Annotated in this window: 45 protein-coding genes and 2 tRNA genes; 32 read left to right on the top strand and 15 right to left on the bottom strand. The window is 64.6% G+C overall.

The features are described 5' to 3' along the window. The 5 genes from tagH to tagF all read left to right on the top strand — a co-directional run. On the top strand, positions 1–629 hold a 629-nt coding region (gene tagH / locus AB4Y36_RS38395), incomplete at its 5' end, for a type VI secretion system-associated FHA domain protein TagH (protein WP_368685737.1). Positions 630–637: 8 nt separating this feature from the next. Next, positions 638–1,972, top strand: coding sequence for a type VI secretion system baseplate subunit TssK (gene tssK / locus AB4Y36_RS38400; RefSeq protein ID WP_368685738.1), 1,335 nt, complete (start codon positions 638–640; stop codon positions 1,970–1,972). Between the two features lie 25 nt (positions 1,973–1,997). Beyond that, complete coding sequence (tssL, locus tag AB4Y36_RS38405) at positions 1,998–3,350, top strand: type VI secretion system protein TssL, long form (protein WP_368685739.1); 1,353 nt, start codon at positions 1,998–2,000, stop codon at positions 3,348–3,350. After that, entirely contained in the window at positions 3,347–6,871 is a 3,525-nt protein-coding gene (gene tssM, locus AB4Y36_RS38410) for a type VI secretion system membrane subunit TssM (protein WP_368685740.1), read from the top strand. Before tssL ends, tssM begins: the two co-directional genes overlap by 4 nt. Then, the gene (gene tagF, locus AB4Y36_RS38415; RefSeq protein ID WP_368606379.1) at positions 6,868–7,428 is read left to right on the top strand and encodes a type VI secretion system-associated protein TagF; all 561 of its coding nucleotides are present in this window, start codon (positions 6,868–6,870) and stop codon (positions 7,426–7,428) included. Before tssM ends, tagF begins: the two co-directional genes overlap by 4 nt. Here tagF and AB4Y36_RS38420 read toward each other — a convergent pair. From AB4Y36_RS38420 to AB4Y36_RS38445, 6 genes are all read right to left on the bottom strand, one after another. Continuing rightward, a complete protein-coding gene (locus AB4Y36_RS38420; protein WP_368685741.1) occupies positions 7,425–8,762 on the bottom strand; it encodes a serine/threonine-protein kinase in 1,338 nt (445 codons plus the stop codon). The genes tagF and AB4Y36_RS38420 overlap by 4 nt on opposite strands. A gap of 3 nt (positions 8,763–8,765) precedes the next feature. Beyond that, a complete protein-coding gene (locus tag AB4Y36_RS38425; protein ID WP_368685742.1) occupies positions 8,766–9,659 on the bottom strand; it encodes a DUF3365 domain-containing protein in 894 nt (297 codons plus the stop codon). Between the two features lie 19 nt (positions 9,660–9,678). Next, the gene (locus AB4Y36_RS38430) at positions 9,679–10,518 is read right to left on the bottom strand and encodes a hypothetical protein (RefSeq protein WP_368685743.1); all 840 of its coding nucleotides are present in this window, start codon (positions 10,516–10,518) and stop codon (positions 9,679–9,681) included. Between the two features lie 72 nt (positions 10,519–10,590). Then, positions 10,591–11,523: an anti-sigma factor gene (locus tag AB4Y36_RS38435; RefSeq protein ID WP_368685744.1), complete on the bottom strand. Its 933-nt coding sequence runs from the start codon at positions 11,521–11,523 to the stop codon at positions 10,591–10,593. Continuing rightward, the gene (locus AB4Y36_RS38440) at positions 11,520–12,065 is read right to left on the bottom strand and encodes an RNA polymerase sigma factor (protein WP_069268879.1); all 546 of its coding nucleotides are present in this window, start codon (positions 12,063–12,065) and stop codon (positions 11,520–11,522) included. Before AB4Y36_RS38440 ends, AB4Y36_RS38435 begins: the two co-directional genes overlap by 4 nt. A 193-nt stretch (positions 12,066–12,258) precedes the next feature. After that, positions 12,259–13,332: a catalase family peroxidase gene (locus AB4Y36_RS38445; RefSeq protein WP_368606383.1), complete on the bottom strand. Its 1,074-nt coding sequence runs from the start codon at positions 13,330–13,332 to the stop codon at positions 12,259–12,261. Between the two features lie 72 nt (positions 13,333–13,404). Here AB4Y36_RS38445 and AB4Y36_RS38450 point away from each other — a divergent pair, with 72 nt between their 5' ends. Further along, positions 13,405–13,686 carry an ATP-binding protein gene (locus AB4Y36_RS38450; protein ID WP_368685745.1) on the top strand — a complete coding sequence of 94 codons (282 nt, stop codon included), beginning with the start codon at positions 13,405–13,407 and terminating at the stop codon, positions 13,684–13,686. 27 nt (positions 13,687–13,713) lie between these two features. On the opposite strand, the gene AB4Y36_RS38455 is transcribed toward AB4Y36_RS38450, so the two are convergent. Beyond that, positions 13,714–13,789, bottom strand: a tRNA-Gly gene (locus tag AB4Y36_RS38455). Positions 13,790–13,794: 5 nt separating this feature from the next. Continuing rightward, positions 13,795–13,870 (bottom strand) — tRNA-Asn (locus AB4Y36_RS38460). 185 nt (positions 13,871–14,055) lie between these two features. On the opposite strand from AB4Y36_RS38460, the gene AB4Y36_RS38465 reads away from it, so the two are divergent. Continuing rightward, the gene (locus AB4Y36_RS38465) at positions 14,056–14,745 is read left to right on the top strand and encodes a pyridoxamine 5'-phosphate oxidase family protein (protein ID WP_368606385.1); all 690 of its coding nucleotides are present in this window, start codon (positions 14,056–14,058) and stop codon (positions 14,743–14,745) included. Positions 14,746–14,761: 16 nt separating this feature from the next. On the opposite strand, the gene AB4Y36_RS38470 is transcribed toward AB4Y36_RS38465, so the two are convergent. Together AB4Y36_RS38470 and AB4Y36_RS38475 are read right to left on the bottom strand one after the other, a co-directional pair. Then, complete coding sequence (locus AB4Y36_RS38470) at positions 14,762–15,973, bottom strand: GNAT family N-acetyltransferase (RefSeq protein ID WP_368685746.1); 1,212 nt, start codon at positions 15,971–15,973, stop codon at positions 14,762–14,764. 375 nt (positions 15,974–16,348) lie between these two features. Beyond that, entirely contained in the window at positions 16,349–16,768 is a 420-nt protein-coding gene (locus AB4Y36_RS38475; protein WP_342947501.1) for a hypothetical protein, read from the bottom strand. A 507-nt stretch (positions 16,769–17,275) separates the two neighbouring features. Here AB4Y36_RS38475 and AB4Y36_RS38480 point away from each other — a divergent pair. The 6 genes from AB4Y36_RS38480 (at position 17,276) to AB4Y36_RS38505 (ending at position 22,423) form a co-directional block, all read left to right on the top strand. Beyond that, a complete protein-coding gene (locus AB4Y36_RS38480) occupies positions 17,276–18,109 on the top strand; it encodes an ABC transporter substrate-binding protein (protein ID WP_069268884.1) in 834 nt (277 codons plus the stop codon). A gap of 16 nt (positions 18,110–18,125) precedes the next feature. Next, positions 18,126–18,857, top strand: a complete 732-nt coding sequence (locus AB4Y36_RS38485; protein ID WP_069268885.1) for an amino acid ABC transporter permease — start codon at positions 18,126–18,128, stop codon at positions 18,855–18,857. After that, the gene (locus tag AB4Y36_RS38490; protein WP_368606388.1) at positions 18,854–19,537 is read left to right on the top strand and encodes an amino acid ABC transporter permease; all 684 of its coding nucleotides are present in this window, start codon (positions 18,854–18,856) and stop codon (positions 19,535–19,537) included. Before AB4Y36_RS38485 ends, AB4Y36_RS38490 begins: the two co-directional genes overlap by 4 nt. A gap of 135 nt (positions 19,538–19,672) precedes the next feature. Next, complete coding sequence (locus AB4Y36_RS38495; protein WP_368685747.1) at positions 19,673–20,968, top strand: NAD(P)/FAD-dependent oxidoreductase; 1,296 nt, start codon at positions 19,673–19,675, stop codon at positions 20,966–20,968. A 13-nt stretch (positions 20,969–20,981) separates the two neighbouring features. After that, the gene (locus AB4Y36_RS38500; protein ID WP_342947506.1) at positions 20,982–21,539 is read left to right on the top strand and encodes an XRE family transcriptional regulator; all 558 of its coding nucleotides are present in this window, start codon (positions 20,982–20,984) and stop codon (positions 21,537–21,539) included. A gap of 605 nt (positions 21,540–22,144) precedes the next feature. Beyond that, positions 22,145–22,423 carry an HU family DNA-binding protein gene (locus AB4Y36_RS38505; protein ID WP_028207645.1) on the top strand — a complete coding sequence of 93 codons (279 nt, stop codon included), beginning with the start codon at positions 22,145–22,147 and terminating at the stop codon, positions 22,421–22,423. 228 nt (positions 22,424–22,651) lie between these two features. Here AB4Y36_RS38505 and AB4Y36_RS38510 read toward each other — a convergent pair whose 3' ends face one another. Both AB4Y36_RS38510 and AB4Y36_RS38515 read right to left on the bottom strand, forming a co-directional pair. Beyond that, positions 22,652–24,154 carry a GGDEF domain-containing protein gene (locus tag AB4Y36_RS38510; protein ID WP_069268889.1) on the bottom strand — a complete coding sequence of 501 codons (1,503 nt, stop codon included), beginning with the start codon at positions 24,152–24,154 and terminating at the stop codon, positions 22,652–22,654. A gap of 149 nt (positions 24,155–24,303) precedes the next feature. Beyond that, positions 24,304–24,681 carry a DUF427 domain-containing protein gene (locus tag AB4Y36_RS38515; RefSeq protein ID WP_368685748.1) on the bottom strand — a complete coding sequence of 126 codons (378 nt, stop codon included), beginning with the start codon at positions 24,679–24,681 and terminating at the stop codon, positions 24,304–24,306. A gap of 218 nt (positions 24,682–24,899) precedes the next feature. On the opposite strand from AB4Y36_RS38515, the gene ssuD reads away from it, so the two are divergent. The 3 genes from ssuD (at position 24,900) to AB4Y36_RS38530 (ending at position 27,770) form a co-directional block, all read left to right on the top strand. Further along, a complete protein-coding gene (gene ssuD, locus AB4Y36_RS38520; protein WP_069268891.1) occupies positions 24,900–26,045 on the top strand; it encodes an FMNH2-dependent alkanesulfonate monooxygenase in 1,146 nt (381 codons plus the stop codon). A gap of 151 nt (positions 26,046–26,196) precedes the next feature. After that, positions 26,197–26,442: a helix-turn-helix domain-containing protein gene (locus tag AB4Y36_RS38525; RefSeq protein ID WP_368606392.1), complete on the top strand. Its 246-nt coding sequence runs from the start codon at positions 26,197–26,199 to the stop codon at positions 26,440–26,442. Positions 26,443–26,444: 2 nt separating this feature from the next. Next, entirely contained in the window at positions 26,445–27,770 is a 1,326-nt protein-coding gene (locus AB4Y36_RS38530) for a type II toxin-antitoxin system HipA family toxin (protein WP_368685749.1), read from the top strand. A 57-nt stretch (positions 27,771–27,827) separates the two neighbouring features. Here the strand turns inward: AB4Y36_RS38530 and AB4Y36_RS38535 are convergent, their stop codons facing one another. Beyond that, positions 27,828–28,748: a LysR family transcriptional regulator gene (locus AB4Y36_RS38535; RefSeq protein WP_069268894.1), complete on the bottom strand. Its 921-nt coding sequence runs from the start codon at positions 28,746–28,748 to the stop codon at positions 27,828–27,830. Positions 28,749–28,943: 195 nt separating this feature from the next. On the opposite strand from AB4Y36_RS38535, the gene AB4Y36_RS38540 reads away from it, so the two are divergent. From AB4Y36_RS38540 to AB4Y36_RS38595, 12 genes are all read left to right on the top strand, one after another. After that, entirely contained in the window at positions 28,944–30,080 is a 1,137-nt protein-coding gene (locus tag AB4Y36_RS38540; protein ID WP_368685750.1) for a muconate/chloromuconate family cycloisomerase, read from the top strand. A gap of 28 nt (positions 30,081–30,108) precedes the next feature. Further along, positions 30,109–30,399 (top strand): muconolactone Delta-isomerase, encoded by a 291-nt coding sequence (catC, locus tag AB4Y36_RS38545; protein WP_069268896.1) that lies wholly within the window; start codon positions 30,109–30,111, stop codon positions 30,397–30,399. Positions 30,400–30,443: 44 nt separating this feature from the next. Continuing rightward, positions 30,444–31,379 carry a catechol 1,2-dioxygenase gene (gene catA / locus AB4Y36_RS38550; protein ID WP_069268897.1) on the top strand — a complete coding sequence of 312 codons (936 nt, stop codon included), beginning with the start codon at positions 30,444–30,446 and terminating at the stop codon, positions 31,377–31,379. Positions 31,380–31,492: 113 nt separating this feature from the next. Further along, positions 31,493–32,863 carry a Rieske 2Fe-2S domain-containing protein gene (locus AB4Y36_RS38555; protein ID WP_368685751.1) on the top strand — a complete coding sequence of 457 codons (1,371 nt, stop codon included), beginning with the start codon at positions 31,493–31,495 and terminating at the stop codon, positions 32,861–32,863. Next, positions 32,860–33,348 (top strand): benzoate 1,2-dioxygenase small subunit, encoded by a 489-nt coding sequence (gene benB / locus AB4Y36_RS38560; RefSeq protein WP_069268899.1) that lies wholly within the window; start codon positions 32,860–32,862, stop codon positions 33,346–33,348. Before AB4Y36_RS38555 ends, benB begins: the two co-directional genes overlap by 4 nt. Positions 33,349–33,400: 52 nt before the next feature. After that, positions 33,401–34,423: a benzoate 1,2-dioxygenase electron transfer component BenC gene (gene benC, locus AB4Y36_RS38565; RefSeq protein WP_368685752.1), complete on the top strand. Its 1,023-nt coding sequence runs from the start codon at positions 33,401–33,403 to the stop codon at positions 34,421–34,423. Then, entirely contained in the window at positions 34,420–35,196 is a 777-nt protein-coding gene (gene benD, locus AB4Y36_RS38570) for a benzoate diol dehydrogenase BenD (RefSeq protein WP_069268901.1), read from the top strand. The genes benC and benD overlap by 4 nt, the downstream gene beginning before the upstream one ends. 84 nt (positions 35,197–35,280) lie before the next feature. Further along, positions 35,281–36,015 (top strand): ABC transporter substrate-binding protein, encoded by a 735-nt coding sequence (locus AB4Y36_RS38575; protein WP_342947514.1) that lies wholly within the window; start codon positions 35,281–35,283, stop codon positions 36,013–36,015. 484 nt (positions 36,016–36,499) lie between these two features. Beyond that, entirely contained in the window at positions 36,500–37,660 is a 1,161-nt protein-coding gene (locus AB4Y36_RS38580; RefSeq protein ID WP_368685753.1) for a porin, read from the top strand. 208 nt (positions 37,661–37,868) lie between these two features. Further along, positions 37,869–38,297: a MarR family transcriptional regulator gene (locus tag AB4Y36_RS38585; RefSeq protein ID WP_342947515.1), complete on the top strand. Its 429-nt coding sequence runs from the start codon at positions 37,869–37,871 to the stop codon at positions 38,295–38,297. Positions 38,298–38,353: 56 nt separating this feature from the next. Beyond that, a complete protein-coding gene (locus tag AB4Y36_RS38590; protein WP_368685754.1) occupies positions 38,354–38,482 on the top strand; it encodes a hypothetical protein in 129 nt (42 codons plus the stop codon). Positions 38,483–38,514: 32 nt separating this feature from the next. Next, entirely contained in the window at positions 38,515–39,201 is a 687-nt protein-coding gene (locus tag AB4Y36_RS38595; protein WP_368685757.1) for a trimeric intracellular cation channel family protein, read from the top strand. Positions 39,202–39,207: 6 nt separating this feature from the next. Here AB4Y36_RS38595 and AB4Y36_RS38600 read toward each other — a convergent pair whose 3' ends face one another. After that, positions 39,208–39,597, bottom strand: coding sequence for a hypothetical protein (locus tag AB4Y36_RS38600; protein ID WP_368685758.1), 390 nt, complete (start codon positions 39,595–39,597; stop codon positions 39,208–39,210). 23 nt (positions 39,598–39,620) lie between these two features. On the opposite strand from AB4Y36_RS38600, the gene AB4Y36_RS38605 reads away from it, so the two are divergent. The 4 genes from AB4Y36_RS38605 (at position 39,621) to AB4Y36_RS38620 (ending at position 44,650) form a co-directional block, all read left to right on the top strand. After that, a complete protein-coding gene (locus AB4Y36_RS38605) occupies positions 39,621–40,724 on the top strand; it encodes a porin (protein WP_342947517.1) in 1,104 nt (367 codons plus the stop codon). A gap of 54 nt (positions 40,725–40,778) precedes the next feature. Beyond that, positions 40,779–43,310 (top strand): glucose/quinate/shikimate family membrane-bound PQQ-dependent dehydrogenase, encoded by a 2,532-nt coding sequence (locus AB4Y36_RS38610; RefSeq protein ID WP_368685755.1) that lies wholly within the window; start codon positions 40,779–40,781, stop codon positions 43,308–43,310. 139 nt (positions 43,311–43,449) lie between these two features. Then, complete coding sequence (locus tag AB4Y36_RS38615; RefSeq protein ID WP_368685756.1) at positions 43,450–44,487, top strand: porin; 1,038 nt, start codon at positions 43,450–43,452, stop codon at positions 44,485–44,487. A gap of 22 nt (positions 44,488–44,509) precedes the next feature. Continuing rightward, on the top strand, positions 44,510–44,650 hold the full coding sequence (locus tag AB4Y36_RS38620; protein WP_368685759.1) for a hypothetical protein: 141 nt from the start codon (positions 44,510–44,512) through the stop codon (positions 44,648–44,650). Between the two features lie 430 nt (positions 44,651–45,080). Here AB4Y36_RS38620 and AB4Y36_RS38625 read toward each other — a convergent pair whose 3' ends face one another. Next, entirely contained in the window at positions 45,081–45,521 is a 441-nt protein-coding gene (locus AB4Y36_RS38625) for a hypothetical protein (RefSeq protein ID WP_069268906.1), read from the bottom strand. Between the last annotated feature and the right edge of the window lie 224 nt (positions 45,522–45,745).

The raw sequence follows: 45,745 nt of genomic DNA on the forward strand, positions 1-45,745 counted from the left end.
CGCCGGAGACCCGCCCCGCAGCCCCGCGTGCGGACGACTCGGCAGTGCTGGACGCATTGCTGGAGGGCCTCGGCATCGCGCCCGCCGATGTTGCCCACCTGAGCGCGCCGGAAGTCGCGCGCCTCGCCGGTGCGCTGTTGCGCGAAGCCACGCAGGGCACGATGAGCGTGCTGCGCTCGCGCGCGATGGCGCGCCGCGAGGCCCGCATGGCGATGACGATGATCGAGGCGCGCGACAACAACCCGCTCAAATTCTTTCCCGACGCAGACCGCGCCTTGACGCAAATGCTCGGCGCGCGCGGTCGCGGCTACCTCGCGCCGGACGAAGCCTTGCGCGCCGCGTACCGCGATATCCAGGCGCACGAACTCGCACTCGTCGCCGGCATGCGCGCCGCGTTCGACGACGCCATGGCGCGCCTCGACCCAGACGCGATCGAGGGCTCGCTCGACGCGCCCTCCGGCCTCGAGGCGCTCGTCGGCAATCGCCGGGCGCGCCTGTGGCTGCGCTTCGTGAAGACGTGGGAGCACGTGTCGCGCGACGCGGGCGACGATTTCCAGCAGCGCTTCGGCGAACCGTTCGGCCAGGCCTATCAGGCGCAGCTCGACGCGTTGCAATTTCCCAAGGATTGAGTCACAGCATGTACTGGAACAACAAAGTCATCTGGTCGGAGGGCATGTTCCTTCAGCCGCAGCATCTCCAGCAGCACGACCGGCACGTCGAGGCGCTGCTCGCGGGGCGCGTGAACGGCCTGCGCGCCTATGGCTGGGGCTTTACGACGCTGGAGATCGACGAGGCGCTGCTCAAGCTCGGCAAACTGGCGTTGCGCGCGGCGGCAGGCGTGCTGCCCGACGGCACGCCGTTCAACCTGCCCGCAGACGACGATCTGCCCGAGCCGCTCGATATCCCCGAAAACGCCGCGAACGTGACCGTCATGCTCGCGCTGCCGGTTCGACGCGCCGGCGCGCCCGAATCGGGCGGCGACGGGCACGCCGACGATCTCGCGCGTTACGGCGCGGGGGACTTCGAAGTGCACGACAGCAACGACGCCGACGCGCCCAGCACGTTGCTGCAGATCGGCAAGCTGCGCCTGCGCCTCGCGCTCGCGCCCGAGGTTGCCAACGCGCATGCATGCGCGGGCGTGGCGCACTTGATCGAGCGCCGCAGCGACGGCCGCGTCGTGCTCGACGACGACTATTGCGCGCCGTGCCTCGACTATCGCGTGGCGGGGCGCCTCGCGCGCTTCTCGACCGAGCTGGGCGGCCTGCTTCAGCAGCGCGGCGAAGCGCTCGCCGGACGTCTTGCCCAGCCCGACGGCGCGGGTATGGCCGAAATCGCCGATTTCCTGCTGCTGCAGATCATCAATCGCGCGCAGCCGCTCGTCACTCACTTCAATGCCATGGATGGTTTGCATCCCGAAGCGTTCTATGAGTCGTGCATCGCGCTGGCGGGCGAGCTTGCTACGTTCAGCCAGACTGGGCGGCGGCCACCGACGTTCGCAGCATACCGGCACGACCGGCTGAAGGAGACCTTCGAACCCGTGATCGATGCGCTGCGGCTGGCGCTGTCGCGCGTCGCCGATCCACAGGTCGTGGCGATTGCGCTCGAAGAACGCAAGTATGGATTGCGGGTGGCGCGGGTCGCGGACCGCACGCTCTTTGCCGGCGCGACCTTCGTGCTCGCGGTGCGGGCGCAGGTGCCGGCCGGCACGCTGATTTCCGCGTTCACAAGCCAGGTGAAGATCGGCAGCATGGAAAAGATCCGCGATCTCGTGAACCTGCAGCTGCCTGGCATCGCGTTGCGCGCGCTGGCGGTCGCGCCGCGCCAGTTGCCGTTCCACGCGGGCTACAGCTATTTCGAACTCGACGACCAGGACGAAGCGTGGGCAACGCTTGCCGCTTCGGCGGGCATGGCGCTGCACGTGGCGGGCGAGTTTCCCGGGCTCACGATGGAACTCTGGGCCATCCGTCATTGAAGTCATGCGTGGAGGACCTCTTTCCATGACCGATAGCACAAACGCACCGCTCGACGACGCGGACTATCTCGACGCGGCGCGCACGATCCGCATGCCGATGCCGGGGCGCAAGCGCGAACGCACAGGCGGCGCCGAAGCGCAGGCCACGCCGCAGCCCAAGCCGCAAGCCGCCGAGCCGGCACTCACGCCGCTCGATGCCTCGGCCGCCGGGCGCAACCCGCTGCTGCGGGCGGCCAATCCGCTGCTGGAACTCGCGCTCCCGCTGCGCCGCCTGCCGAGCCATCCGGATCTCGACGCGCTGCGCGCGCAACTGATCCAGATGGTGCGCCGCTTCGAGGCCGACGGCCGAGCGTTCGGCGTGCCCGACACGCAGCTCGGCCCGGCGCGCTATTGCCTGTGCACCTTCATCGACGAGGCCATTGCGGCGACGCCGTGGGGTGCAGGGGTCTGGGGCCGCAGGAGCCTGCTCGTGACGTTTCACAACGAGGCCTCCGGCGGCGAGCGGCTTTTCGTCATGTTGCAGCGGCTCGCGCAAACCCCCGCTGCCGACATCGACCTGCTCGAACTGATCTATGTGATGCTCGCGCTTGGCTTCGACGGGCGCTACCGGCTCATGGAAGGCGGCAAGCGGCAGCTCGACGAGATTCGCGAACGCCTTGAACAGATGATCCGCGCGCAACGCGGCCCGGTCGAGCGCGCGCTGTCGCCGCACTGGCAACCCGCGGAGCACGCGCGCGAACGCACGCTGGGTTTCGTGCCGCTGTGGGTCGCGCTGGCGCTGGCGGCCCTCGTGTTGATGGCGACGAGCCTCGTGCTCGGGCTGCGCATCAACGCGTTCTCCGACCCGGTGTTCGAGGCGATGCGCGGCATTCGCGTGGCGCCTGCGCCGGTACTCGCGGCAAAGATGCAGGCCGCGCCGAAATTCGCGTCGGCGCTCGATGGCTTTCTCGCGCCGGAGATCGCGCAAGGGTTGGTCACGGTGGGCGAATCGGGGGACCGCACAACCGTGACCATCAACAACAGCGCCGAAGGCACGCAAATCTTCGCATCCGGGAGTGCCGAACTCGACCCGCATTTTGTGCCGCTCGTGCAGCGCATCGGCGAGGCGCTGGCGGACAAGCCGGGCAATGTCGTCGTGATCGGGCACACGGACGATCAGCGCATCGTGTCGGCGCGCTTTCCCTCGAACGTCGCACTCTCGCAGGCGCGCGCGGAGACGGTGCGCGTGATTCTCGCCGCGCATCTCGCGGACCCTGCGCGCGTGAGCGCCGAAGGCCGCGGCGATACCGAGCCGGTCGCATCGAACGATACCGCGACGGGCCGCGCGCGCAACCGCCGCGTGACGATCGCCATTCTTGCCCCGGGAGCCGCGCCATGAAGTGGATCCAGGGGTTCAAAAGGCCCGCTGTCGTCACGTTTGCGGGCGTACTCGCGCTTTGTGCGCTGGTCCGGTTCGAAGGGCCGCTCGTGGCGTTCAACGGCACGGCGCCGTTCGAGAGCAGCGCCAGGCGCTGGAGCGTGATTGCGCTCATCCTCGCGTGCTGGGCGCTATATTGGGGCGTCCGGTTTGCAAAAACACGCATCGCCAGTTCGACGTTCGTGCAGAGCCTCGTTGCCGATGCGCTCGACCCCGCGAAACAGGCACCGGACCCGGCGCGCAAGGCCGCCGACGCCGACGTCGCGGCGCTGCGCACGCGCTTCGAAGCGGCGCTGAAGACACTGCGCGACTCGCGCACACCTGCCGGCGGCGCGCGCGGCATGCGGCGCATCTTCGCGTGGCTCGCTCCACGCCGCGAAACGCTCTACGACTTGCCGTGGTATCTCTTCGTCGGCGCGCCGGGCGCGGGCAAGACGACCGCACTCGCGCATTCGGGGCTGCGCTTCCCGCTCGCGGACCGGCTCGGCGCGCAGGCGGTGGGCGGCGTGGGCGGCACACGCAACTGCGACTGGTGGTTCACGGACCACGCCGTGCTGCTCGACACTGCCGGCCGCTTCACCACGCAGGACAGCCACGAGCAGGCCGATCGCGGCGCATGGCTCGGCTTTCTCGGGCTGCTGCGCAAGTACCGGCCGCGCCGTCCGCTCGACGGCGTGATGGCCGTGGTTTCGGCCGCCGATCTGCTGCAACAGTCCGACGCCGTGCGCGCCACCTATGCCGCCGCAATCCGCGAGCGCCTTTCCGAACTGAACCAGCAACTCGGTGTGCATCTGCCGGTGTATGTCGTCGTGACGAAAACCGACATGCTTGCAGGCTTCTCCGAGTATTTCGACGACTTCGGGCGCGACGAGCGCGAGCAGGTGTGGGGTATGACGTTTCCGCTCGCATCGGAGAACGAGGCGGGCGAAGGCAGTGCGCCGCTCGCGCGGTTCTCCGAAGAGTTCGGCTTGCTGCACGCGCAACTGCAAGGCCGCGTGCTGCAACGCATGCAGCAGGAAACCGACCCGCGGCGGCGCGCGCTGATCTATGCCTTCCCGCAGCAGTTCGCGGGCATCGAGCGCGCGTTGCGGCGGTTTCTCGAAGAGGCATTCGGCGAGTCTCGTTTCGCACGCGCGCCGTCGCTGCGCGGCGTGTACTTCACGAGCGGCACGCAGAGCGGACGTCCACTCGACCGCATGATGAGCGCGATGGCCGCATCGCTCGGCTTGAGCCGCGAGGTCGTGATGGCGGACGCCTCGAGCGGCCGCGCGTATTTCGTCAAGCGGCTGCTGCGCGACGTGATCTTCGCCGAACAGGGCATCGCGGGGAGCGACCCGCGCGCGGTGCGGAGGCGCACGCGCTTTCAGCAGGCCGCAATCGCAGGCATCGCCGTGTTGCTGGCGGCTGGACTGATCGTCCTGATCGCGAGCGATCGCGCAAATCGCCGCTTCGTCGATGAAAGCCGTCAGCAGATCGCGGCGCTCGCCGAGCTTGCGAAGAAAACCAGTGCGGGCGACAGTCCGCTTGCGGTCCTGCCGCTGCTCGACGCCGCGCGCGATTTGCCCGGCGGCGAAGCGGAGCGTGCTTCGCGTGACACGCCGTGGTGGGCGGGCCTGGGTCTCGATCAGCGCCAGAAGCTCGGCCTGGAAGCGCAGCGCCTGTATCAGCGCCTGCTGCGGCAGACCTTGCTGCCGATCGTCGTGCAACGCATGGAGGACGAGCTTCGCCGCGGCAACACGGAAGACCCGGCCACGCTCTATGAAGCCCTGCGTGCGTACCTGATGCTGGGCGACCCGACGCATTTCGACCCGGACGCGCTGCAGGTCTGGGCGCTGCGTACCTGGCGAACGGGTTCGATGAAAGATGCGAGCGACGCGCAGCGCGCGGACATCGAGCAGCATTTGCAGGCGCTGTTCCGGCGTGGCGAGTTCGATTCGAACTTGCCGCTCGATCAGAACCTCATCGCGCAGGCGCGCGCCGTGCTCAATCGCGTGCCGCTCGCGCAGCGCCTGAACGGCCGTATCGATCAGCAACTCGCGCAGCTGCGCCTGCCGGATTTCACCGTGGCGAAAGCGGCGGGGCCGAGCGGGCAGATCGTGTTCGTGAGACGGAGCGGCGCGCCGCTCACGCAAGGCATAGAGGGCGCCTATACGCGTGCGGGCTTCGACGCGTTCGTGCGCTTGCGCGAAGAGGCGCTCGCCAATCTGCCGAAGGACGACTGGGTGCTCGGCGCGGGCCAGACGCATACGGATGCGCAAAGCACCGACGCATTGCGCGCGGCGCTCACGCGGCTCTACAGCGAGGAGGCGATGCGCCAGTGGGACGCGCTGCTCGCCGATATCGCCGTCGTGCCGTTCAGCGCGCCGGATCAGGGCGCGCGCATCGCGAACCTGCTCGGCTCGGCGACTTCGCCGTTGCGCGCGCTGATTCAGGCCGTCGCGCGTGAAACGACCTTCACGCCGCCTGCCGCCGCGCCCGGCAAGCTCGACGCGCTCGAAAAGCGCATCGGCGCGGAAGCGGAGCAGCCTGCCGCGCCGACACCCGTCGATACGCATTTTCAGGCGCTGCACGATCTAGCCGGCGCGGCGCTGGACGAATACATCAACGCGCTCAAGGACGCCGCAGCGACCCTGCAGGCGGAAGACACGGCGCGCAGGCAGTCGCTGCCGCCGCCCGCCACGGGCCCGCTCGACCGCCTGAAGCTGCTCTCGCAGAACGCGCCCGCGCCGCTCGCGGCGGTGCTGCAAGGCGTAGCGGGCGACGCCGATACCGTGCAGATCCAGGGCCAGCGCGCGCAATTGCAAACGCTTTGGGCCACGACCGTCGCGCCCGCGTGCAAGCAGGCGCTCGACGGCCGTTACCCGCTCGTGAGGACTTCGACGCGCGACGCCGCGCCCGACGACTTCGCGCGCGTGCTGGCGCCCGGCGGCTTGATCGACGCGTTCTTCCAGAAGAATCTGCAGAATCGGGTGGATACGTCCGGCGCGGTGTGGAAGTGGCGGCCCGAAGCGAAAGCCCTCGGCATGTCCGACGACGTGCCGGTGGCGTTCCAGCGTGCGGCGACGTTGCGGGATGCTTTGTTTCGCGACGGCGGCCACGACGTGTCCGTGCATTTCTCGGCGAAGGTGGTTTCGCTCGATCCTTCGCTGAAGCGCTTCGTGCTCGATGTCGACGGCACCCAACTGAGCGCGACGAGCGATGCGCCCAACGCCACCGCCGCCTTCCAGTGGCCGAGCGGGAAGGGCACGGGGCAGGCGCATGTCGAACTCGATCCCGCGACGACGACGCCGCCTCGCGCGGACGGACCCTGGGCGCTGTTCCATCTGCTCGACACCGCGCGTATCGAGCAGGCTGGACAGGCCGATCATTTCAATGCGACGTTCGACGACGGCAAGGTCAAGCTCGCGCTCGTTGCCGGCAGCGTGGAGAATCCGTTGCGCGCGGGCGTGCTCACTGGCTTTCGTTGCCCGGCCTCGCTATGAACGCAGCATCTCGAATCGACGCCGGTTTTTACGGCAAGGTCCGCACGCATGGCGATTTCGTCGGACGCGGCCTTTCCGCGGCTTTCGTCGGCCGTTGGGACGCGTGGTTGCAACGCGGTCTGCTGGCCGCGCGCGAACGCCATGCCGGAGGCTGGCTCGAGCGCTATCTGGAGATGCCCGTGTGGCGCTTTTCGGCTCCGCCCTCCGTGATCGACGACTGCGCGTGCACCGGCGTGCTCATGCCAGGCATCGACGCCGTGGGGCGCTATTTTCCATTCGTGATCGCGCGGCAAATCGAAGGCGCAGCGCGTGCCGTCGATTCGCGCTGGCACGTCGAGGCATGTGCGCTTGCCCTCTCGACGCTGGCGCCTTCGTTTTCGCTAACGGCGTTCGAGTCGAAACTTGCTACGCTGCACGAGCAGCCAGTCGCACTGGCATCGTGCGAGGGCGCCAGCCTGTGGTGGACTCAGGAAGACAGTGCGATGCATCGGCACGAGGGTGCGCTCGATCCGAGCTTGTTCCTGGACCTGCTCGAAGCGTACGACATCGCACGCTAGTCGCTGTCCACATCCCATTCGCGACGCAGCGTTTCGCGGTGCGGCTCCGGCACCGCGTCGAGCAGTTGCGTGTGGAAAGTGCGCAGATCGGTGGCGCGATCGGCGGCGCGGCGCGCCACGATACGGGCGATGGGGCCCAGCAGCGTCGAGAGGCGCGAGGCGGCTTCGTTCACGCTTTCGGCGCTGACTGTCTGCGGGCCGATCGTGCGCGGTGCGCCCCCGCCTACCGGAATCAATAGCGAATCGAAGTCGCGTCGCGCATCGTCGTTGGGCAAGTGGGCGCTCAGGCGTTCGCGCAGCGTATCGATGTTCGTCGCCCCTACGCACGCTCGCCGTACCAGCAACGACGCCACGGGCCCGACATGGCTCGCCAGGCGCTTCTCCAGATGCGCGACGAGTTCGGGGTCGAGCTGGGTCTGCGTTGGCGGCGTGGGGAGTGGCGCGTCGATGGCCGCCTGCACAAGCACGGTTCGTTCGGCATCCTCATGGACATCGGCAGCGAGTGCCGCGAGCAGCGTATCGCGCCAATCGCGCGCGCTGGCGTGGCGCATCCGGGGGCGCTTTTCCATGCCCTTCATCACCAGGGCGTCTATATACGCAGGCAGGCCGGGCACGAGCGCCGAAGGGGGAGGCGGCATCTCGTCGAGAATCTTGCGCATCACAGCGCCCGCCGTTCCCGTGAACGGGCACACGCCGGTGAGCATTTCGTAGAGCACGACTGCCGCGCTAAAGAGATCGGAGCGTGCGTCGACAGCGTCGCCGGTGAACTGCTCCGGCGACATATAGCTCGGCGTGCCGAGCAGCGTGCCGGTTTGCGTGAGCTTGGACGTGTCGAGCTGCGCGATGCCGAAGTCCGCGACCTTGCATTCGCCGCGTGGCGAGATCAGCAGATTGGCGGGCTTGACGTCGCGGTGAACGATGCCTGCGCCGTGCGCGTAGTCGAGTGCGTCGAGCAACTGCGCGAACCAGCGCAGGGCGGCCAGCGGATTCATCTGCGTGCCCGCGCGCGCGTGCTGCGCGAGATGCGCAGCGAGGGTTTCGCCGCGCACATATTCCATCGTGATGAAGGCGGTGTCGCCCGTTTCGCCATAGTCGTACACCGCAACGATGTGCGGATGGGCGAGACGTCCCGCGGCGCGCGCTTCGTTCAGAAAGCGCGCGGTGAGTTCGTGATCCGCTTCGCCGTTCGCAGGCCGCTGAATAGTCTTGAGCGCCACCTTGCGCTCGATGCGCGGGTCGAACGCCAGATACACCACGCCCATTGCGCCGCGCCCGAGTACGCGCTCGATCACATAGCGGTCGAAGGTCGCGGGGATGTCGGCGGAGTGGGACATCGCTTACGTCTGCTCTTCGTCGAGAATGCGGAACGCTTCGATGAGGCTGGTCTGCATGCGTCCGAAGGACACCGCAAGCGAGGCGATTTCGTCCGATCCGCCCGTTGGCAGCGTGGTCGCGTCGAGCTTGCCGAGGCTCATTTCGTCGGCGGCGCGAGACAGCGCACGAATGGGACGCGTGATCAGCACGTGCATCATCACGTTCATGACGATCAGCACGACCGCAAACACGGCGGTGAGCGAAAGCATGAACGTGCGCCAGACGGCGCGCCCGCGCGCAATGGGCTGCGCCATCGGCACAGACACGAACTCCGCGCCGATCACCTCGTTCATGGTCCAGCCGAAGCCGTTCGAGGTGCCGTACTTCTCGATCATCGTCGCGGGCGCGGCGTTCGGCGTGCTATGGCACTGCATGCAGGCAGTGTCGGTAATGCTGCTGGGCCGCGCGAGGAAGAACGAACGGCCGCCTGGCGCGTCGCGCTGGCCGGTCAGTTCCTTGAGTTCCGGATGATCGTGCAGATGCCGGATGACGTCGGTCTCCCAGTCGGTCGGGCGGTCGCGCGGATTGGTCGGGTTGAGCATCGTGGCGTTGTACGAGAAGTTCGGGAAGTCCTTTCCCAGCAGTTTGAGCATCTCGATAGCCGAAAACGCGGGGATCGATTCGGGCACGAAGCTGTACTTGATTTGCGTGGCGAGCAACGGCGTGACGTGCGCCGCGGTGTAGCTCTGCATCGACGATGCGGCGCTCGCGAGGATATTGGCGTCGTGCGCGGTTTCTTCGAGCGCCTGCTTTTGCAGCAGACGGTCGGAGACCACGCCGATCACCACCAGCGCGATCGCGAAGATGATCAGGAATACCAGGTTGAATTTGACGCTGAGCGAGAGTCCGGGCTTCATGGCAGTGAAGGATCGAGCCTTAGGGATAGCGCACGTTGTGAACGCCCGGGCGCGCTGGCGGATAGAGCAAGGCGCGCCAGTCGGGCAGGGTATTCAGATGCGCTTGAACATCGTGGCGAAATGCACGATCGGTCAGACGCGAGCGAAAGCGTGCGGGAAAGCTCTTGCGCGCGGGCAGCTTGCTGTCCAGCCACGGCGCGATGTCGTCGTAAGTGGCGGCGTGCGAGGGCGGCGCAAGGAGGCGTGCGGGCCTGGCGACGGCGAGCGGCTGCAAGGCGTCGCGAAACGCGACTGGCATGCTCGTGACGAAAGTATCGGTGGGGCGCGCCGATATTTGCACACGGCCCGTGCTGTCGATGCTCGCGAAACGGCCGTTTGGTAGCGACGTGGGCGGCTTAGCCGCTAAGGTCTGCGTGCCGGTTTCGCTGAATACGCTGACCGTTTCCGTGTTATCGGGCGCTGCGATGATCGCCGCCGCGCTCGCTCCAATATCGAGCGATCCGGCTTCCGTGTCCACGCGCACCTGGGCACAAGGCGCGCTTGCGCACGCGGCAGCCGCGATCTTCAGCCAGCCGCTGAGCAAGGCGACATGTCCGTCGGCCATGAGCATCGCGCGAGTTCGCGGACCGAGCGCGACGAGCGTGCCGTGCTCGTCCTGCAGATGCGCAACGCCATCACGCGATTCGAGTAGGTCGCCGTCGCGCAAGGTGTCGCCCGCCGCTGCCGAAGTCACGCTCGCGCCGCGCACGACGCCGATGGGTGCATCGCTGCTCGCGAGCCGCCAGGCGGCGTGCGCGGGCGATGCAAGCGCCGCCGCGATGACGATGCCCGCTGCCCAGAGGTGCAAACGATGAATCATGCCGAGCCATTGATCGAGGGTTCCTCAACACAACAGCCCGGCGGCGAAATTATTCCGCGCCTGCCTTGGCGCTTATCCGTTATGCGGCGGTACGGCTTCCTGCGCCTCGCTGAATAGCGCGGCCGTATCGAGGTTGGAGATGCGCTTGCCGAGCGCGGCGAGATCGACATCGCCCGGCTGGCCTATGAGCGCGTAAGTCAGCTCGTTCTGCCGCCATGTGGTCACGCCCATCGAATCGACGGTGCGCGAGGCGACCGCTTCGTCCGGGCGCGCGTCCTTCATCACGCACAACGCGATGGGCGGCCCGCTGCGCGGCAGATAAACGATCTGCACGAGCGGCTTGTCGTGAAAGCGCAGGCGCTGCACCGACTTGAAGGTGAGCCCTGCGCTGCTCAGGTCGGGCACGCGCAGCGCGAGACGGTCGTCGCGGCGGATGTCGTCGACGACCCTGGCGGCGAGCGCCGGATCGTCCTGCCGGTAGGCGACGGTCTCCCGCGTATAGAGCTTCTGGTAGCCGACCGCCGCCTTCACCCACGGCGACAGGTCCGATGCGCTCGCGAGTTGCGAGGCGCCGGAGCCCTGGCCCGCAGGCCCGAACAGCGCATCGAAGCGCACGAACTGGCCGGCCAGGAACGCGCCCGCCACGCAGGCCGCCGCGAGCCAGACCGGCACGCGGCGCAGGCGCGATCTCACGGGCGCGGGGGGGTGTTGTTCCGCGGCTGGTATCGCCGCGTCGTTTGCGCTCGAAGACGGTTGCGCGGGTTGCCCGGTTTGTGCGGTTTGTGCGCGCACCCTATCCTCGATGGCAATGCGCAGCGATTCGGGCACGGGCGGCAGCGTTTGCTGAGCGAAGGCGCCGGCGAAATCGACCTGCGAGGTGCGCAGCAGCGTAACCTTCTTGCGCGCCTCGGCGGACTCGCGCAACTGCGCTTCGATCGCGGCGCGCTCGTCCGGCGACAGGCGGCCGTCCACATAGGCGAGTAACTGTGCGTCGTCGGCAATCATGCGAGTGAGTCCTTCTGCTGCGGGGCGGGCGGCGCCTTGGGCGCTGCACCGCTGAACATGGCGCCGACCGATTGCCGCGCTCGCGAGAGCCGGCTCATCACGGTGCCGATGGGTACCTTGAGCACGTCGGCGGCCTGCTGGTACGTCATGCCTTCGACCGCGACGAGCAGCATCACCACACGCTGGGCTTCGGGCAGGCGCTCGACTGCCTCGATGATCTGGCTGTGCATGAGTTGCGTTTCGGGGCCGTTATCGACGGGATCGGGGAGATTTTCGAGGAAATCGTCGTCCCATTCGAAGCTCGCGCGCTTGCGCACGCTGCGGGCTCGAAGTTCGTTGATCCATGTGGAATGCATGATGGAGTACATCCAGCTCAGGGGAGCCGTGTCGGGTCGAAGCTGATGAGCGCGTTCGAGCCCGCGCAGGCAGGCGCGTTGCACGAGGTCTTCGGCGTCGTGCTGGTCCCCGGACAGGCGCAGCGCAAACGCCCACAGCCGCGGAATCATGGCGGGTAGCATGCCCGGTAAGTCTGTACCGCTCATCGAAGGGTTTTCTCCACGATCCCCGTTCAATCCGGACTGGCGTGCGCTGCGGTCGTGTGCGACCGTCTGGTCAAGGGCGCGCGGCTCGGGCCATTTTGGTGAACTAGAAACGAAACACCTGGCCGTTGGACTTTATTCCATGCTTTCGTTTGGGTTGCGTTTGGGTTGCGTTTGGGTTGCGTTTGCGCCGCCTTCAGCGGGCTTTCACGCGGGCGTGCGCTTCTTCGCTCGTGCGGCGGTCGAACGACACCGCGTAAGCGGCCGCGCGCGCGGCGAGCAGCGGGTCGTCCGAGGGCGCAATGCCCACCGGCAGCACCGTTGGGTCGAAATTGATGTCGCGGCAGGGGCCGTCGATCTGCGACTGTGCATGCTCGATGACGATGGTACCCGCATCGACGCGGTGCTGCTCGCGTTCGGCGGGCCAAGTCCGGGTGGCATCGTCCACCGGGTCGCCCGCGCCCGCGGGCGTCAGCATGAGGTGCCAGCGCACGGGTGCCGACTTCAATTGCACTTTCAGGTCGTGCGCGAGAAAGTCGGGGTCTCTCGCATTCGAGTTCCGGGTGTCCAGCGCCGCGTAAGGCGTATCGGGCACGACACTCCAGCGCACGAATCGCATGTTGCCGCTTGCGTCAGTGAAGCGAAACGCATCGATGCTGTAATAGCTCGCGTTATAGAACGCGGAGGACGGCGCATGCGCGGCGAGCCAGTCGCGCAGTGCGTGAGTTTCGGGGTGGCTCGCAAAGAACGCGTCGAGTCTCGCGGGGTCGGGACGGCCTGTGAGCGTGTCGTGCTCCATTGCCTCTTGCAGTTCGTAAACCGCTTGCGGCGTGCGCACCGCGAATACGGGCGCGGAATTCATGCCGGTGCGCCATTGCTCGCCGTCGCGCATCGCGAAGCGCAGCGCAAAGCTGCGCACGGTCGTGTCCGCGTCGTCTTCAGCAGGATTGCCGCCGGGCGCGGAGAAGCGGCCAATCAACGGCGTGCGTCCGCGCTCGAATACGCTCGCGCGAGAAAGCGCCGTGCCGTTGCCGTTGCTGTCGAAATAGCCGCTCACGCAGATGCCTTTCGCATGATTGCGGCGAAATCCGGGATGCTTGCCGGCTGTGCGTTCGAAGACGTCGATGAGCCGGTCAGGCGTGAGCGCGGCCTGAGCGCCGGGCCAGTGTATCCAGCCCGCGGTCCATGCGAACGCCGCGGCAAATGCCGCTAGGGTGAACGCAATGAATGCGTACCGGACCAGAAGTTGCGAAAGCGAAAGACGGGACATAAATCAGCGCAGGGGCCTCATACAGCCGCTGATGCATCGAAAGGCCCTCTATGAATCTCGTGCGTTGCCGTCGTGCGGCGAGGCCGTTATGGTAATCCGCTTGCGGCTATTCAGTGTGCACTGAACGACGAAGGTATTCCTATGTATCGGGTGCCGCGAAGGTCGCGCACCCATCTGATCGACTCGCTCGCGACCACCAAAGACGCGGGCATGGGGATGGGACTGTCGATCCGCAAGTCGATTGTCGAGGCGCACGGCGGACAGATCGAAGCGACTTCGCTGGAGGGGAAAGGGGCGTCCTTCCGGTTTTCGCTGCCTCAAGGCAGGGGCACGCGCGCTTGGACGCGGTGCTGATCGCAGGCGGATGGCCTGACTGGACGCTGGAGCGGGAGACGAGTCTCGAACTCGCGACCTCAACCTTGGCAAGGTTGCGCTCTACCAACTGAGCTACTCCCGCATCTCTGGCTCCCCGACCTGGGCTCGAACCAGGGACCTACGGATTAACAGTCCGGCGCTCTACCGACTGAGCTATCGGGGAATCAAGGAGGCCGGATTGTACAGGAGATTTTTTGATCCTGCAGCTTTTTCCTGACAAATCTCGATGAGGTGTCTTGGGGAAGATTCGTGGCTCCACCGCACAAGGCAAGTCTGGATCTACCCATGGGGCCACGGCTTGTCTATCGTAGGCGGCATCTCAACCCGAACCATCGAGGAAGCCAAACGATGTCCCTTGCCGATGCCGTCAACGACCCTGCCGCCGACAGCGCAGCACCTTCGCAACGCACACGTGTGCGCCGGATCGCGCGGCGCGCGCACTATGATGCGGCGACGCTGCATGCGATTCTTGACGAAGCCTACGTCTGCCACGTCGCCTTCAGCGACGAGCACGGCGTGCATTGCATTCCCACCGCATGCTGGCGCGAAGGCGATCATCTCTATATTCACGGTTCGAACGGCAGCCGCATGCTGCGCCTGGCGGCCGAGGGCGCCGAGGTTTGCGTGACCGTCACGCATCTCGATGGACTCGTGCTCGCGCGCTCGGCGTTCAACCATTCGATGAACTATCGTTCCGCCGTGATTTACGGTGTGTTCGAGGTGGTGACGGAAGAGCACAAGGCTGCCGTGCTCGATGCCTTCATGGAGCACATCGCGCCGGGCCGCAGGCATGAAGTGCGAGCGGGCAATCGCAAGGAACTGGCAGCGACCACGGTCATGCGCATTGCGCTCGCGGAGTCCGTGACGAAGGTCCGCGCGGGCGGCCCGAAGGACGACGAGGATGACATGGATCGGCCTGTCTGGGCAGGTGTGCTGCCGTTGACGCTCGCACCGTTGCCGCCCGTAGCCGATACCGCAACGCCGGAGCGCGAGGCTCCGGCTTACGTCAAGGCCTGGTCGAACCGGCAGGACGGCTGACCACGGATTGCGGCGTTCAGCGCGCCGACGTGAGGGCGCGCAGCTTCGCGCGCAGCGGGTCGATGGCAAACTCGCGCGCTCTGCGCAATACGCGCCGAGCCTGCTCCGCGGCAAGAGGAAACTCAATGAGCCTGCCACGCCATGTGAGTACGACGAAATGCGATTCGTACCAGCTCTTATGGTTCGACCAACGCTCCTTGTAGCTCGAGAAGTATGGGCGGAAGTCGAAATCACGGCCGTTCGCGAGCGCCCATCGCGCCATGCTGTCGACCAGCAGGTTGCCGACGGAGCGGGCGGCATAGGCCTCGTCATAGGTCGTGATGAAATACTCCAGCCTGCGTGGCCCGGTCAGATTGACGGATGCCGCAATGGGAATGCCGTCCAGTTTGACGAACGAGACCAGTGGAGTCGTAACGAGATCGGTCCGCCCGGCGAGTTCGACGAAGAAGTCGCGCACGTCGTCGTTCATCAGATAAGGCGCGTCGAGGCCGCGAGATAGCACCCAGTTGCGCTTCGTCGCAAAGAGCCATGTGAGGACCGTTCGGGCGTCTTCGACGTCCTTGCACCAGCCATATTCCACCGCGCCGTCCTCCGAAAGCCGCCTTGCGAGACGTCTCAATGGGCGACGCAGCGAGTCGGGCCTCGTCGCGATGAAGGCGTCGAAGGTGGGGAACCGGGACAGCTCCATGGAGTACCCGGACAGCAGGCGCCAGCGTTCCGGAAGCGCGCGTAAGACCCACGACAGAGGCGCACGCGAGAGCGCCTCGTGAAGGGGGCCGTTGCATTCGACGAATCGTATCTCCAGCACGTCGGCGTCGACGCTGCGCAACGCATCGACGGCGGCGTCATAGAAGCGCCCGTCGCCTCGATCGGACACGAGCGGGCCGCCATATTCCTCGTTGCTTCCGCAGCCGAGTGCGCGCGCGATCCGGCATGCGCCTTCGCGCGCAATGCACAACGGCCAGAGCGCGACGAGCGCGGCGCCGTCGTAGACGAGCGCGACATTGACCGCCGCGCCGCGCGCAAACGCCTTGGCGGCTGCAAGTTCGCAATAGGCAAACTCGAGTGTCGCCGGACACGTCGTGCAGACGGCCTCCCAGGAAGAGCGCAGTTTCAGGAAGTCCGCGTGGGTGCTGCATACGCGGATCTCGTGGCGAAGACTACCCGTGTTCGCGCGGGCGGTGACGTCGGGAAGGAAAGCAGTCTCGGTCGGTGAGTTTCGCATCATGTTGTCCCGGTAGTCCGATTCAGTGGAGCGCCAATCTCACATTTTCCTTATCGCTATGGACTCCGAACGAGAGATACGTATGATCATCGGAGGCATATCCATATGATCCATCGAAATAACTCGCGCAGCGCGGGAAAGTATTCCGATTGCTTGAAATTGGCGGCGGACGACTAATGCGTGGTGCAATCGCGGTAAGAGGAATGTGGAAGTGCGGTAAAACGCACCGCACCATCGCATGAATTCGCCTGGCCTTCGGCATGAGTTGCCGCTCGATTAGTCGGTTGAATGATCAACCAGGTGGAGATCCGACCGACGACGAACGCGGGCGACTACCGAGCCCGCAAGATTTGATTGTGGGTAGTCGCTCGGTCCCGGTCAGGCGATGGCGGACCAGAGCATGCTGGCGATTGCGACGAGGTAGAAGACAGCCGTGATGATTGCCGCCACGCGTAGCGGCCGGCCGACTGCCGAACTGCCGGTGATAATGACGAGGCTTATCCCGATGCCGATCAGGGCGAGCACGAAGAGTCGCGGCAGCAGGCTCCAGCCATCCAGCCCAACCTTGAAGATCGACCAGCCCAGGGCGGCGACGAACATGCCGAAATACCACCACAGTCCCGCCGAGCGGTTCCATAGCATGAGGATGCCAGCGCCGATCAGTGCAACGCCGGCGACGAAGTAATAAGGCGCGTGGCCCATCCAGGGTATCCACCCGCCCAGCACTGCGAAAGCCGCGCCGACGAGGATGATCCATTCTGCGGTCTCGGCAGGAGACGTCCAGCGGCGGTAAGACATAAAAGTCCCCCAAATGCAGACAAACCGGGCTTTGCAGCGAGCCTTGCTGAGGACCGAAACTGACTCATCGACCCGCCGATGAAAAAGCTCAATGCAAAGTCCCACGTTGATGCTAAGCAGCCGATGTACCCAGGTCAAGGGTGATAACCCCATTAAGTTGTAAGAACCTGGGAACCTATTCGCATTCAATTTTCGCGCGCGAAATAAATGCATGTCGGCGGCATTGGCGATAGTCGACATTACCGCATCGAATGGATTTTCCCGGCAAGAGTTGCAGTGCGAGGCCGCATGCAAGGAAGCATGCGTCAACATTACTTGCGGCAGGTGGTGCGGGTATGGCCATCGGATCGCTGTATCTCGGCGCTTATAGCGAGGCATAAGCGACAGTTGCAGCGTGCCGTTGGCCATATCGCCAGCAGCGCTTTCGATCTGAAAAAAACTTGGTTCGTTCGCACCCGTCATGCGGATAGGCTGCGTACCTCAACGAGAAAAGAAGGAAAACCGATAATGAAAAGCAGCATCTGGGGCGCGGTGCCAGGCGCACTGTTGACGGCACTTCTGGTCGTGGCATCGACTTCCGCGCATGCGGATCGTCTGGACGACATCAAGCGGGCGGGCGTGTTGCGCGTCGCTGCATTCGACAGCAATCCGCCGTTCGGTTTCGTCGATCCGAAAGACAATCAGATCGTTGGGCTCGACGTGGACTATGCGCGCGCCGTCGCAAAAAACCTGGGTGTGAAGCTCGAAGTTCAGCCCACCAATCCCGCCAATCGCATTGCGTTTCTGAAGTCGGGAAAGGTCGATCTGGTATTCGCCAACTTTACGATTACCGACGATCGCAGGAAGGAAGTCGATTTCAGCACGCCATACTTCGCTTCGGGCACCCAGTTCATTGCGAAGAAGGGCGTGCTGAAGTCTTCGGAACAGCTCAACAGTCTGCGTATCGGCGCGGATAAAGGCACGACCAACGAACAGCAGGTGCGGGCGAAATTCCCGGGTGCAACCATCGTCGCGTACGATGACACACCTTTCGCTTTTGCCGCACTGCGTACGGGCAACGTGCAAGCCATCACGCAGGACGGCCCGAAGCTCGTCGCGCTGCTGGCACGCGCGCCGGACAAGGCGGGCTATGAGATTTCCCCGTTCACGATCTCGAACGACTACGAAGGCGTTGGCGTACCCAAAGGCGAGACGCGTCTGCTCGATGCGGTGAACAGCACGCTGACTCACCTGGAGAGCGACGGCGAGGCCGCGCAGATTTACGACAAGTGGTTCGGCCCGAAGAGTGCGGCGCCGCTGCCCCGTCTCTTCAAGATCGGCGACCCGCAAAAGAACAGCTGAGCGCGGCGCCTGATTCATGCATAACTGGCTTGACCCGAAGTATCTCGCGTGGCTCGAACAAGGTTTCTTCGTCACGCTGATGCTCTCTGCCTGCACGGCGTCGTGCGCGACGCCGCTGGGCTTTCTGCTCGCGGTTGCGCGCACGGCCCGCACTCGCGCGATTGCGCGCGCGGCGGCGCTCTACGTGTTCGTCTTCCGCAATTCTCCTCTGCTCGTTCAATTGCTGTTCTGGTATTTCGGTGTCGCGGCCGTGCTGCCGTCCGGCTGGATGAGCTGGCTTAACACGCCGCACCTGGCGACGTTTGGGCCGCTTACGCTGCGCTGGCCGAGTTTCGAACTGTTCGCCGGCTGGGTTGGATTGACCTGCTACACCACGGCGTTCATCGGCGAAGAGTTTCTGGCCGGCATGCGCGGCGTGAACCGCGCACAGTGGCAGGCGGCTGCGGCGCTTGGCATGCGCCGCTACGCGATCCTGCGCTACGTGATCCTGCCACAGGCGTTGCGCATTGCCACGCCGCCGCTCGCTGGCCAATACATGAACGTGATCAAAAATTCGTCGCTGACGATGGCGATAGGGGTGGGCGAGCTGTCATACATGTCGCGGCAGGTCGATACCGAAAGCTTCAGGACCTTTCAGGCATTCGGCACAGCGACCGTATTCTATGTGCTCGCCATCGCAGTTATCGAAGTCGCGCTGGTGCTCTGGCAGCGTGCCGGCCTGCACGGTTTGCAGCGAGGCCGTGCGTGAACGAGTTCGCGTGGTTACCGGCTTTGCGCTATTTGATGATCGGCGCGTTTCCGGCGGGACCGCTGGGAGGCGTTGCGCTGACGATCGCGCTCTCGGTGGTGTCGGCTCTGCTCGCAGCGCTGACCGGATTCGCGCTCGGCGTTGCGCTCGCCATGACGCGCGGCGTCGTCCGTCTCGTGCTGACCGCCGTGGTCGCATTCTTTCGCGCGATACCCGTGTTGATGCTGATCTTCTGGACCTTCTTCCTGATGCCGATCCTGCTGCACGTCGACGTTCCTGGTCTTGCGACGGTCGTGTGCGCGCTCGCGCTGATCGGCGGCGCGTATCTGTCGCATTCGGTTTATGCGGGCATCACGTCGATCGGCGCGGGGCAGCGGCAGGCAGCGCTTTCGCTTGGCTTGACGCGCTGGCAGGCATTGCGCGAAGTCATCCTGCCGCAAGCCGTGCGGGTGATGATGCCGTCGTTCGTCAATCAGTGGGTGTCGCTGATCAAGGATACGTCGCTCGCCTATATCGTCGGCGTGCCCGAATTCACCTTCCTCGCCAATCAGCTCAATAACCGTCTACTGGTGTACCCGGCGCAAATCTTCCTGTTCGTCGGGTTCGTGTATCTGCTGCTGTGCGGTGCGTTGCAATGGGGCGCCAATGCGTTCCTCGCGCGCCGTGAGCCGGGCTTTTAACGATGGGCATAAATGTTGATTTCGGGTAAGCCGGTTCCGGGGAGCGTCGCCACCGGGAATACGCCGATTTGCGTGCGTGAAATTGTCGTGTTAGTTTTTCATGAAATTTAACATGAAAAATTTCACGGACGTGCCATGTTCGCCGAATCGACCCGTCATATTGAAAGCTATTACGCACGTCGCTTTGCCGAGAGCGGCGCGCTGCCCGAGCGCCCCGCACTGGCGGGCGATTACCACGCCGACGTGCTGGTCGTAGGGGCAGGCTTCAGCGGCTTGCACACGGCGTTGCGGCTTGCGCTGGCCGGGCGCCGCGTCGCGGTCGTCGAGGCGAGCCGCGTGGCTTGGGCCGCCTCTGGCCGCAATGGCGGGCAAGCGCTGCTCGGCTGGTCGTGCGATATGCCGCCGTTCGTGCAGGCGCTGGGTCTGGCGGGGGCGCGGGAGCTGTGGGACAGCATGCGCTGGGCCGCCGCCGAAGTGCGCGAATTGCCCGGGCGGCACGGCTTCGACATCGACTACCGGCCAGGCAGCCTGTGGGCGGCGGTGCGGCGCTCGCGTGTCGCCATGCTCGAAGCCGCGCGCGACGAGGCCGCGCACAAGTGGGGCTACGAACGCCTGCGACTCATTGGCGAGCCGGAGATGTCGGAGTGGATCGGCAGTCGCCGTTATCGCGCGGCGCTCTACGATCCCGAGGCGGGGCATCTCGATCCGCTCAAGCTGGCGCTCGGCCTCGCCGACGCCATAGAGCGCGCGGGCGGCGCCATCTTCGAGCAAAGCCGGGTGCTCGCGTATCGCGAAACGCCGGGCGGCTACGTGGCGAGCACGCGGGAAGGCACGGTGCGCGCCGGCACGCTGGTGCTCGCCTGCAACGCCTACATCGACCGGCTCGATAGCGATCTGGCAAGCCGCGTGCTGCCTGTGGGCACCTGGCAGATCGCCACGCGCAGGCTCGACCCTGCGCTTGCCCGCTCGCTTTTGCCGCGCAACAGTTGCGTGATCGACAATCAGTTCGTGCCTGACTACTTTCGCCTGAGCCCGGACGATCGCCTGCTCTTTGGCGGCGCATGCACGTATCTTGGCGGCATCCCGAAGGACATCGGCGCCGCGATCCGCCCGAGTCTCGAGCGCGCGTTTCCGCAGCTGCGCGGCATCGAATTCGAGTACGCGTGGGGCGGCCATATCGACATCAGCATCCGCCGCACGCCCGACGTCGGTCGCGAACGCGATCGCTACTGGCTGCAGGGCTTTTCCGGGCACGGCATTCTGCCTACGCTCGCGGCGGCGCGCGCCGTTGCCGACGCCATCCTCGGCGAACCGCACTTGCTCTCGCTCTATGAGCGCATTCATAATCCGCGCTTTCCGGGCGGCGAGCGCTTCGCCGCGCCGCTCGAGGCGCTCGGCAAGCTGTGGTATCGCCTGCGCGACGTCGTGTGACAGAGAGAACCGCATGGACCAGCAGGACGAAATCGAAGGCCTCGCGATCCTCATTCGCGATCTGCGCAAGCACAAGAAGGTGACGCTCGCCGAACTCGCACAAAAGATCGGCCGCTCGGTGGGCTTTCTTTCGCAGGTCGAGCGGGGGCTTTCGCGGCCCACGGTGGCGGATCTCACGTCCATCGGCGAGGCGCTGCAGACGCCCACCACGTACTTCTATAGCGTGAGCATGCCGCGCGAGCTGCCGTGGGTCACGCGGCCAGGCGAGCGGCGCACGCTCTACTATGGCGGCGGCATCACGGACGTGCTCGTTTCGCCCAGCATGTCGTCGGGTTTTTCGATGCTGGAGAGCCGGCTCGATCCCGGCGCGACGAGTGGCGAGCGCCCCGTGGACGACAGCGACGAGCAGGGCGGCTTCGTGCTCGAAGGTGAGCTGACGATCTGGCTGGAGGACAGCGAAGAACCCGTGACGCTGCGGGCCAACGACAGCTTCCAGTTGCCGGCGCGTTGCCGCTTTCGCTACGCCAATCTCGCCGATGTGCCCGCGCGCGTGCTTTGGGTTTTCACCTGAGCCCGGCTGTCGCGATCGAAGGCGGCGAGTCTACAGGTAATCAGCATCACTGATCAATACAGCCATGGATAGCGAGATTTCCTTTGGTGCAGACGCCACCAAAGTCGAAAGGCGTTCACGCTGCCTTACGTTGCGCAACTGAAAGACAGGATGCGATTCGGGCCGCCGCGATCCGCATTCTGGAGGACGGCTGATGCATTCGCCCCGGTCGACCCAGTCCGCCTGGCTCGCCAGACGCCGCCCGAGCGATGCTTCCGGAGGGTGACAGCAGGCTGGCGGCGCATTTTTTTTCTGGCTCGGTCACAACCGGAAATATTCCCGGTTTTCGCTATGCGTCAGCGGCCATCTGCACGAACCATTCCTGTATAAACCCGTTTTAAACCGCCGCAATGTCGTTTTTGCGCATTTTTGCCAATTTTTAACGTGTTTTTGTCTACACACTGACTCCGTGTTGTGCTATTGATTCGGCTTTCGCCGTCATGCGCGTGGGAGGCAAAACACGTGCCGGGCGGGCGATCGGCGCGTTTCCATATGCAACGCGATTTGCCTGTTTCGCCCGCGTGAGGTAGGGTATGCAGGTTTTCTCAACTCAACACAGGTAGCAGATGAACAAACAGGAACTCATTGACGCAGTCGCCGCTAGCACGGGCGAGACCAAGGCAGCGACGGGCGCAGCTATCGACGCGATCCTTGACGTCGTCACGCGTGCGGTCACCTCGGGTGACTCCGTGCAACTCGTCGGCTTCGGCTCGTTCTCGACTGGCCAGCGTGCCGCCCGCGTGGGCCGCAACCCTGCCACGGGCGCGGAGATCCAGATTGCCGCGGCCAAGACGGTGAAGTTCACCGCTGGCAAGGCATTCAAGGACGCCGTCAACGCGTCGTGATGCCAGGTCGCCGTCATGGCGGACGCGCGCGGCTGGCTCGCTTGCTGGCGCGCGTGCAGCATCACGCCAGCATGGTAGCCCGCACTCAGGCCGGTGGCGTCGCGCCGCTAGCCTGAGTGTGTGAAACGAGGGCGCAAGGCCTTCGGCAAGCCGGCATGCTCACATGCCGGCCGCTTTTTCTTCCCCGCTTTTCTTACGGTATCCGAAGCTTTTTGCGCGCCTCGGGCTTCAGGCATCACGCGCCGCGTCGGTTTCCAGCGACGTGCGGCTCGTTTCGTTGCGGCGGCGCTTGGCCTCGTACATCGCCGCGTCTGCTTCACGCAGCATCGCTTCCACGCTTTCGCCTTCCTCGCAGCTGGCAAAGCCCATTGAAAAGCTCAGCTTCGGTCCGCCGTAGAACTGGTTGTTCAACTCCACCAGTTTGTTGATGCTGTCCACCACGGTTTCCGCATCGCGCAGATCGGCGCCAGGCATCAGTACGGCGAATTCGTCGCCGCCAATGCGCGCAGCCTGCCAGGGCTTCTGGATCGCTTTCGCGAGCACTTCACCGGCGCGGCGCAGCAACGCGTCGCCGGCCGCGTGGCCGAGCTGGTCGTTTACCGTCTTCAGATTGTCCATATCGACGACGATCGCGCTCACCGGGAACGGCCCTTTGCGATGCAGTCGGTTGAGTTCGTCCACATAGAACGAGCGGTTCTTGAGCTTCGTGAGCACGTCGTGCTTGCCGAGGAATTCGAGGTAGGCCTCGGCTTTCTTGCGCGCCGTGATGTCGGTGAGCGCGAGCAGCACGAGGTCCCACTGCGCTTCGTGGCCTGGGAACACGGAAAACTGCAGGTGTACGTTGACCTCGCTGCCGTCGAGCGCGTAGTTCACCACCTCTCGCTGCTGAAAGAGGCGGCCTTCCCAGAGATCGAGCAGCTGCTCGCGAAAGTGCGGGCGCATTTCGTCGCGGAACACCTCGGGCAGGCGCGCGAGCAGCGTGGCTTTGTCCGGTGCGCGAAACATGCCCAGCGTGTAGTGATTGACGTCGAGCACCTGGATTTCGCTCATGCAGCGCTCGACAAATTCGGGGTGCACGTCGGTAAAGGTACGAAAGTCGACGATGCCCTGCTCACGGACCTCGTTGAGCAGCTCGCGAATGGCAGAGAAGTTTTCGACCCACAGCGATACCGGCGAGTGTTCGAAAACGCCGAGCGCGTATTGCTCGCTCACCGTCGCCCGATGGCGCGCTTCTTCGAGCGCCGAGACATCTTCGATCGCCACGAGCACGCGGCTCCAGTCGGCTTCGTGGCCCGGCAGAATCACGCCGCGCAACAGGATGTCCATGCGCCGGCCGCGCAGCGTGTAGTTCACGCTCTTGCTCTCGAACGTGCTGTGCCCGGCCCACATCTGCTCGAGCTCGCCGACGTGTGCCTGGAACATGTCGTCGCGCAGCACCTGCGGAAGATGCGCGGCAAGTTCTTCATAGTCGCGCGCACCGTAAAGATCGAGCGTATGGCGGTTGACCTTGAGCACGCGAATGCAGGCCGAGCATTCGGCCACGCGGCGCGGATCGTCTTCGAGGAACTGGCGCAGGCTGGTCACGCCTTGTGCGCGCCAGCTGTCGAACAGCGCTCGCAGCTGGCTATAGTCTTCGAGCCACAGCGAAGTGGGCGTTACGTCGAAGAAGTCGAGCAGATCGACGCCCATGTTGGCAAAACTGGCCGCGGTGGCCGGGGTGCCTTGTTGCATGTCGGTTGGATGTAAGGGAACGGGGTGCGGCGGGCTGCGCCGCACGAATTACCGAATCCTGGCACACCTTGGGGCCCGAGTGGGCATCGACGATGCAGATGTCGCGTCGCCTGGCGATACGTTCCGCATCGAAAGGCGGCGCAGGGCGCTCAGTCGGACGTTTCGATCGAATCGACACGATCCGGGTAGAACGCAAGATGGTCCTTGATTGCCGACACCGCTTCATGCGGCGTTTCGTAAGTCCATATCGCGTTTACGGCTCGCGCGCCGCCTGGCGTGATCGAGTAGTACGAAGCCTCGCCCTTGTACGGGCACCAGCTCTTGTGTTCCGTGCGTGAGAGCAGCGACATGTCGGCGTCCTCGCGCGGTATGTAGAACACGGCCGGATAGCTCGCCTCGCTCAGCGTGAGCGCGCGGCGCGTGTCGGCGATCACGCGGCCGCCTGCTGTCACCACCACGTGTGTGCGCGCCGGTTCGACCGTGATCGGATGATCGGGGCCGGGAATTTTGACGGTCCGTGTGTCCATGGCTGGGTTCCTCGCGAAAGGGGTTGGAAATGCGGACGTTTAGCCGAATACATCATATGCAATTGCAGATTAACTGGTAGGGGAAAACGCTGCAGGCTGTTTCAATGAGGGCGCGACAGAGTTCGACGCACGGGCGGCGATAGTCACGCGATTGCGCCGCGCGCCATCGTGCTTCCAGTCTTCACCCGCGCCTTCATTTACCCGCAGCAGGATCACTGATGAGCCTCGATATCTTCTGGTTCTTGCCGACTTCCGGCGACACCCGCTACCTCGGCAAATCCGATTTCGGCCGCGCGCCGACCAACGCCTATATGCGCCAGATCGCCGTGACCGCCGAAGAGCTCGGCTACGACGGTCTCCTCATTCCCACCGGCAGCAGCTGCCTCGACCCGTGGGTGACGGCGGCGAGCCTCGCGCCCGTCACGCAGCGCATCAAGCTGCTCGTCGCGCTGCGCACGTCGCTCGGCGGTCCCACCGCTTCGGCGCGCCAGGCGGCCACGCTCGACCAGGCGTTGAACGGCCGTTTGCTGCTCAACGTCGTGCCGGGCGGCGACGCCACCGAACTCGCGGCCGACGGCGTGTTCCTCGCGCACGACGAGCGCTATGAAGCCGCCGACGAATTCCTGACGATCTGGCGCGACCTGCTGCGCGGCGAGACGGTGAACTTCGAGGGCAAGCATTTGCGCGTGCAGGGCGCGCAGAACTTTCACGCACCGGTCCAGACGCCGCATCCGCCGCTGTATTTCGGCGGCTCCTCGCCGGCGGCGCACGAACTGGCGGCAAAGCACGTGGACGCCTATCTCACGTGGGGCGAGCCGCCCGAGGCCGTCGCGCAGAAGTTCGCCGATATCCGCGCCCGGGCGGCACGCCATGGACGCACGCTCAAGCTCGGCGTGCGCTTGCACGTGATCGTGCGCGAGACCAACGACGAAGCGTGGGCCGCTGCTGAGCGCCTCATCAGCAAGCTCGACGACGACGATATCCGCCGCGCCCAGGAAAACTACGCGAGCATGGATTCGGTGGGCCAGCGCCGCATGGCCGAGCTGCACGGCGGCAGTCGCGACAAGCTCGAGATCAGCCCGAACCTGTGGGCCGGCGTGGGCCTCGTGCGCGGCGGCGCGGGCACGGCGCTCGTGGGCGATCCGCAAACCGTGGCGGCGCGCCTCAAGGAATACGTGGATGCCGGCGCGGACAGTTTCGTGCTCTCCGGCTATCCTCACCTCGAAGAGGCGATTCGCTTCGCCGAACTGGTGTTCCCGCTGCTACCGGGCAAGAAACCGGTGACGCTGCGCGACCAGGCTCTGACGGGCGGCGCGTTCGACGTGCGTGCGCATGAGCGGGCGCAGCAGGCCGCTCGCGCGTGAGCATCGCCGTGCGCGGCAACCGGGGCCGGTTCCTGGAGCCTTGCCGGACGATTATTCGTGGGAGCGATATGTCCGTTTTATTCGTGTGAATGATATTGGCGAAATATTCCCCACAGGCATATAATCGGTTTATGCCTCACAGGAATATGCCATGAAGATCATCGTCCAGACGCCAGGCGGGCTTGGCGAGATTCTGCAATCGGCCCGCAAGGCGCGCGGCATGACCCAGGCGCAGGCCGCGGCGCATCTCGGCATCGGCCAGCCGCGTCTTTCCGCGCTCGAAACCACGGGTGCCGCCAGCCTCTCGCTCGAGCAGATGCTCGCGCTTTTCGCGCTCTACGGGCTGGAATTCTGCGTGCAATCGCGCGAGGCGGCGGCCGGCGCGCCGGAGTGGTGAGCATGGGCCGCAAATCGCATTCGCGCGCGCTATCGATCTGGGCCAACGGCGAGCGTGTGGGCACGTGGGTCATGACGTCCGCCGGCGACACCGAGCTGCGTTATGACGACGCCTGGAAGCGCTCGGCCGTGGGCCGGCCGCTTTCGCTCTCGCTGCCGTTCGGCATCGGCGACGTGCCGTTGCGCGGTGAGCGCGTGCAGCACTATTTCGACAATCTCCTGCCCGACAGCGAGCCCATCCGCCGCCGCATCGCCACGCGCTTTCGCACCGATACGCTCGAGGCCTTCGACCTGCTCAAGGCCATCGGGCGCGATTGCGTGGGCGCGGTGCAACTGCTGGGCGAGGACGAAACGCCGGGGCGCGTCGACCGCGTCGAAGGCACCGCGCTGAGCGATGCCGTCATCGAGCGCCTGCTGCTCGAAACGGCCGGCGCGCTGCCCGGTGGCGCGCGCGAGACTGACGATCTGCGCATTTCGCTAGCGGGCGCGCAGGAGAAGACCGCGCTCCTGCGCCACCGCGGCAAATGGCTGCTGCCGCGCGGCGCCACGCCCACCACGCATATTCTCAAGCTGCCACTCGGGCTGATCGGCCATCGCAAGGTGGACTTCAATACCTCGGTCGAAAACGAATGGCTTTGCCTGGCATTGCTGAGGGCCTATGGGTTGCCTGCTTCGCAAGCGCAGATACTCCGCTTTGGCGCGCAGAAGGTGCTCAGCGTGGAGCGCTTCGATCGTACGCGCTCGCGCGCCGGTGGCTTGCTGCGCCTGCCGCAGGAGGACTTCTGCCAGGCGCTCGGCGTGCCGCCGCATCGCAAGTACGAAGCGCATGGCGGCCCCGGCGTGCGTGAAATTGCGGGTCTCCTGCGCCAGTCGCTGCAGGCACGGGAAGACATCGAAACGTTTCTCACTGCGCAAATCGTCTTCTGGATGCTCGCGGCGCCGGACGGCCACGCGAAAAATTTCAGCATCCGCCTGCTGCCGGCAGGGCGCTTTCAGCTCGCGCCGCTCTATGACGTCATGTCGATCTGGCCCGTCGAGGGCGACGGCGGCAATCAATGGTCGTGGCACAAGGCGTCGCTCGCCATGGCGGTGTGGGGCAAGGCGAGCCACTATCGCATGCGCGACGTGAAGCGCACACATTTCGACGCCACCGCGCGGCTGTGCCACTACGGGCCGGATGCGGGCCCGCTGATCGAGCGCGTGCTGGCGCGTACGCCCGCTGCGATAGAGGAAGTCGCGGCGGCACTACCCGAAGGCTTTCCCGAGCGGGTAGCCGAGCGACTCTTCGACGGCTTGCGTTTTTCGGCGGAGCGACTGGCTGCGCAGTGACGGTGTGCGTCGCCGTACCCGAATTCCTGAACGAACAGGCCTAGACGGCACATCGCTTCACGACTTTTGCTTCTTCGAAGGCAGCCACGTTTGAGGCTCGGCGTACATTTCCTTGACCAGTTGCTTCACGAGATCGACGTAGACTGAATTGTCGTTCACGCGGTGATTCAGGATGATTGGCGAGGTCGCGTGGTCGCTGTCTATCAGCCGGTAGTGCACGTCCTGCCGCAACTGCCGCGCTGATGCGGGGATCACGCATACGCCGAACTCGGCCGCGACGAGCCCCAGCGCCGTCTGGATTTCCCGCACTTCCAGCACTTCACCCGGTTGCACGCCGTCGCCGTGCAACACGTTCAATACCTGATCGGCAAAGCTGGGGCGCGGCTCCTTGGGATAAACAATCAGTTTCTGCCCGGCCAGTTGCTCGATGGGGATGGGTGTGGATTCCTGCGCCATCTCGCTGCCGATCGGCACCACCACCGCCAGCGGCTCTTCGCGCAGGACGATGCCGGCCACGTTGGGGTCGCTGTGGCGCACGCGTCCGAAGCCGATGTCGATACGGCCTTCCTTCAACGCCTCGATCTGTTGCACCGACATCAGTTCGACCATCTGGATGTCGAGTTCCGGCGCATTCTGGCGCAGCTTGCGCATCAACGGCGGCAGTCCCGAATACAGAACGGAGGCGACGAAGCCGATCGACAGGACGGTGCGGTGATGCAGTCCCACGTGTTTGGCGGTCGCCTGCAGTTGTTCGACGCGCCCAAGAATCTGCATGGCCTGCTCGTAGACGAGACGTCCCGCATCGGTCGTGCGCACCGGTCGCGTATTGCGAATCAGAAGGGGCACGCCGATCTCTTGTTCGAGCAACTGAATCTGCCGGCTCAGCGGCGGTTGAGCGATGCAAAGCTGTTCCGCGGCGCGCGTGAAATTGCGCTCGCGCACGACGGCAACGAAGTAACGAAGCTGGCGGAGATCCATGGTTCCTTCCCAAATGACGCCATCAAATTATCAATACTCTGAAAATATGATGCGCCGCAATATTGGCCTGCTAATGGGCGATTGCGGGGTTTCCATATTATAAAGGTATGGAATTGGACGCAAATAGTATTGGATCAGGCTCAGGCGCGGCATGTATAAATCCACCATACCTTCTTCACTTACGCAGCCTTCGAGATGACTTCCGCCACGATCGAACGTATCGAAACCCGCCTCGTCGATCTGCCGACGATTCGCCCTCACAAGCTGTCCGTCGCCACGATGTACGGGCAAACCCTGATGCTGGTGAAGGTGTATTGCAGCGATGGCGTAACCGGCATCGGTGAAGGTACGACGATTGCCGGCATGGCCTACAGTCCGGAAAGCCCGGAAGCGATGAAGCTGGCGATCGACGCCTACTTCGCCCCGGCGATGATCGGCCAGGACGCCACGCGAATCCAGGCGCTCATGGCGCATCTGGGCAAGCTCGTGAAGGTCAATCACTTCGCCAAGTGCGCGCTGGAAACGGCGCTGCTCGACGCGCAGGGCAAGCGCCTCGGCGTGCCGGTGAGCGAACTGCTGGGCGGCCGCCGCCGCGAACGCTTGCCGGTGGCATGGACGCTCGCTTCGGGCGATACCGCCAAAGACATCGCCGAAGCCGAAGCGATGCTCGAAGTGCGCCGTCACAAGATCTTCAAGCTGAAGATCGGCGCGAAAGACCTCAAGACCGACATCAAGCACGTGGCCGACATCAAGAAGGCGGTGGGCGATCGTGCCGCTGTGCGCGTGGACGTCAACATGGCCTGGAGCGAGACGCAGGCGGCCTGGGCGATTCCGGCGCTGGCGGACGCCGGCTGCGAACTGGTCGAGCAGCCGGTGGCTTCGCCCGCGGCGCTGGCGCGCCTCATGCGCCGCTTCCCGGTGGCATTGATGGCCGACGAAATCCTGCAGGGACCGGAAAGCGCGTTCGAGATCGCGAAGAACGAGGGCGCCGATGTGTTCGCCATCAAGATCGAACAGAGCGGCGGGCTGTTCGCGGCGCAGCGCGTGGCCACGATTGCGGACGCCGCGGGTATCGAGCTGTACGGCGGCACGATGCTCGAAGGCGCGTTCAGCACGGTGGCGTCGGCGCACCTGTTCGCAAGCTTCGCCAACCTGCAGTGGGGCACCGAACTGTTCGGCCCCTTGCTGATCACCGAAGAAATTCTGACGACCCCGCTGGACTACAGCAACTTCGAGCTGACCGTGCCGAACGGCCCGGGACTGGGCATCGAACTGGATGAAGCGAAGGTCAAGCGCTTCACCCGCGAAGGCCTGATGAAAGTCACGAAGTAATCCGGACACCTGACGAACGGACAAGACGATGCTTTTCCACGTACGTATGGATGTGAACATCCCGGCCGACATGCCGGCCAATGTCGCCAACGAAATCAAGGCGCGCGAAAAAGAGTACTCACAGGAGCTGCAGCGCAGCGGCAAGTGGCGCCATATCTGGCGACTGGTGGGCGAGTACGCGAACTACAGCATCTTCGACGTAGAGAGTAATGCAGAGCTGCACGACATTCTCACCGCCTTGCCGCTTTTCCCGTACATGAAGATAACGGTCACGCCGTTGTGTCGCCATCCGTCCTCCGTCAGGGCCAACGACGCTTGAGCTGATTCCCCCTCAATACCAGCAAGCACCAGGAGACAAAGACCATGAGCGCAAAAGTATTCGACACGAAGGAAGTGCAGGACCTGCTGAAGGCCGCTGCGAATCTCAACGGCAGCAGCGGCAACGCGCGTTTCCAGCAGGTCGTTTATCGGCTGCTGGGCGACCTGTTCAAGGCCATCGACGATCTCGACATCACGCCCGATGAAGTCTGGGCCGGTGTGAACTATCTGAACAAGCTCGGCCAGGACGGCGAAGCGGCGCTGCTCGCCGCCGGACTCGGCCTCGAGAAGTACCTCGACATCCGCATGGACGCCGCAGACAAGGCGGTGGGTCTCGAAGGCGGCACGCCGCGCACGATCGAAGGGCCGCTGTATGTGGCAGGCGCGCCGGTGCGCGAGAGCGTTTCGCGCATCGACCTGAACGCCGACGCCGATGCCGGCCCGCTCGTCATTCACGGCACGGTCACCGGCCTCGACGGCAAGCCGCTCGCCGGCGCCCTGGTCGAATGCTGGCACGCCAATTCGAAGGGCTTCTACTCGCACTTCGACCCGACCGGCGCACAGGACGACTTCAACCTGCGCGGCGCGGTGAAGACCGGCGCGGACGGCAAGTACGAATTCCGCACGCTGATGCCGGTGGGTTACGGTTGCCCGCCGCAGGGTTCGACCCAGCGTCTGCTGGACGGCCTCGGCCGCCACGGCAACCGCCCGGCGCACGTTCACTTCTTCGTGACGGCGGATAACAGCCGCAAGCTCACCACGCAATTCAATATCGAAGGCGACCCGCTCATTTGGGACGACTTCGCCTACGCGACGCGTGAAGAGCTGATTCCGCATGTGGCCGAAAAGACCGGTGGCACCGCGCTCGGCCTGAAAGCCGACACGTACAAGGACATCGAGTTCAACTTCACGCTCACGCCGCTGGTCCAGGGCAAGGACAACCAGCTCGTCCATCGCCTGCGCGCCGCAGCGACGGCGTAACCGCCCAGCATGGCGGCGGCACGTTGCCGCCGCCCCTCCTTTCTTCGCGATCATCATTCGACACCGATGCAGGGACTCCGTACTGCGTGTGGAGTATGCATAGGAGAGCTAATATGTCAGCCATCATCGACAAAGCCAGTGACCTGGATCATCTGCTGTCCACCGCCGTGCAGGACGACAAGCAAAACGGTGTGTTCCGTTGCCGCCGCGACATCTTCACCAATGCCGACCTGTTCGAACTGGAGATGAAATACATCTTCGAGAAGAACTGGGTGTACCTCGCGCACGAAAGCCAGATTCCCGAAAACAACGACTACTACACCACGTGGCTCGGTCGTCAGCCGGTAGTCATCACGCGCGACAAGACCGGCACGCTCAACGCCGTGATCAACGCCTGCGCGCACAAGGGTGCCATGCTGTGCCGGCGCAAGCACGGCAACAAGGGCAGCTTCACCTGTCCGTTCCACGGCTGGACGTTCTCCAACACCGGCAAGCTGCTCAAGGTGAAGGATGAAAAGACCACGGAATACCCCGTGCAATTCAACAAGCAGGGCTCGCATGACCTGAAGAAGGTCGCGCGCTTCGAGAACTACCGGGGCTTTCTGTTCGGCAGCCTCAACGCCGACGTGCAGCCGCTGGAAGACTACCTCGGCGAAGCGAAGATCATCATCGACCAGATCGTCGACCAGTCGCCGAGCGGCCTCGAAGTGCTGCGCGGCAACTCCTCCTATGTCTACGACGGCAACTGGAAGATGCAGATGGAGAACGGCTGCGACGGCTACCACGTCAGCACCGTGCACTGGAATTACGCCGCGACCATGGGCCGCCGCAAGGAAGACGGCACCCAGGCGGTGGACGCCAATAGCTGGAGCAAGTCGGTGGCGGGCGTCTACGGCTTCGACCACGGCCACATCCTCTTGTGGACGAACACGATGAACCCCGAAGTGCGGCCGGTCTACAAGCATCGCGACGAAATCAGGGCGCGCGTGGGGGAAGTGCAGGCGGATTTCATCGTCAACCAGACGAGAAACCTGTGCCTCTACCCGAACGTGTTCCTGATGGACCAGTTCAGCACGCAGATTCGCGTGGTGCGCCCGATCAGCGTGGACAAGACCGAAGTGAACATTTTCTGCTTCGGGCCGAAGGGCGAGAGCGCGGAAGATCGTGCGACGCGCATTCGCCAGTACGAGGACTTCTTCAACGTCACGGGCATGGGCACCGCCGACGACCTCGAAGAGTTCCGCGCCTGCCAGGCGGGCTACGCCGGCACCACGGCGATGTGGAACGATCTCTCGCGCGGCGCACCGCTATGGGTCGAAGGCGCGGACGACAACGCAAAGAAGATGGGCCTCAAGCCGGTCATTTCCGGCGAACGCAGCGAAGACGAAGGGTTGTTCGTGGTTCAGCACGAGTACTGGGTGCACGCCATGCGCGATGCCCTCGAGCAGGAACGGAATCACGAACAAGCGGGAGCGCAGGCATGAGCAACGATTACCAGACAATCTGCGCCGCGCTGTACCGCGAAGCGCGCCTGCTCGACGATCGCCAGTGGGAAGAATGGCTCGCCTGCTACGCAGAAGACGTCACGTACTGGATGCCCGCGTGGGACGACGATGACCAGCTCACCGACGACCACGAATCGCAGATCTCGCTGATGTACTACCCGGATCGCGGCGGCCTCGAAGACCGTGTATTCCGCATCAAGACCGAACGCAGCGGCGCCTCGATGCCGGAGCCGCGCACGAGCCACAACGTGACGAACGTGGAAGTGCTGGCGGACCGCGGCGACGAAGTGGAAGTGCGCTACAACTTCCACACGCTCAATCATCGCTACCGGGCCACGGACCATTTTTTCGGCACGATGTTCGTCACGTTGCGTAGGGCCGGCGACGGCTTCCTGATCGCCTACAAAAAGATCGTGCTGAAGAACGACTACATCCGGCAGGTGCTCGACGTCTATCACGTGTGAAGTCACGTTCGACATCGAGCCTCAGTTTCAACATGAGATAGAAGGAGACACCATGTCCAGCTACAAGATTGCACTCAATTTCGAAGACGGCGTCACGCGTTTCATCGACTGCAAGGCGGGCGAAAAAGTGCTCGATGCGGCCTTTCGCGCGCGCATCAACCTGCCGATGGATTGCTCGGACGGCGTGTGCGGCACCTGCAAGTGCCGCGCGGAAAGCGGCAGCTACGACCTGGGCGAAGACTTTATCGAAGACGCGCTGACCGAAGACGAAAAGGACAGCGGTCTCGTGCTCACCTGCCAGATGGTGCCGGAAAGCGATTGTGTGATCGCGATTCCCGCGTCTTCCACGGTCTGCAAGACAGGGCAGAGCAAGTTCGCGGCGACGGTCGCGAAGGTCGAACAGCACAACGACGCCGCGGTCGTGCTCGAACTGGATGTCGACGCAGCGGGTCCCGTGTTCCTGCCGGGCCAGTACGTCAACATCGACGTGCCGGGCAGCGGCCAGCATCGTTCGTATTCCTTCTCTTCCGCACCGGGCGAATCGAAAATCAGCTTCCTGATCAAGAAGATTCCGGGCGGCGTGATGAGCACGTGGCTCGAAGCCGCACAAGCGGGCACGAAGCTCGAATTGACGGGGCCGCTCGGCAGCTTCTATCTGCGCGACGTGCAGCGGCCGCTGCTGTTCCTCGCGGGCGGCACGGGTCTCGCGCCGTTCCTCTCGATGCTGGAGGTGCTCGCGCGCACCAACGCGCAGCAGAAGGTGCACCTGATTTACGGCGTCACGCGCGACCTCGACCTCGTGCTCGTCGAAGCCATCGAAGCCTACGCGGCGAAGCTGCCGAACTTCAGCTTCGCTACCGTGATTGCCGATGCGGAATCGAATCACCCGCGCAAGGGCTGGGTCACGCAACATATTCCCGCCGACGCCCTGAACGATGGCGACGTCGACGTGTATCTGTGCGGCCCGCCGCCGATGGTGGACGCCGTACGCAAGTATTTCGACGACGAAGGCGTGAAGCCCAACAGCTTCCACTACGAGAAGTTCACTCCCAACGTAGTCCCGAAGGCGGCATGATCATGCAACGATTCGCAGGCAAGGTCGTCGTCGTCACCGGGGCGGCGCAGGGAATTGGCCGCGGCGTGGCGCTGCGGGTGGCGGCCGAAGGCGGCAAGGTAGTGTTCGTCGATCGCGCGGATTTCGTCGCGGAAGTCGCGGCCGAGGCGCAGGGCGCGCAAACGGCAGGATTCGTCGCCGACCTCGAAACGTATGAGGGCGCGAAAGCGGCGATGGATTTCGCCGCGCAGAAGTTTGGCGGCATCGACATTCTCATCAACGGCGTGGGCGGTGCCATCCGCATGCGTCCGTTCGCGGAATTCGAGCCTGCGCAGATCGATGCGGAAATCCGCCGCTCGCTCATGCCCACGCTTTACGCGTGCCATGCCGTGCTGCCGCATTTGCTCGAACGCGGGCGCGGAACCATCGTCAACGTGTCGTCGAACGCCACGCGCGGTATTCGCCGCGTGCCGTATTCGGCAGCGAAGGGCGGCGTGAATGCGATGACGCAGTCGCTGGCGATGGAATACGCGGAGCACAATATCCGCGTGGTCGCCACGGCGCCGGGCGGCACCGAAGCGCCGCCGCGCCGCATTCCTCGCAATGCCGCGGGCGACAGCGAGCAGGAAAAGGCCTGGATGGGCGAGGCGGTGCGCCAGGTCACCGATTCGACCTTCTTCAAGCGCTATGGCAGTCTCGACGAACAGGTCGCGCCGATCCTCTTTCTCGCTTCGGACGAGGCGAGCTATATCACCGGTTCGATCTTGCCGGTCGCCGGTGGGGACACGGGCTGAGCGATGAACGCGTGGTGATGGTGGGCGCGCACAGGCGGGCGGGGTGATATGCTCGAAAGACCCCGATTTCGCCCCGCGCTCCCCATGTCCATCGATCCCGCTGTCGTCAAAGCCTTCGCGCCCACGGGCACGTTGCGCGCCTCCATCAATCTCGGCAATCCGATACTCGCGAATCGCGATGCGGCGTCGGGCGAACCGTTCGGCGTTTCCGTCGATCTCGCGCGCGCTTTCGCGCAGCATCTGGGTGTGCCGCTCGAACTTGTCGTATTCGACGCAGCGGGCAAGTCCGTCGAAGCCGTGAGCGACGAACGCGCGGACTTTGGCTTCTTTGCCGTCGATCCCAAGCGAGGCGAAACGATCGCGTTCACCGCGCCTTATGTGTTGATCGAAGGCTTTTATCTGGTTCGCAACGATTCGCCGGTGCGCACCAATGCCGAAGTCGATCAACCGCATAACCGCGTGGCCGTGGGCAAGGGCAGTGCCTACGATCTTTTTCTCACGCGTGAACTGAAGCAGGCGCAAATCGTGCGCGCACCGACTTCGCCCACCGTCGTGCAGACCTTCCTCGAACAAGGGCTCGAAGTGGCCGCAGGGGTGAAGCAGCAACTCGAAGCCGATGCCGCGAAAGCCGGCGGCTTGCGTCTGCTCGACGAACGCTTCATGGTGATTCGCCAGGCCATGGGCGTCGCAAAGCGCCGCGGTCCGCAGGCCGCCGAAGCGCTTGGTGCGTTTGTCGAAACGATGAAGGCATCGGGATTCGTCGCGCAGGCATTGGAGCGTCACGCCATAGCGGGCGCATCGGTTGCGCCGGCTGCTTGAACGAATCAAGCCAAAAGAGAGTGCGCATTAAAAGAATAATCAACGCGCTCCACAGGGCCGATTAGCTCAGGGATTCTCGATGAAGATAATCGGCCTTTCTCGCCTGGCTTAATGCATCGCTTCGAAAGCATTATGTAATTGTCTCGACGATATTCACGCCCCGCACATTCCTCGACGTGCGTCGAGCCTTGCCGGGCGTGGTTGTGCCATCGACGCCACGTCACTCGAATTTCGACACCATTTTTATTTTCGGCACCCTATCATGCGGGTGTTCGATTTGCCCGCACTCACCGCACGATTTCCATTTTTGCCATTGCTCTATCAACACTGGTCAATTGCGTAACTCGCAATAATCATCGGTGGATTGCTTTTCGATTTTGAATCCGCACCGAAATGGAATGCACGCATATGAGATTGCACGTCGATGGTGCCGGCCGCCTGAATTCGATGCATTGACCCACCGCCCAATCCGGAGCTTAAAAACATGAAAAAATCGCTACTCGCCGCGGCACTTCTGAGCGCCTTTGCTATTTCGGCGCACGCGCAAAGCAGCGTGACCCTCTACGGCCTGATCGACACCGGTCTCGTCTACACGAACAACCAGTTCGGCCATAGCAACTGGCAGCTCAACAGCAGCTCCACGCAGAATACGGTGTTCGGCCTCAAGGGTTCGGAAGATCTGGGCGGCGGTCTGCACGCAATCTTCAAGCTCGAACAAGGCTTCCTGCTCAACAACGGTGCGCAGGCGTTCTCGGGCCTCGGCTTCGGCTCGCAAGCGTGGGTGGGCCTGCAAAGCGATCCGTACGGCACGCTGACGTTCGGCCGCCAGTTCGACGTGATGAACGACCTCGTCGGCCCGCTCACGGCAGAATTCAACACGTGGGGCGGCAGCCTCGCGGCTCACCCGTTCGAGAACGACAACCTCGCCGCGAACTCGGTGGTCATCAACAACTCCGTCAAGTACGCGAGCCCGACCTGGTACGGCGTGACGTTCGAGACGATGTACTCGTTCAGCAACAAGGCCGGCGACTTCGCGAACAACCGCTCGTACGGTTTCGCCGTTTCGTATAGCCAGGGCCCGCTGAACCTCGCAGCCGGCTACCTGCAGTTCAACAATGCGGGCAACAGCAGCGGCGCGGTCACCTCCAGCGACACGAGCGCGAACTTCCTGGCGGAACGTCAACGCGTCTGGTCGCTCGGCGGCAACTACACGTACGGCCCCGCGACGGTGGGTCTGGTCTGGAGCCATTCGCAGATCGACAACGCCTCAGGCGTCTACTCGTTCGGCACGGGCACCTATCTTGGCTCGAACGACGACTCGGCCGGCTCGCTCGCCGGTTCGCTGCGCCTCGACAACTTCGAAGCGAACGTGAAATACGCGCTCACGCCGGCATGGAGCGTTTCGGGTGCGTACACGTACACACACGGCGCCTACAACGGCACGAACCCGGGCTGGAACACGGCGATGCTGCAAACGGACTACGCCATCAGCAAGCGCACCGACTTCTACCTCGAAGGCGTATACCAGAACGTGCACGGCGCACCGCAAGGCTCGGTGCTTTCGCACGCCATGATCAACACGCTTTCGCCTTCGTCGACCGATACGCAGGTTGCCGTGACGGTGGGCATGCGTCACGCGTTCTAAGTCGATTCGGCGATGACGTCCGCGGGGCATCTGTCCCCGCCGGACGTTTCCCCCTGCGCGGCGGGCTTCCTCTCGAACGAGGGCCCGCCGCGTTGTCACATCCGCATCCCCGCATCCGCTCGATCGTGTTTCCCCGATCCAGATAGTTGAAGTTTTCAACTATTTGACTATACTGGCGTCCAGCTAGCGTACGGATGGGAGCAGGCATTTGTATTCCGATTTCCTCACCTTCAGGCTCGATCAAACGAGCGCGCTGCTGATGGATCGCGCCAACGCGGTCTACCGCGAGCGCTGGGATCTCGACGTGCGTGCCATGCGCGTGCTGCGCATCATCCGCGCCGAACCGGGCATCACGCCCAAGGCCGTTTCGCAGCGCGCGCTCATCGAAAAAACGCTGCTTTCCAAAACGCTCGGCGAACTCGAATCGCGTGGCCTGATTGGCCGCGGCACGCATGCGCAAGACCGGCGCAGCGTCGTGCTGCGCGTCACGCCCGAGGGCGCGAAAGTGGCGAATGCCTCGGAAAAGGCCGGCTCGAAGCTCGAAGCCGAACTCGCGGCCGTCCTCACCGAACACGAGCGCAAGACGCTCGACCAGTTGCTCGCCAAGCTTGCGCAGAGCCTGATCGACGGTGTTTGAGATCGCGGCGCACACGCCGCACATTGCACAATGAAATACGCATGAAGGAGTCGTCCATGCCGAATCTGGTCGAAACCGTGGCGCCCGCCATTGGCGCGCTGCTCGACCCCACCTTGCGCACCGGCCTCGAAGCGATGCTGTGCGCGGCCGCCGCCTGGCTCGGCCGCGAAAGCGAGGCGGCGTGAGCGTGGCACTCGGGGCGCACGTGGGCGCGCATATCAACGCTCACACGGCCTATACGGTACTCGACCTGATCGGCACATTCGCCTTCGCGATCTCTGGCGCCGTTGCCGCGCGGCAGCGGCGGCTGGATCTGTTCGGCATCGTCGTCGTGAGCTTCATGGTGGCGTGCGGCGGCGGCATCATCCGCGATCTGTGCATCGGCGCGGTGCCGCCAGCGGGGCTCGCGAACTGGGCCTACCTCGCCGTCACGCTGCTGGCTACGGGGCTGACCATTGCCGCGTATCCGCAGGTGCGGCGGCTGCGTCATCCCGTGCTGTTGTTCGATGCGATCGGTCTTGGACTCTTTGCGGTGGCAGGCGCGCAGAAGGCGCTTGCGTACAGCCAGAGCGCGGAGCCGGCCATCCTCCTCGGCATCGTGAGCGCGGTGGGCGGCGGCGTGATGCGCGACGTGCTGCTCTCGCGCGTGCCTGCCATTCTCGAGCGCGAGATCTATGCGTCGGCGGCGCTGCTAGGGGCCGCCGTGCAGGTGGGGCTCACGTATGCGGGCTGGTCGACGTTCTGGACGCCCTGGGTGGCCGTGATTTCGTGCGTGGCGCTGCGACTGGCGGCGCTCTACTTCGGCTGGCGTTTGCCGGTTTTTCACGCTGCGCGCTCGGCTCAGCCGCAACCTGCCCAGCGTGGCGACGCCGCGAAGGCCGATTCGCGGCACGACGCGCGCTAGCGCCAATCACCTTACGCCACGGGTTCGAACGCGATTTCGTCCCGTTCGCACCGCGCTGATCTTCGGGCCGAAGCTGCGGATGTTCGAGAGCGTCGCGTTGTGGTGCGCGCGGATCGACGCCCCGTTCGCGTGCGGCTTGTCGTGCGTGGTTCTAGCGCCTGGCGTTCGCCCCGCGATGCGCCGCGCATGGTGCGGCGCGGCACGCGAAATGCTCTGCGCCACCACCGCCGTCGCGCGCATGCAACTGTGCGTCATTTGCCGTCCAGCCAGAATACGGCTTTCTTCACCACGCGCTATGCTTTTTGGTGCGCGATGTGGCCGGCATCGGCTCGGCCACGCCGGCTTGTCTGCACGTTCAACCACGTTATCCGCCCCGGCATGGACCGGATCAAGCAAGAAGACTCCACGAGGGAGCCAACGTGAAAGCGACTCTGGGCGTAGTCGTGCTGCTCGCCGCCAGTTCGGCCGCGAGCGCACAATCGAGCGTCACGATGTATGGCCGCGTGGATGGCGGCATCGAATACCTCAATCACATCGCGAACGGCAACGGCGGCAGTTCGAGCCGCTGGAGCGCCGAAGGCGGCGACTGGGGCACCAGCATGTTCGGCCTCAAGGGCACTGAGGACCTGGGCGGCGGCAGCGCCGCGATCTTCAACCTCGAAACCGCCGTGCAGATCATGAACGGCACCACGGGCGGCGGCCGGCTCTGGTCGCGCCGTGCCTATGTGGGTTTGAAGAACGACACATGGGGGCAACTGCAAGCCGGCCGTAATCTCTTCATCGACAGCGACGGCGTGTGGGCATTCGATCCGTTCGTGCAGCAGGCAGTGTCGTCGGCCTCGCTCGTGCGCGGGCGCAACTGGCAGCAAACGAGCAACAACGTCGAGTATCACAGCCCGGTATGGAACGGCCTCGACGTGCAGGGCCAGTATTCGTTCGGCAACCAGCCAGGCAACTTCAACGCCGGCGCCGAAGGCGAGTTCGGCCGCTCGGACGGCATCATGCTCTCGTATCACTCGCCGCTCTTCGACCTGCGCGGCATCTACGACGAACTACGCGATTCGAGCGGGCGCTTTTCCAACATCTTCACGGCCTCGCGCGAATACTTCGTGGGCGGCAACCTGCGCGTGCAGAAGTTCAAGATCCAGGCGGCGTACACGCATTACTCCGCACCCGATTCGCCGCCCGGCATTTCCGATACGGCCGACCACTACTGGCTGGGCGCGACCTGGCAGGCCACCCCGAAGTGGGCGGTGACCGCCGCGGGTTTCTATATTCATGTAGGCGAGGGCGGCGGCGACGCCTCGCACGACCCCGCGAGCCACGCCATGCTCTACGCGCTGGGCGCGACGTACAACCTCAGTGCGCGCACGTTCCTGTATGGCACGGTCGCGTATGTGGACAACAGCAAGAACGGCACGTTCTCGGTGTTCGCGACGCCGCGCGACTCGAGCACGCCGACCAGCCCCATGGCTGGCCAATCGCAGACGGGCGCCTACGTGGGGATGATGCACGTGTTCTGACGCCACGCTTTTTCCGCCATCGCAGACGACATTCTTCGAGGAAGGGTTGAGATCATGGCCAGACTATCGAAACCGCTGGGCTTCATCGGCGTCATCTCCGTGCTGTTCACCTTGCTCACGGCGGTGTATCTGCTGGCTGGCGGCGTGTGGCTCATGTCGCTCGGCGGCTCGCCTTACTACGTCGTGACGGGCGTGCTGCTGCTCGTCTTCGCGTGGCTGCTGTGGCGCGCGAGCCCCTCGGCGTTCGTGCTCTATGCGATCGTGCTGATCGGGACGGCGATCTGGGGCCTCTGGGAGTCGGGGCCGGACTTCTGGGCGCTCGTGCCGCGCTCGGGCGTGCTGGTGGTGTTCGGCATCTGGCTGCTCGTGCTCATGAGCTGGCATCTGGAGCGCCCGCGCCAGTTCGGCGTGCTTGCGCTCGTGGTCGGGCTGCTCGTATGGGGCGGCGTGCTCGTGTATGCGCATTTCAACGACCCGCAGCAGATCAACGGCTCGCTCGCGGCGGTGAGGGCCACGCCGGCGCCGAACGTCGACGGCATCGAGCCGTCCGAATGGCCCGCTTATGGACGCGACCAGCAAGGCACGCGCTATTCCCCGCTGCAGCAGATCACGCCCGAGAACGTGCATAACCTCCAGGTGGCCTGGACCTTCCGCACCGGCGACATGAAAGGCCCCAACGATCCGGTCGAGATCACCAACGAAGTCACGCCGATCAAGATCGGCGATCTGCTTTACCTGTGCTCGCCGCACCAGATCCTGTTCGCGCTCGACGCCCAAACCGGCGAGCTCAAATGGAAGTTCGATCCGAAGCTTCAGGCCGATCCTTCGTTCCAGCACGTGACCTGCCGGGGCGTGTCGTTCGTGGACCTTTCGGCGGCGTCCGTGAACGCCGCGGCGGCGGACCTGGGAGCGACGGCGACAACGCCCGCGGCCGCATCGGACGCCGCGGCGGCTTCCGGAACCGAAGCGGGTGGGCCAGCCAGTGATCCCGCGTCGGCAACGCAAGCCGCCGCGCCCGCGAGCGCACCCGCGGCCGCAGCAACGTCTGCCGCCGCGAACGGCACCTGCATGCGACGCATCCTGCTGCCCGTGAACGACGGCCACCTGTATGCACTCGATGCGCTGACGGGCGAGCGCTGCGCGGGCTTCGGCAACAACGGCGACCTCGACCTGCAGCACGCCATGCCGGTCACGACGCCGGGCATGTACGAGCCCACCTCGCCGCCGATCGTCACGAACAAGGTGATCGTCGTGGCAGGCGCCGTGGAAGACAATTTCTCGACGCGCGAGCCCTCCGGCGTGATCCGCGGCTTCGACGTGCGCACGGGCGAATTGCTGTGGGCGTTCGATCCGGGCGCGGCGGACCCGAACAAGATTCCGGGCCCCGGCGAGCACTACGTGTGGAATTCGCCGAACTCGTGGGCGCCGGCCGCCTACGATGCCAAGCTCGACATCGTTTATCTGCCGATGGGCGTGAAGACGCCGGACATCTGGGGCGGCGACCGCACGCCCGACCTCGAGCTCTACGCAACGGGCCTGCTCGCGCTGCACGCGTCGACCGGCAAGCTCGCCTGGTTCTACCAGACGGTGCACCACGACCTGTGGGACATGGATCAGCCCTCGCAGCCCACGCTCGCCGACATCACCGACAAGGACGGCAAGACCGTGCCGGTGGTGTACGCGCCTGCGAAGACGGGCAACCTGTTCGTACTCGACCGCCGCACGGGGGCACTCGTGGTGCCCGCGCCCGAAATGCCGGTGCCGCAGGGCGCGGCGCCCGGCGACCACGTCTCGGCCACGCAGCCGTTCTCGGCGCTCACGTTCCGGCCGTCGAAGAATCTTACCGACGCCGACATGTGGGGCGCCACGATGTACGACCAGCTCATCTGCCGCGTGATGTTCCACCAGCTGCGCTATGAAGGCACGTTCACGCCGCCTTCGCTGCAAGGCTCGCTGATCTTCCCGGGCAACCTCGGCATGTTCGAATGGGGCGGCCTCGCCATCGACACCGACCGGCAGATCGCCGTGGCGAACCCCATCGCGCTGCCGTTCGTCTCGAGGCTCATCCCACGCGGGCCGGGCAATCCGCTCGAGCCGCAGCCGGGCGCGAAGGGCAGCGGCACGGAGGCGGGCATCCAGCCGCAATACGGCGTGCCTTACGGCGTGACGCTCAATCCGTTCATGTCGCCGATCGGTTTGCCTTGCAAGCAGCCGGCGTGGGGTTATATCTCCGTCGTCGACCTGAAGACCAACCAGATCGTCTGGAAAAAGCGCATCGGCACGACGCGTGACAGTTCGCCGATTCCCGTGGCCTTCCGCACGGGCATGCCGATGCTGGGCGGTCCGATGGTGACGGCGGGCGGCGTGATCTTCATCGGCGCGACGGCGGACAACTACCTGCGCGCCTTCGACGTGAACAACGGCAACCGGCTCTGGCAAGCGCGGCTGCCGGCGGGCGGCCAGGCCACGCCGATGACGTACGCGGTGAACGGCCGCCAGTTCGTCGTGATCGCGGCAGGCGGGCACGGCTCGTTCGGCACGAAGCTCGGCGACTACGTGATTGCCTACGCGCTGCCGAAGCAATAAGCAACGCGCGGCCGCCCGGCTGCACCGGGTGGCCGCGGCTTGCGGTTTTTCCACGCGGCGGCAGGTCACAAGCACGACGCCTGCCGCCCCTCATGCAGCATGCGACGCACCGCTCGTGCGCTTCCCCCGCTTTTCCCACATGAGTCGAACATTGCGCGCAGCGCGCGCCTGGGCGGTGTTGTGTGCGGCAACCTTCGCCACGTTGCACACGATAAGCGCACACGCGCAAAGCTCGGTCACGCTGTACGGGGCGCTCGACACGAGCATCGAAGTGACGAATCCGGGCGCGGGCTGGGTCGCGCGCATGGACTCGGGCGCGTATCGCGGTTCGCGCTTCGGGCTGCGCGGCGTGGAGGATATCGGCGGCGGCATCAAGATATTGTTCGAGCTGGAAAACGGCTTCGGCTCCAACGACGGCAGCTTTGCCGTAGCGAACACGATCTTCAACCGCCAGGCGTGGATAGGACTCGGCACGCAGTGGGGCACGGTGCGCGTGGGGCGGCAATACTCGCCGATCTATATCCCGTTCAAGGGACAGCTCGACGCGTTCGGCGCGGGCACCATCGCTTCGGGCCTCAACAATCTGTCGAAGATCACGCCTTATGAAAGCAACGCGATCACGTATCTGTCTCCCGACATCTACGGTTTCTCGACCACGCTGATGGCCTCGCTGCGCGATCCGTCCACGGGCAGCAACGGGCTGGCCGGCAACATCGAAACCGTCGAGTGGCGGCACGGACCGTTTCGCATCTCCTGGGCGCATCAACAGCAAAACGGCGATGGCGCGCTGCGAGCCAATCTGGGCGGCGTGTCGTATGTGCTCGGGCCGGTGACCGGGTTTCTCGCGTACTTCAATGGCGATGGCGGCACGCCGCGCAACCACAACAACGGCGTTTCGGTCTCGGCGCGCTATGCGGTGACCTCGCGGTTTCGCGCTTCACTGGGTTACGCGTGGGTGCACGACCTCTCGGGCGCCGACAACGACGCCGACCAGTTCAGCGCCGCATGCGAGTACGACCTTTCGAAGCGCGTGCTGCTCTACGCGAGCGCAGGGTGGCTGCGCAATCGCAATCAGGCGACCTTCACGCTGCGCGGCGTGAACGTCACCGGCCTTCCGCCGTCCTGGCCGGGTGCGCCTGTGCGCGGCGTGCAGTTCGGCATGATCGACCGCTTTTAAAGCGTACGGCTTGCGCCGGGCATTGCACGATAAAGTGGCGCTAGCGGACTTCCCGGGCGCGCCGATCGTGGCCTCGCAGGACGCCGATTTCATCGGCGCGCTCGCGCCGACGCATACGATGCAATGGAGCCGCGAGGGATGGCGTTACGATCCTGTCATCTGATCCATCGGATAACGAATCGTGCGACCTGATACATAGTCATACTTACCGATTTCACTGCGGATCTCCCTGGAATCGGCAGGCGGTTTCACATGCGTCCATGCCGACGGATGTGACTGTACGTCGGAAGCGCTCCATTCAATTGGGCGAAATGCGGGGACTTGCCCGGCCAAATTGCTCCGTTGCCTTTTGCCGATTCGCCCCTGTCGTGATGGCCGCAAAAATACGGTAAAACTTGCTTTTTTGACGTTTCCTCAGACTACGCTGCGAGCGCAACGGTCGCGGCAATAACGCCGGGAATTTCGTGGATCTCGCGCTTCGGCGAGTGCGTTGGTCCGAGGCGATCATCTGCAATCCAAAGAAAAGGCCTCGCTCGCTAACGCTGGCGCATTCGGGCTGTCTGGCGGTGTTTGCAACGCGGAGATCGCGACGCCTAGTCGAAGGCCGTGCAGAGGCGCTCGATCGGTACCGCGATCAGTATGCAGATCGAAAAAGCGAGACCAAAAGTGAAGGCCACGGAAGCCGTCGCTCCGCACCAGGCGACGAAGCGGTTGGCGTCGCGTTTTTCGTGCGCGACGTAGGCAATCTTGCGCCAGGCGCGGCCGGCGGCGTAGGTAATGGCGAGTGCAAGCACGAGCGCACAAACCGAGGCGATGCCGAGGATCCACTGCGTGCCGTGCCAGCCTGGCATCGGATCCTGCGTGACGACGTCGGCGCAGGCCGTGGAAACGAGCGTGACGCCGAGCGCCAGATGCAGCAGCCAGATGAGCGGCACCGCGCACAGACCGAGCCAGGCGGCGACGCGCTGTGCGCGCGTTGGCTCTGGGTGGGAACCGGCGCCGGGTGGTTGCCCGGATGTGGGGGCGGGCGTCATGGGTTCCTCCAGTGAGGCGGCATGCGTTCGCGGCGCAGGAGACGTGCCCGGTGGACGTTATTCGATTTTACATAACATAAATTATCGAACTTTTTGATGTGGGGGCTACGTCTTAATGTCGTGTTCTGGCTATTTACAGATGTCGTGTTTTTGAGCGCTGGCAAGCTGGCAGACTGCTGCAACCGCTGCGGGGCCTGCCATGAAGCCGGACACGACGCTGGTGA

It is taken from the genome of Paraburkholderia sp. BR10936, from assembly GCF_040965735.1.
Classification (GTDB): Bacteria; Pseudomonadota; Gammaproteobacteria; order Burkholderiales; family Burkholderiaceae; genus Paraburkholderia; species Paraburkholderia nodosa_A.

Excerpts from the sequence above, each read along its gene's own strand:
- AB4Y36_RS38485 (WP_069268885.1), top strand. The coding sequence starts at position 18,126 with ATGCATAACTGGCTTGACCCGAAGTATCTCGCGTGGCTCGAACAAGGT.
- benB (WP_069268899.1), top strand. The coding sequence starts at position 32,860 with ATGAGCAACGATTACCAGACAATCTGCGCCGCGCTGTACCGCGAAGCG.
- AB4Y36_RS38625 (WP_069268906.1), bottom strand. The coding sequence starts at position 45,521 with ATGACGCCCGCCCCCACATCCGGGCAACCACCCGGCGCCGGTTCCCAC.
- ssuD (WP_069268891.1), top strand. The coding sequence starts at position 24,900 with ATGAGCCTCGATATCTTCTGGTTCTTGCCGACTTCCGGCGACACCCGC.
- AB4Y36_RS38430 (WP_368685743.1), bottom strand. The coding sequence starts at position 10,518 with ATGATTCATCGTTTGCACCTCTGGGCAGCGGGCATCGTCATCGCGGCG.
- AB4Y36_RS38470 (WP_368685746.1), bottom strand. The coding sequence starts at position 15,973 with ATGATGCGAAACTCACCGACCGAGACTGCTTTCCTTCCCGACGTCACC.
- benD (WP_069268901.1), top strand. The coding sequence starts at position 34,420 with ATGATCATGCAACGATTCGCAGGCAAGGTCGTCGTCGTCACCGGGGCG.
- AB4Y36_RS38435 (WP_368685744.1), bottom strand. The coding sequence starts at position 11,523 with ATGATTGCCGACGACGCACAGTTACTCGCCTATGTGGACGGCCGCCTG.
- AB4Y36_RS38610 (WP_368685755.1), top strand. The coding sequence starts at position 40,779 with ATGGCCAGACTATCGAAACCGCTGGGCTTCATCGGCGTCATCTCCGTG.
- AB4Y36_RS38580 (WP_368685753.1), top strand. The coding sequence starts at position 36,500 with ATGAAAAAATCGCTACTCGCCGCGGCACTTCTGAGCGCCTTTGCTATT.
- AB4Y36_RS38445 (WP_368606383.1), bottom strand. The coding sequence starts at position 13,332 with ATGTCCCGTCTTTCGCTTTCGCAACTTCTGGTCCGGTACGCATTCATT.
- AB4Y36_RS38530 (WP_368685749.1), top strand. The coding sequence starts at position 26,445 with ATGGGCCGCAAATCGCATTCGCGCGCGCTATCGATCTGGGCCAACGGC.
- AB4Y36_RS38465 (WP_368606385.1), top strand. The coding sequence starts at position 14,056 with ATGTCCCTTGCCGATGCCGTCAACGACCCTGCCGCCGACAGCGCAGCA.
- AB4Y36_RS38535 (WP_069268894.1), bottom strand. The coding sequence starts at position 28,748 with ATGGATCTCCGCCAGCTTCGTTACTTCGTTGCCGTCGTGCGCGAGCGC.
- AB4Y36_RS38590 (WP_368685754.1), top strand. The coding sequence starts at position 38,354 with ATGCCGAATCTGGTCGAAACCGTGGCGCCCGCCATTGGCGCGCTGCTC.
- catC (WP_069268896.1), top strand. The coding sequence starts at position 30,109 with ATGCTTTTCCACGTACGTATGGATGTGAACATCCCGGCCGACATGCCG.
- AB4Y36_RS38475 (WP_342947501.1), bottom strand. The coding sequence starts at position 16,768 with ATGTCTTACCGCCGCTGGACGTCTCCTGCCGAGACCGCAGAATGGATC.
- AB4Y36_RS38540 (WP_368685750.1), top strand. The coding sequence starts at position 28,944 with ATGACTTCCGCCACGATCGAACGTATCGAAACCCGCCTCGTCGATCTG.
- AB4Y36_RS38495 (WP_368685747.1), top strand. The coding sequence starts at position 19,673 with ATGTTCGCCGAATCGACCCGTCATATTGAAAGCTATTACGCACGTCGC.
- catA (WP_069268897.1), top strand. The coding sequence starts at position 30,444 with ATGAGCGCAAAAGTATTCGACACGAAGGAAGTGCAGGACCTGCTGAAG.
- benC (WP_368685752.1), top strand. The coding sequence starts at position 33,401 with ATGTCCAGCTACAAGATTGCACTCAATTTCGAAGACGGCGTCACGCGT.
- tssL (WP_368685739.1), top strand. The coding sequence starts at position 1,998 with ATGACCGATAGCACAAACGCACCGCTCGACGACGCGGACTATCTCGAC.
- tagF (WP_368606379.1), top strand. The coding sequence starts at position 6,868 with ATGAACGCAGCATCTCGAATCGACGCCGGTTTTTACGGCAAGGTCCGC.
- AB4Y36_RS38420 (WP_368685741.1), bottom strand. The coding sequence starts at position 8,762 with ATGTCCCACTCCGCCGACATCCCCGCGACCTTCGACCGCTATGTGATC.
- AB4Y36_RS38500 (WP_342947506.1), top strand. The coding sequence starts at position 20,982 with ATGGACCAGCAGGACGAAATCGAAGGCCTCGCGATCCTCATTCGCGAT.
- AB4Y36_RS38575 (WP_342947514.1), top strand. The coding sequence starts at position 35,281 with ATGTCCATCGATCCCGCTGTCGTCAAAGCCTTCGCGCCCACGGGCACG.
- AB4Y36_RS38525 (WP_368606392.1), top strand. The coding sequence starts at position 26,197 with ATGAAGATCATCGTCCAGACGCCAGGCGGGCTTGGCGAGATTCTGCAA.
- AB4Y36_RS38510 (WP_069268889.1), bottom strand. The coding sequence starts at position 24,154 with ATGCAACAAGGCACCCCGGCCACCGCGGCCAGTTTTGCCAACATGGGC.
- tssM (WP_368685740.1), top strand. The coding sequence starts at position 3,347 with ATGAAGTGGATCCAGGGGTTCAAAAGGCCCGCTGTCGTCACGTTTGCG.
- AB4Y36_RS38615 (WP_368685756.1), top strand. The coding sequence starts at position 43,450 with ATGAGTCGAACATTGCGCGCAGCGCGCGCCTGGGCGGTGTTGTGTGCG.
- AB4Y36_RS38555 (WP_368685751.1), top strand. The coding sequence starts at position 31,493 with ATGTCAGCCATCATCGACAAAGCCAGTGACCTGGATCATCTGCTGTCC.
- AB4Y36_RS38505 (WP_028207645.1), top strand. The coding sequence starts at position 22,145 with ATGAACAAACAGGAACTCATTGACGCAGTCGCCGCTAGCACGGGCGAG.
- AB4Y36_RS38440 (WP_069268879.1), bottom strand. The coding sequence starts at position 12,065 with ATGAGCGGTACAGACTTACCGGGCATGCTACCCGCCATGATTCCGCGG.
- AB4Y36_RS38515 (WP_368685748.1), bottom strand. The coding sequence starts at position 24,681 with ATGGACACACGGACCGTCAAAATTCCCGGCCCCGATCATCCGATCACG.
- tssK (WP_368685738.1), top strand. The coding sequence starts at position 638 with ATGTACTGGAACAACAAAGTCATCTGGTCGGAGGGCATGTTCCTTCAG.
- AB4Y36_RS38480 (WP_069268884.1), top strand. The coding sequence starts at position 17,276 with ATGAAAAGCAGCATCTGGGGCGCGGTGCCAGGCGCACTGTTGACGGCA.
- AB4Y36_RS38425 (WP_368685742.1), bottom strand. The coding sequence starts at position 9,659 with ATGAAGCCCGGACTCTCGCTCAGCGTCAAATTCAACCTGGTATTCCTG.